53 protein-coding genes, 2 tRNA genes, 1 other RNA gene and 2 pseudogenes (2 of these 58 running past the window's edge) are annotated in these 57671 nt (G+C 43.8%); 27 read left to right on the top strand and 31 right to left on the bottom strand.

Annotated elements, in window-relative coordinates:
* Window positions 1–70, bottom strand: partial view of a DUF2470 domain-containing protein gene (locus WDM69_RS06770; RefSeq protein ID WP_338755181.1) — the start only. Its footprint begins 1010 nt before the window's first position; the window shows 70 of its 1080 coding nt (coding positions 1–70); the start codon lies at window positions 68–70; its stop codon lies off the left edge, out of view.
* Window positions 71–140: 70 nt separating this feature from the next.
* The gene (locus tag WDM69_RS06765) at window positions 141–2165 is read right to left on the bottom strand and encodes a TonB-dependent siderophore receptor (protein WP_338755180.1); all 2025 of its coding nucleotides are present in this window, start codon (window positions 2163–2165) and stop codon (window positions 141–143) included.
* A gap of 360 nt (window positions 2166–2525) precedes the next feature.
* Here WDM69_RS06765 and WDM69_RS06760 point away from each other — a divergent pair.
* Window positions 2526–2601, top strand: a tRNA-Lys gene (locus tag WDM69_RS06760).
* A 164-nt stretch (window positions 2602–2765) separates the two neighbouring features.
* Window positions 2766–2841 (top strand) — tRNA-Lys (locus WDM69_RS06755).
* Window positions 2842–3027: 186 nt separating this feature from the next.
* On the opposite strand, the gene WDM69_RS06750 is transcribed toward WDM69_RS06755, so the two are convergent.
* Together WDM69_RS06750 and WDM69_RS06745 are read right to left on the bottom strand one after the other, a co-directional pair.
* A complete protein-coding gene (locus WDM69_RS06750) occupies window positions 3028–5157 on the bottom strand; it encodes a MacB family efflux pump subunit (RefSeq protein WP_338755179.1) in 2130 nt (709 codons plus the stop codon).
* 4 nt (window positions 5158–5161) lie between these two features.
* Window positions 5162–6445, bottom strand: coding sequence for an efflux RND transporter periplasmic adaptor subunit (locus tag WDM69_RS06745; protein ID WP_078306939.1), 1284 nt, complete (start codon window positions 6443–6445; stop codon window positions 5162–5164).
* A gap of 324 nt (window positions 6446–6769) precedes the next feature.
* Between WDM69_RS06745 and WDM69_RS06740 the strand changes: the two are divergent.
* Window positions 6770–7897, top strand: a pseudogene (locus WDM69_RS06740) (RNA-guided endonuclease TnpB family protein).
* 118 nt (window positions 7898–8015) lie between these two features.
* On the opposite strand, the gene WDM69_RS06735 reads toward WDM69_RS06740, so the two are convergent.
* Together WDM69_RS06735 and WDM69_RS06730 are read right to left on the bottom strand one after the other, a co-directional pair.
* Window positions 8016–9257, bottom strand: coding sequence for a transglycosylase SLT domain-containing protein (locus WDM69_RS06735; RefSeq protein ID WP_338755178.1), 1242 nt, complete (start codon window positions 9255–9257; stop codon window positions 8016–8018).
* A 450-nt stretch (window positions 9258–9707) separates the two neighbouring features.
* Window positions 9708–9860, bottom strand: a complete 153-nt coding sequence (locus tag WDM69_RS06730) for a hypothetical protein (protein ID WP_158077867.1) — start codon at window positions 9858–9860, stop codon at window positions 9708–9710.
* Between the two features lie 71 nt (window positions 9861–9931).
* Here WDM69_RS06730 and WDM69_RS06725 point away from each other — a divergent pair, with 71 nt between their 5' ends.
* Window positions 9932–11383 (top strand): S1C family serine protease, encoded by a 1452-nt coding sequence (locus WDM69_RS06725; protein WP_078306936.1) that lies wholly within the window; start codon window positions 9932–9934, stop codon window positions 11381–11383.
* Between the two features lie 41 nt (window positions 11384–11424).
* On the opposite strand, the gene WDM69_RS06720 is transcribed toward WDM69_RS06725, so the two are convergent.
* Together WDM69_RS06720 and nrdB are read right to left on the bottom strand one after the other, a co-directional pair.
* Window positions 11425–11679, bottom strand: a complete 255-nt coding sequence (locus tag WDM69_RS06720; RefSeq protein WP_078306935.1) for a 2Fe-2S iron-sulfur cluster-binding protein — start codon at window positions 11677–11679, stop codon at window positions 11425–11427.
* 26 nt (window positions 11680–11705) lie between these two features.
* The gene (gene nrdB / locus WDM69_RS06715; RefSeq protein WP_078307096.1) at window positions 11706–12839 is read right to left on the bottom strand and encodes a class Ia ribonucleoside-diphosphate reductase subunit beta; all 1134 of its coding nucleotides are present in this window, start codon (window positions 12837–12839) and stop codon (window positions 11706–11708) included.
* A gap of 317 nt (window positions 12840–13156) precedes the next feature.
* Between nrdB and WDM69_RS06710 the strand changes: the two genes are divergently transcribed.
* The 4 genes from WDM69_RS06710 (at window position 13157) to WDM69_RS06695 (ending at window position 15791) form a co-directional block, all read left to right on the top strand.
* Window positions 13157–14644, top strand: a complete 1488-nt coding sequence (locus WDM69_RS06710; RefSeq protein WP_338755177.1) for a sodium-dependent transporter — start codon at window positions 13157–13159, stop codon at window positions 14642–14644.
* 95 nt (window positions 14645–14739) lie between these two features.
* Complete coding sequence (locus WDM69_RS06705) at window positions 14740–14853, top strand: methionine/alanine import family NSS transporter small subunit (protein ID WP_078306933.1); 114 nt, start codon at window positions 14740–14742, stop codon at window positions 14851–14853.
* Window positions 14854–15011: 158 nt separating this feature from the next.
* A complete protein-coding gene (locus tag WDM69_RS06700; RefSeq protein ID WP_338755176.1) occupies window positions 15012–15485 on the top strand; it encodes a hypothetical protein in 474 nt (157 codons plus the stop codon).
* A 57-nt stretch (window positions 15486–15542) separates the two neighbouring features.
* Window positions 15543–15791, top strand: a complete 249-nt coding sequence (locus WDM69_RS06695) for a hypothetical protein (protein ID WP_338755175.1) — start codon at window positions 15543–15545, stop codon at window positions 15789–15791.
* A 31-nt stretch (window positions 15792–15822) separates the two neighbouring features.
* On the opposite strand, the gene WDM69_RS06690 is transcribed toward WDM69_RS06695, so the two are convergent.
* The 3 genes from WDM69_RS06690 to ffs form a co-directional block, all read right to left on the bottom strand.
* Window positions 15823–16113: a type II toxin-antitoxin system YafQ family toxin gene (locus WDM69_RS06690; RefSeq protein WP_338755174.1), complete on the bottom strand. Its 291-nt coding sequence runs from the start codon at window positions 16111–16113 to the stop codon at window positions 15823–15825.
* Window positions 16106–16372: a type II toxin-antitoxin system RelB/DinJ family antitoxin gene (locus WDM69_RS06685; RefSeq protein ID WP_338755173.1), complete on the bottom strand. Its 267-nt coding sequence runs from the start codon at window positions 16370–16372 to the stop codon at window positions 16106–16108. Before WDM69_RS06685 ends, WDM69_RS06690 begins: the two co-directional genes overlap by 8 nt.
* A gap of 181 nt (window positions 16373–16553) precedes the next feature.
* An RNA gene (ffs, locus tag WDM69_RS06680) (signal recognition particle sRNA small type) lies at window positions 16554–16660 on the bottom strand.
* Between the two features lie 191 nt (window positions 16661–16851).
* On the opposite strand from ffs, the gene WDM69_RS06675 reads away from it, so the two are divergent.
* On the top strand, window positions 16852–17616 hold the full coding sequence (locus WDM69_RS06675; RefSeq protein ID WP_338755172.1) for an SIMPL domain-containing protein: 765 nt from the start codon (window positions 16852–16854) through the stop codon (window positions 17614–17616).
* Here WDM69_RS06675 and WDM69_RS06670 read toward each other — a convergent pair.
* Entirely contained in the window at window positions 17613–18314 is a 702-nt protein-coding gene (locus WDM69_RS06670) for a DUF4124 domain-containing protein (protein ID WP_338755171.1), read from the bottom strand. The genes WDM69_RS06675 and WDM69_RS06670 overlap by 4 nt on opposite strands.
* Before the next feature lie 233 nt (window positions 18315–18547).
* Between WDM69_RS06670 and WDM69_RS06665 the strand changes: the two genes are divergently transcribed.
* Entirely contained in the window at window positions 18548–18724 is a 177-nt protein-coding gene (locus WDM69_RS06665; protein ID WP_338755170.1) for a transposase, read from the top strand.
* Window positions 18725–18939: 215 nt separating this feature from the next.
* Here WDM69_RS06665 and glnA read toward each other — a convergent pair whose 3' ends face one another.
* A complete protein-coding gene (glnA, locus tag WDM69_RS06660) occupies window positions 18940–20349 on the bottom strand; it encodes a type I glutamate--ammonia ligase (RefSeq protein ID WP_338755169.1) in 1410 nt (469 codons plus the stop codon).
* 417 nt (window positions 20350–20766) lie between these two features.
* Between glnA and WDM69_RS06655 the strand changes: the two genes are divergently transcribed.
* The 4 genes from WDM69_RS06655 to WDM69_RS06640 all read left to right on the top strand — a co-directional run bounded on the left by WDM69_RS06655 (window position 20767) and on the right by WDM69_RS06640 (window position 24338).
* Complete coding sequence (locus WDM69_RS06655; protein ID WP_338755168.1) at window positions 20767–21402, top strand: anthranilate synthase component II; 636 nt, start codon at window positions 20767–20769, stop codon at window positions 21400–21402.
* Window positions 21403–21497: 95 nt separating this feature from the next.
* Complete coding sequence (gene trpD, locus WDM69_RS06650; protein WP_338755167.1) at window positions 21498–22607, top strand: anthranilate phosphoribosyltransferase; 1110 nt, start codon at window positions 21498–21500, stop codon at window positions 22605–22607.
* A 94-nt stretch (window positions 22608–22701) separates the two neighbouring features.
* On the top strand, window positions 22702–23562 hold the full coding sequence (gene trpC / locus WDM69_RS06645; protein ID WP_338755166.1) for an indole-3-glycerol phosphate synthase TrpC: 861 nt from the start codon (window positions 22702–22704) through the stop codon (window positions 23560–23562).
* A 50-nt stretch (window positions 23563–23612) separates the two neighbouring features.
* Window positions 23613–24338: a Smr/MutS family protein gene (locus WDM69_RS06640; RefSeq protein WP_338755165.1), complete on the top strand. Its 726-nt coding sequence runs from the start codon at window positions 23613–23615 to the stop codon at window positions 24336–24338.
* A gap of 154 nt (window positions 24339–24492) precedes the next feature.
* Here WDM69_RS06640 and tkt read toward each other — a convergent pair whose 3' ends face one another.
* From tkt to miaB, 3 genes are all read right to left on the bottom strand, one after another.
* The gene (gene tkt / locus WDM69_RS06635) at window positions 24493–26493 is read right to left on the bottom strand and encodes a transketolase (protein WP_338755164.1); all 2001 of its coding nucleotides are present in this window, start codon (window positions 26491–26493) and stop codon (window positions 24493–24495) included.
* 162 nt (window positions 26494–26655) lie between these two features.
* Window positions 26656–27939 (bottom strand): serine--tRNA ligase, encoded by a 1284-nt coding sequence (serS, locus tag WDM69_RS06630; protein ID WP_338755163.1) that lies wholly within the window; start codon window positions 27937–27939, stop codon window positions 26656–26658.
* Window positions 27940–28049: 110 nt separating this feature from the next.
* The gene (gene miaB, locus WDM69_RS06625; protein ID WP_078306919.1) at window positions 28050–29510 is read right to left on the bottom strand and encodes a tRNA (N6-isopentenyl adenosine(37)-C2)-methylthiotransferase MiaB; all 1461 of its coding nucleotides are present in this window, start codon (window positions 29508–29510) and stop codon (window positions 28050–28052) included.
* Window positions 29511–30079: 569 nt separating this feature from the next.
* On the opposite strand from miaB, the gene WDM69_RS06620 reads away from it, so the two are divergent.
* The 4 genes from WDM69_RS06620 (at window position 30080) to WDM69_RS06605 (ending at window position 34674) form a co-directional block, all read left to right on the top strand.
* A complete protein-coding gene (locus WDM69_RS06620) occupies window positions 30080–32371 on the top strand; it encodes a lytic transglycosylase domain-containing protein (protein ID WP_338755162.1) in 2292 nt (763 codons plus the stop codon).
* Window positions 32372–32416: 45 nt separating this feature from the next.
* Window positions 32417–32965: a YbaN family protein gene (locus WDM69_RS06615; protein WP_338755161.1), complete on the top strand. Its 549-nt coding sequence runs from the start codon at window positions 32417–32419 to the stop codon at window positions 32963–32965.
* Window positions 32966–33228: 263 nt separating this feature from the next.
* Complete coding sequence (locus tag WDM69_RS06610) at window positions 33229–34221, top strand: malate dehydrogenase (protein ID WP_338755900.1); 993 nt, start codon at window positions 33229–33231, stop codon at window positions 34219–34221.
* 213 nt (window positions 34222–34434) lie between these two features.
* Window positions 34435–34674 carry a DUF2789 family protein gene (locus tag WDM69_RS06605; RefSeq protein WP_078306916.1) on the top strand — a complete coding sequence of 80 codons (240 nt, stop codon included), beginning with the start codon at window positions 34435–34437 and terminating at the stop codon, window positions 34672–34674.
* Between the two features lie 105 nt (window positions 34675–34779).
* Here the strand turns inward: WDM69_RS06605 and WDM69_RS06600 are convergent, their stop codons facing one another.
* Entirely contained in the window at window positions 34780–35406 is a 627-nt protein-coding gene (locus WDM69_RS06600) for a pseudouridine synthase (protein WP_078306915.1), read from the bottom strand.
* Between the two features lie 386 nt (window positions 35407–35792).
* On the opposite strand from WDM69_RS06600, the gene ffh reads away from it, so the two are divergent.
* A complete protein-coding gene (gene ffh / locus WDM69_RS06595; protein ID WP_338755160.1) occupies window positions 35793–37325 on the top strand; it encodes a signal recognition particle protein in 1533 nt (510 codons plus the stop codon).
* 148 nt (window positions 37326–37473) lie between these two features.
* Here ffh and WDM69_RS06590 read toward each other — a convergent pair whose 3' ends face one another.
* Window positions 37474–38265, bottom strand: coding sequence for an MBL fold metallo-hydrolase (locus WDM69_RS06590; RefSeq protein WP_078307091.1), 792 nt, complete (start codon window positions 38263–38265; stop codon window positions 37474–37476).
* A 460-nt stretch (window positions 38266–38725) separates the two neighbouring features.
* Here WDM69_RS06590 and WDM69_RS06585 point away from each other — a divergent pair, with 460 nt between their 5' ends.
* Window positions 38726–39109: a hypothetical protein gene (locus WDM69_RS06585; RefSeq protein WP_078306912.1), complete on the top strand. Its 384-nt coding sequence runs from the start codon at window positions 38726–38728 to the stop codon at window positions 39107–39109.
* Window positions 39110–39219: 110 nt separating this feature from the next.
* Here the strand turns inward: WDM69_RS06585 and clpB are convergent, their stop codons facing one another.
* Together clpB and WDM69_RS06575 are read right to left on the bottom strand one after the other, a co-directional pair.
* The gene (gene clpB, locus WDM69_RS06580) at window positions 39220–41856 is read right to left on the bottom strand and encodes an ATP-dependent chaperone ClpB (protein ID WP_078306911.1); all 2637 of its coding nucleotides are present in this window, start codon (window positions 41854–41856) and stop codon (window positions 39220–39222) included.
* A 210-nt stretch (window positions 41857–42066) separates the two neighbouring features.
* Window positions 42067–42627 (bottom strand): NUDIX hydrolase, encoded by a 561-nt coding sequence (locus tag WDM69_RS06575; protein ID WP_078306910.1) that lies wholly within the window; start codon window positions 42625–42627, stop codon window positions 42067–42069.
* A 146-nt stretch (window positions 42628–42773) separates the two neighbouring features.
* On the opposite strand from WDM69_RS06575, the gene WDM69_RS06570 reads away from it, so the two are divergent.
* Window positions 42774–43511 (top strand): NUDIX hydrolase, encoded by a 738-nt coding sequence (locus WDM69_RS06570; RefSeq protein ID WP_240494850.1) that lies wholly within the window; start codon window positions 42774–42776, stop codon window positions 43509–43511.
* On the opposite strand, the gene WDM69_RS06565 is transcribed toward WDM69_RS06570, so the two are convergent.
* The 9 genes and pseudogenes from WDM69_RS06565 to WDM69_RS06525 all read right to left on the bottom strand — a co-directional run bounded on the left by WDM69_RS06565 (window position 43508) and on the right by WDM69_RS06525 (window position 50010).
* Complete coding sequence (locus WDM69_RS06565) at window positions 43508–43708, bottom strand: hypothetical protein (protein ID WP_078306909.1); 201 nt, start codon at window positions 43706–43708, stop codon at window positions 43508–43510. The genes WDM69_RS06570 and WDM69_RS06565 overlap by 4 nt on opposite strands.
* A gap of 3 nt (window positions 43709–43711) precedes the next feature.
* The gene (locus WDM69_RS06560; protein ID WP_078306908.1) at window positions 43712–43990 is read right to left on the bottom strand and encodes an EexN family lipoprotein; all 279 of its coding nucleotides are present in this window, start codon (window positions 43988–43990) and stop codon (window positions 43712–43714) included.
* 96 nt (window positions 43991–44086) lie between these two features.
* Window positions 44087–44578: pseudogene (locus WDM69_RS06555) on the bottom strand (type IV secretion system protein); the annotation flags it as partial.
* Window positions 44579–44638: 60 nt separating this feature from the next.
* Window positions 44639–44779 carry a hypothetical protein gene (locus WDM69_RS06550; RefSeq protein WP_158077865.1) on the bottom strand — a complete coding sequence of 47 codons (141 nt, stop codon included), beginning with the start codon at window positions 44777–44779 and terminating at the stop codon, window positions 44639–44641.
* A 57-nt stretch (window positions 44780–44836) separates the two neighbouring features.
* A complete protein-coding gene (locus WDM69_RS06545) occupies window positions 44837–44998 on the bottom strand; it encodes a hypothetical protein (protein WP_158077864.1) in 162 nt (53 codons plus the stop codon).
* 124 nt (window positions 44999–45122) lie between these two features.
* The gene (rsfS, locus tag WDM69_RS06540; RefSeq protein WP_078306906.1) at window positions 45123–45563 is read right to left on the bottom strand and encodes a ribosome silencing factor; all 441 of its coding nucleotides are present in this window, start codon (window positions 45561–45563) and stop codon (window positions 45123–45125) included.
* 81 nt (window positions 45564–45644) lie between these two features.
* Window positions 45645–46430 carry an NYN domain-containing protein gene (locus WDM69_RS06535; protein ID WP_078306905.1) on the bottom strand — a complete coding sequence of 262 codons (786 nt, stop codon included), beginning with the start codon at window positions 46428–46430 and terminating at the stop codon, window positions 45645–45647.
* Window positions 46431–46564: 134 nt separating this feature from the next.
* Entirely contained in the window at window positions 46565–48706 is a 2142-nt protein-coding gene (gene pta, locus WDM69_RS06530) for a phosphate acetyltransferase (protein WP_078306904.1), read from the bottom strand.
* Between the two features lie 128 nt (window positions 48707–48834).
* Window positions 48835–50010, bottom strand: coding sequence for an acetate/propionate family kinase (locus tag WDM69_RS06525; protein WP_411350822.1), 1176 nt, complete (start codon window positions 50008–50010; stop codon window positions 48835–48837).
* Between the two features lie 423 nt (window positions 50011–50433).
* Here WDM69_RS06525 and lptM point away from each other — a divergent pair, with 423 nt between their 5' ends.
* The 5 genes from lptM to WDM69_RS06500 all read left to right on the top strand — a co-directional run bounded on the left by lptM (window position 50434) and on the right by WDM69_RS06500 (window position 54856).
* On the top strand, window positions 50434–50706 hold the full coding sequence (lptM, locus tag WDM69_RS06520) for an LPS translocon maturation chaperone LptM (RefSeq protein WP_143823266.1): 273 nt from the start codon (window positions 50434–50436) through the stop codon (window positions 50704–50706).
* A 124-nt stretch (window positions 50707–50830) separates the two neighbouring features.
* Window positions 50831–51166, top strand: coding sequence for a hypothetical protein (locus WDM69_RS06515; protein ID WP_078306901.1), 336 nt, complete (start codon window positions 50831–50833; stop codon window positions 51164–51166).
* Window positions 51167–51311: 145 nt separating this feature from the next.
* Window positions 51312–52730 carry a diaminopimelate decarboxylase gene (lysA, locus tag WDM69_RS06510; RefSeq protein ID WP_205760106.1) on the top strand — a complete coding sequence of 473 codons (1419 nt, stop codon included), beginning with the start codon at window positions 51312–51314 and terminating at the stop codon, window positions 52728–52730.
* Between the two features lie 161 nt (window positions 52731–52891).
* On the top strand, window positions 52892–53821 hold the full coding sequence (dapF, locus tag WDM69_RS06505; RefSeq protein WP_078306899.1) for a diaminopimelate epimerase: 930 nt from the start codon (window positions 52892–52894) through the stop codon (window positions 53819–53821).
* Window positions 53822–53842: 21 nt separating this feature from the next.
* Window positions 53843–54856, top strand: coding sequence for a tyrosine recombinase XerC (locus tag WDM69_RS06500; RefSeq protein ID WP_205760098.1), 1014 nt, complete (start codon window positions 53843–53845; stop codon window positions 54854–54856).
* A gap of 45 nt (window positions 54857–54901) precedes the next feature.
* Here WDM69_RS06500 and WDM69_RS06495 read toward each other — a convergent pair whose 3' ends face one another.
* Both WDM69_RS06495 and WDM69_RS06490 read right to left on the bottom strand, forming a co-directional pair.
* Window positions 54902–55390: a cyclic nucleotide-binding domain-containing protein gene (locus tag WDM69_RS06495; protein WP_078306897.1), complete on the bottom strand. Its 489-nt coding sequence runs from the start codon at window positions 55388–55390 to the stop codon at window positions 54902–54904.
* A gap of 134 nt (window positions 55391–55524) precedes the next feature.
* Window positions 55525–56475 carry a nitrilase-related carbon-nitrogen hydrolase gene (locus tag WDM69_RS06490; protein WP_078307088.1) on the bottom strand — a complete coding sequence of 317 codons (951 nt, stop codon included), beginning with the start codon at window positions 56473–56475 and terminating at the stop codon, window positions 55525–55527.
* Window positions 56476–56699: 224 nt separating this feature from the next.
* On the opposite strand from WDM69_RS06490, the gene rpoN reads away from it, so the two are divergent.
* Window positions 56700–57671, top strand: the 5' portion of a protein-coding gene (rpoN, locus tag WDM69_RS06485) for an RNA polymerase factor sigma-54 (protein WP_338755159.1). Its footprint extends 645 nt past the window's final position; the window shows 972 of its 1617 coding nt (coding positions 1–972); it begins with the start codon at window positions 56700–56702; the stop codon falls past the right edge of the window.

Genomic DNA, 57671 nt, shown 5'->3' with positions numbered 1-57671 from the left:
CTTCATTGATGTGTTTAACGATATCAGCCAGTTTAGAATCGTTTAACGGTGTTAAAGTGTGTCTTTGCATGATGTTTTTGGCATTTGTTGTTGGGGTCGCTATTTTTTATCAGCAATCTTTTATCAGTAATCTAAAAATACTAAAAGTTTGCCGTCAGGCTGACACTGGCTTGGCGTTCTGCACCCATCCAACAGTTCATCTTATCATAGCAAGAGCCAACATAAGTTTTATTAAACAAATTACTGACACTTAAGCCTGCACTGAGTGTGGGGCTGATTTGATGACTGCCTGCCAAATCGACCAAAGTAACGCTTGGCAAGGCATCAGAATTTTGTCTATCAACTTGCATGCCTGCTTGATGGCGAATGCCAACATTGAGCAAAGTTTTATCATTGGGTGTGATGGTTGTCCAAAGGCTTGCGGTATGCTTGGCGACTTGTTGAGGGCGGTTGCCAACCAATTGTGGATTAAATTCATCTTTGCTGATTTTGGCATCCACATAGCCATAGCTGAAACCAGCATGAAGCCAGTCGTTAAAATGATGGTCGGCTGACATCTCAAACCCTTTTGAGGTGGTTTCGCCTGTTTGTGTCTGTTTTGTCCAATCAACTGTCGCCACTTTTTCATTTTTCTTAGTGATGTCAAAGGCTGCCAAGCTTGCTTTGGTTTTATTGTCAGTTGAGGTGTATTTTACCCCAACTTCAAACTGATTGGCCGTGGTGGGTTCAAACGGTTTGTTTGTAACAAAATTATTGCCAACCAAAGGTTGAAATGATTGAGAATAACTTGCATAAGGTGAAAGACCGTGATTGAAATGATAAATCCCTGCCAAGCGACCAGAAGTTTTATTGGCTTGATTGATGGTGGTTTTATGGGTGTTATTTGCCGTTTGGGTATTGGTTACACTTTCATAGTTATCACGGCGTAGCCCTGCAACAACGGTCAGGTTGTTCCATTGCATCTCATCTTGTAGATATACGCCAAGCTGCTTTTGCTTAATGTCATCTTTTTGTTGATAGCCTGTCAAGTTTAGATTGGTTTTGCCAAATAATCCATGGTCTGGTTGAGCAAGGTCAATGGTTGGAACGCCTTGATACATGGCGTCGGCATATTTGGCGGTACTGTTTGTTTTTTGATAATCCACACCGAGCAATAGGTTGTGTGATGAATCCTTGATAAATAAATCATAGGCCAATTGGTTGTCTGTTGACCAGTTTGTCATATTTTCATCTGTGGTATAGGCTGTACGGTTGAGCTTGGAGTCTGAGCCTTGTACAAATCCTTGATGATAAGTATTTTTTTGTTGAGCTTTGGCGTTGGTGTGGCGTAAGATGTGCTTGAACTTTAAAGCGTCGTTAATTTGCCAGTTAATGGTTTGGCTGGGCATGAAGACTTTTTTACTAAAGTGATTCCAGTGGTCGCCTGCATACGCATTTGCACCAAGCTTGCCATAGCTTGCGTTGTATAGCGTTCCTAAACTTGGCAATGGTGTGGAGGGTAACATATTTGGGTCATTTTGATAATAAACACTGGCAAGTACCGAGATGTCATCATTGGGTCTCCAAATCAGCGAAGGATTGATTAATGTCCGTTTTTCTTTGGTGTCTTGCATTTGTCCATCTTTTTTACGAACCAATGCAACCATGCGATAATTGATGTCATCACTGAGCTTTGATGTGCTGTCAATGCCAACTTCTTTTAGATTATGTGTGCCTGTACGCAGTCTTATTTCATGCTGAGGCGAGCTTTTGGGGGTCTTGGCAACTTGATTGACCATACCACCTGGTTCGTTAAATCCGTATAATGAAGACGCAGGACCTTTTAATATCTCAATGGCTTCGGTGGCATAAGCATCTACTTGTGGCATCAAGTTCCATGTGCCGTCATAAGGCAGTCTCATACCATCATAAAAATTTGAATAATTTTTAAATCCTCGGATATTGTATTCATCAAAAATACTGACCGTCCCCCGATTTTCTGTATCAACACCTGCTTCATAGCGTAATGCACTGCTCACACTGTCGGCTTGGCGTTGTTTAAGCGTATTTTGTTCAATGCGATGATAGCTCATCGGAGCTTGGCTGGGTGGTAGTGTGGTTTTGGTGGCGGTGGTTCGATATGTTTCACCATAAACTGTTATGGCATCAAGTCTGACCGTGGGCAATGGCTCAGAAGAAATAAGGGGGGGGGGTAGTCGCCATTGCTGATATTGAGCTTGAGACCAAGCCTATGGTGATAATATGGCGTATCGTGATGGGCAATAAAGACAAACGCATGGCAACCGACCTTTAAAACTGATATTTAAAAAAAGAGATGTGTCATGGGCTTTATATTAACAATAATAATTATCATTATCAATAAATTTCATGTCTTTGTGGTGGGCTGATTCAATGATGAACGAAGTTAAATGAAGTTAAATGATGATGAAGATAAAGCTAAATAAAGCTAAATAATGAATAAATCGTTAAATTTATGCTTGCAAAATAAATATTTATGCGTATAATATGCTCTCACGTTAAGGCAAGGGTCGTTAGCTCAGTTGGTAGAGCAGTTGACTTTTAATCAATTGGTCGCAGGTTCGAATCCTGCACGACCCACCATTCGCCAAAATTATTTTTTACTCAGTCTTATGATTGGGTTTTTTATTTTGCATCATCAATATTTGCATCATCAATAATGATTATCAATTTTTGATCATAAATATTATCAGCCAATTTGCCAAATCTTGTCTTACTTATATTTATTGATGATCAATTGACATTTTGGGTCGTTAGCTCAGTTGGTAGAGCAGTTGACTTTTAATCAATTGGTCGCAGGTTCAAATCCTGCACGACCCACCATTTATTATTTTATCTGCTTTTATTATTTTATTTTGCATCGTTGATATTGATTGATTCTAACCCAACATGGTTATGTTGGGTTTTTTTTGTTGGTTTTCTTATTTTTGGCATGTGTTGTTTGGTTTGTTTAGAAAGTTGGTCTTTGTGCCACTGTTTCTTTGTGCCATTGTTTAAATGGGATACGCCTTAGTCTCTTGATAGTGCTTCGACAGGGTTAAGCTTAGCGGCGTTACGAGCAGGTAAAAAGCCAAACAGCATGCCTATTGCTGTTGAGCAGACGATGGCGGTAACGATGGAAGTGGTGGAGTAGATGACTTTGATGTTGTCTGACCCTAAATTATTGATGATGAATCCTATCAAAAATGCCAAACCAATGCCCAATAAGCCGCCAAGCAGACATACCAGCACCGCTTCTATTAAGAACTGTTGCATGATGTCGCTTTGGCGAGCGCCCACTGCCATTCGGACACCGATTTCGTTGGTGCGTTCGGTGACAGACACCAGCATGATGTTCATCACCCCAATGCCACCCACGATTAAGGAGATGATGGCGATGGATGAGATGAGTAAGGTCATGGTGGTTGTGGTGGATTCAACAGTTTCTTTTAGTGAGTCAATGTTGTGTAAGCGAAAATCATCTGTGCCATGACGACTTTTCATTAAGTCAGAAATGGCATTTTCAGCGGTTTTGGTGGATACGTCATCATTGATACGCACAACAAAGCTATCGATGTTGTTTTTGCCCAAAATACGGTACATGACGGTGGTATAGGGCATGTAGATTTGTGGAATGTCTGTTATGCGTGAGAAGTTGTTGTCATTTTTGGCAAGCACGCCAATGACCCTTGCTGGTACTTGTCCAACTTGAATGATTTTGCCCAAAACTGCGTCATCATTTGTGCCTTCACCAAAAAAAGTGGTTTTGGCAGTTTGGTCGATGACGATGTCTTGTGCCAAACTATCCATACTGTGTTGGCTAAATGATTGACCTGCGGCTAAGTTTTCGCCTGTAACGGAAAGGTAGTCTTTACCCACGCCATTGATGCTGGCGGTTTCTCGTGTTTGTTTGTGGCGACTAGATAGGTTGGTGTCAACTTGTGGGCTGACGCTCTGTACATAAGGTTGGGAAGCGACTGCTTGAGCGTCGTCGGCGGTGAGATTGTTATTGTGGTAGGCACGTCTGGGGTCGCCCCATTCATAGCCGTCTATGACGGTAATGGTATTTGTGCCTAAGGCGTTGATTTGGGATAAAATGCTCTGCTGAGAGCCTTGCCCAAGCCCAACGATTGAGACCACTGAGGCAATGCCGATGATGATGCCAAGCATGGTGAGTAGGGTGCGCATTTTGTGGGCTGTCATCGCCAACAAAGACATTTTAAAGGCTTCTTTGAAGCGATCTAGGGCAGGCAGTCGTGATGGTGTTAGTGGTTTTGATGTGGGTGGCGGTGATGTGGTCGGTTGTGATGTGGACTGTGTGTCGACATCGGTCAAATGAGCGGGGTTTGTTAAGCCAAATGAGTTTTGAGTTTGAGTTCTTTGAGCATGATGAATACCATCAGCATTATCCTGTGTTATGGGAGTGTTGCGATGGTCAGCAATGATATGACCATCTTTGATTTCTATGACTCGTTGAGCTTGAGCAGCCAGTTTTGGGTCATGAGTAACCATGATGATGGTATGCCCTGCTTCTTTCAGTTGGTGCAAAATTGCCATGACATCATGCCCAGATTCACTGTCTAATGCCCCTGTGGGCTCATCAGCAAAAATAATGTCGCCACCATTCATTAAGGCACGTGCAATGGACACTCGTTGTTGTTGTCCCCCTGATAGCTGGTTTGGGCGGTTATGGATTTTGTCTGCCAGTCCCAGTTGTGTCAGTAAGTGACTGGCATGTTGCTTTCGGGTTTGGGTTGCCATGCCAGCATACACAGCAGGAATGGCAACATTATCAATGGCAGGCAAATCACCCAATAAATGATACCGCTGAAAGATAAAGCCAAAATGCTCTCGTCTTAATTTGGCAAGTTCATCAGCAGACAGCTTGGCAACTGATTTATCATAGATGTGATAAGTGCCTGCGGTGGCTTGGTCAAGACAACCCAAAATGTTCATTAGGGTTGATTTGCCTGAGCCAGATTGACCGATGATGGCGACCATTTCACCAGCATAAAATGTCAGGTTGATGCCATGTAAAATGCGAATGGTCTGTTCACCTGCATTAAATTCTTTGATGAGATTCTCAATCTTAATCACGGCATGTTTGTTGTTTTTGTGATTATGGTGGTTTAAATGGTGGTTTGAGTGTTTATCAACCATGACATCACATCCGTATTTGTGCTGTGCTTGCGTCAATGGAATTTATAGTGCTGTCTTCACTTAAGATGACGGTATCACCTTGGTTAATTCCCCGCAAAATTTGAGCTTGTACCCGATTGTTAATACCAACGCTCACCACTTTTTCTAAGACATTGCCATCGGCATCTAACACTTTGACCAGTGTTTTGTTGGGTTGTTCTATTAAAGCGGCTGATGGTATTAGGACGGCATTTTTGGCTTGGTTAACAATGATGTTAAGCTGGGCTGTCATGTCAATGCGAAATTTATGTTCTGGATTTGGCACTTCTAAATAGCCAGTATAATATACTGCTGAGTTGGTGGCACTGGTATTGCTGATGGATTCAGGGGCAGGTTCGATGCCTTTTAAAGTGGCATCATAGCGTTTGTCAGGTGCCCCAATTAGGTTGAAATACACAGGCATGCCAGCAGAGACATTGACCACGTCTGCTTCAGATATTTGGGCATTGATGCGTATTTGTGATAAATCTGCCAACTTAACGATGGTGGGGGCAGATTGCATGGCATTGACGGTACTGCCTTGCTCGGTAACCACAGACACAACCGTGCCTGAGATGGGTGCTCGAATGGTGGTCTTGCCAAGATTTTCTTGGGCTTGGCTTAGGTTGCTGTTGGCTTTGTTGACGCTCTCTTTTTGGTTGGCAATGTTGGCTTGTGCTTGAGCGATGGCAGCTTGCATTTGGCTGATATTGGCTTTGGCTTTTGCCACGGCTGCATCGGCGGTGTCTGCTTGGGCGACAGCATTGTCATATTCCTGTTGGGAGATGGCATCAATGCCAATCAGGGGTTTGAGCCGTTGAAGATTGGTACGGGCTTGCTTTGCTAATGCTTGTTGGGATTGTAGGTCAGCTTTGGCACTTTCTAGGGCAGCATGGCGACTATTTAGCTCAGCTAAGGCACTGGATTGCTCGAAGCGACTTTGTGAAAGTGATGAAGTGGCATTTTGCAAGTTGGTGCGTTGATTGACTTGGTCGATTTGGGCAATTAAATCACCTTTTTCGACCACATCACCCACTTTTACATACAAAGTTTGAATCTCTCCACTGACTTGAGCGCCAACGTTAACGGTATTTATCGCCTTGACTTTACCTGTTGCGATGACGGTTTGTTCAATATCACCAATTTCAGCGATGGCGGTGATGTGGTTAGGGGCTTGTGGCGTTGGTTTTAAAAAGTAATAAGCCAAAGCGGTGATGATTATCAAGGTCAGGGCAATGATGCCCCATTTTTTCAGTTGGCGAGTGTTCAACGGCCACTCCTTAATCTAATCAGTTTAATCTAATCAATGGCATGATAAAGTAAAAGACCATGTGTTCAGTGTTCACATCAATCATATGTTTATATAAAATGCACTAGTTTAGCGTATTTTTTTGGTTAAAGATAATTAAGAAATGTAAGCTTTTAAACCATGTGTCTTTTAACCTATCCTGTGCTTACATCTCCACCCATAATCTCTGATTTAGGTGGAGATGTAAGCACAGGCGACCTAAGCAGGGCGTTGTTGTTTTTCGATATATTGTCTGATGGCATTAATAATGCTAAATTATAACTACATTCACTCAACTAACAAGCCATGCTCAAAGCCTACCAATACAGAATTTACCCAAACAGTGAACAAGCCATAGCGTTTGAACAACACTTTGGTTGTGTTCGTTTTGTTTATAATTGGGCATTGGCATTACAAAATAGATATTACAAAATCTTTGGCAAGTCGTTATCACGCAGTAAAATTCAAAGCCAGTTGGTTAAGAAAAAGAAAACAGGCAAGTTTGCATGGCTAAATGAAGTCAATAGCCAATCGTTACTTAATGCCCTGCTCAATGTACATATCGCATTTACTAATTTTTTTAAAAGTCGTGCCAAGTTTCCACGCTTTGAATCTAAAAAAATCCCACAGCGAAGTTATCAATGCCCCCAACATTACACCATAAACTTTGAACAAGGCATCATCAACCTACCCAAAATCAAAGGCATCAAAACCGTATTTAGCCGTGAATTTGTTGGCAATATCAAAACGGTTATGATTAGCAAAACCGCTACGGGAAAATACTATGCAAGCGTGTTGGTAGAAAACAATGAAGTTGTACCAACACCTACCACAATAGAGCCTAGCCTAACTGTTGGTATTGACTTAGGCATCAGCCATTTACTAAATCTATCAGACGGTAGCAAGTTTGATAACCCAAAACATTTAGCCAACGCCAGTAAACTATTGGCAGTACAGTAAAAAATCTTTGCTCGCAAACAAAAACAAAGTAAAAACCATCAAAAACAAAAATTAGCCGTTGCTCGTATTTATGAAACAATACGCAACCAGCGCTTAGACTTACACCATAAAATCACCCATAAACTGATTTGCGAAAACCAAGCTACCAGTTATGCACTTGAAGATTTAGGTGTAAAAAATATGGTAAAGAACCATAAACTTGCCAAAGCGATTCATGATGTCGGTTGGGGGCAGTTTGTTACCCTGCTTACCTACAAGGCAAATTGGTATGGTAAGAATATCCTAAAGGTAAATCGGTTCTTTGCCAGTAGTAAAATTTGTTCGCATTGCCATCACAAATTAGACAGTCTGCCGTTATCGGTGCGTCATTGGACGTGTCCTAGCTGTCAAACACAGCATGACCGTGATGCCAATGCAGCAAGCAATATACGCCATCAAGCGTTAGCTGATGCACTAGGACTTAGTGTTGTATAAAGAGTTCCCTCATGCCGATACTATTCAGCGATGGTGGCATGACGAAAGATGGCAACCAAAGTTGCTATGGGTCGCAAAGATTCTCACGCCTACCGCTGGGTTTGGTGGTGGGAGTGTGTCAAGCCATACGCTCCACACGCTTAAGCGACATATTCTGTAGTTTTATCTCTTCAAGATAACTGCGAATGTTTGACACATAGTGCATACATTGCACATAGCGTCCATTGGTTTGGGCATTGTCTGCCAAATAGGCATAAACATTGCTCCAGCTGTTGGCATCTTTACCCCCTTGGCTCAGCTTAGCTTGAATGTCTTTAATGGCATAAGGACCCATATTATAAGCCGCCAACGCAAACCATATGCGATCAGGGGCAGGCACATCAGCAAACTCAGTCTTGAGCAGCTCCAGATACTTAGCACCGCCACGGATACTCTGGACAGGGTCGACCCGATTGGACACGCCCATCTGTTTGGCGGTACTGTTGGTAAGCATCATGATGCCTTCCACGCCAGTGGGTGATATGGCATTGGCGTTGAGGTGTGATTCTTGATAGCCCATGGCAACCAAAAGCTCCCAATCATGGTTGTATTCATCGGCATGGGTCTGAAAAGATGATTTATAATTTGGCAACTTTTCTGTCAATACCTTGGCAAAATGTTGCTGATTGTAGTCATCTTTGAGCAGATTTTGGTTATAAAAATGAGCAATCTTGGCGGTATTTAGCACCTGCACATCATCGCAAATATAATGGCTGGCATGCAAAGCCAAAGCATCAGAACCCTCTTTAAACGTCCAGCTGATTTTGGGGTTAAGCCCATAACGGGTCAAAGTGGCATCACGCCCACAGCTTAAATTCAGCTCAGACAACCCCATGTCATTAATCGTTCGACTGCTTGCCACGGTCAATGCCATGTCCACATCGCCAAAGCGCACCGCATCTAAGGCATCTTGCTCATCATCATAAGACAGCAAATTGAGCGTAACGCCCAAATCATTGGCATAACCACGAGTCAAATCATAACCAAAACCATGCTCAAAGCCATCAATGGAAAAAAACGTACTGTCACCATGCACAGCCGCCACGGTCAATTCTTGGCGCATCATGACTTTGGTATGGGCATTGTGGGCATGGGCAGTTTTGGCATCGCCACCCAAAGCGGTGTTAAAAGTGGCGTTATTTGCCATGCCATGCTCAAATGTGGTTAAGCTTTTGGCAGGCAATGACAACATCGCAATGGCAACCATCTGTAACGCTTTTTTGGTCTTGATAAAACCAGACGTTGCCAATGACGGTGAGGGTGGGGGTGGGGGTGTGAGATGTGCAAAATAACGGGTAAAACGTGTGATGGGTTTAGTCATTAATTTACCATACAAATGTTGATAATCATATTGACAACCATGTTAATAACACTTGATAACGATGTCGATAATCTTGATGACCATGTTAATAATGGTTAATAACACTGATAACGATGTCGACAATATTAACAATGACGGTTAACAACAGTTAACAATAACGTTGCCAATAACAATGAACAAACAGCTTAAAAAAATCAGCCATAGTCATAAAAAACCGTGAATATTGGCGAATATTGGCAATCATTATGGATAAAAAAGTGTAAATATCAAGTTTGTAAAGGGTTAAACGGTATTTTTTTGACGATTTTGTTACAAAATATGAGCGAATTTGCCCATTATTTGCACAACTGACAAAATAATGAACAAACTGACTGTCCAGTCTTTTTCACAATCAGCTTTTAGCAAAATTGTCAATCTCTGTTTGTTAACATGTGCTTATTAACATGGTCATCAACTGCGTTCATCAACTGAGTTTTTTACCAACTTAATACAAAATGATGGTAAAAATTTGCTCACCAGATGAGCCAAACCGAGTAACATATAAAACATATAAAGCGAGCAACACAACGCATCACGCATCATGTTGATATGGTCATTGTTCATATCACTGATGTCACAACCTTTTAGCATCATAACCTTTTAGATGGCAACGACTTAAGTTAGATGGCAACGACATGGCAAGCAACCACCACCCACAAACCCCCAACCACAGTCAAACGCCCCAACCGCCCAACCGATCCAAGGCGTTGATTTGGTTGCCATGGGTCTTGTTGGTTGCGGTGCTGATGGCGTTCTTGTGGTACTTCATTACCACCCAAGCACACCCTTGGCAATCGCCAACTGATTGGCAACCGCCAAGAGAGCCATTGAACAATCACCCTGTTGCCATTCCCAACAACGCCAATAACACATCAGAGCAAGCGTATCCAAACCTAACCGATAAGGTGGTGTCTTATCATGATGCGGTGGCAAAAGCTGCTCAATCCGTGGTCAATATCTACACCACTCAGCATGTCAGCCAAAACCCATATATGGCCGATCCAATTTTACGCCATTTTTTTGAGTTTTATGGGGGGTCGCCCAACCAAGAACACAACTCAACCAACCTTGGTTCTGGGGTGATTGTCTCAGAAGATGGGTACATCGTGACCAATGCTCATGTGATTGAAAAGGCAGATGAGATCATTGTTGCGCTCAATGATGGGCGTAAAGGGCGTGCCACGGTGGTTGGCACAGACCCTGAAAGCGACTTGGCGGTGATACGCCTTGACATGACCGATTTAAAACCGCTGGCATTTCGAGAAATGCCCATACAAATCGGTGATGTGGCGTTGGCGATAGGCAACCCCTTTGGGGTAGGGCAGACAGTCACTCAAGGCATCATCTCTGCCACAGGGCGGACAGGCTTGGGCGTGAACACCTTTGAAGACTTTATCCAAACCGATGCCGCCATCAACCCCGGTAACTCAGGGGGGGCATTGGTGGACGCTTATGGGCAACTGATTGGCATCAACACCATGATATTTTCTCGCTCTGGTGGCTCGATGGGCATTGGCTTTGCCATTCCCATTGCCTTGGTTGAGCAGGTGATGAACGCCCTTATCCAAAGCGGTAAAGTCAGCCGTGGCTGGCTTGGCATCGAGGTACAATCCCACATCAAAGACCCCACCCAATTAGACACCACCACAGGCGTACAGGTGATGAACGTGGTGCCAGGTGGGCCTGCTGCCCAAGCAGGATTAAGGGCAGGGGACATCATTTTAACCATTGATGACATTGAGATGACCGATGCCAACCGCCTTATCCAATACGTGGCGCGCAAATTGCCCAACACCGTGCTTGATGTGCAGGTGTTGCGTCAAGGTCAAACCATACGCTTGCCCACGACCTTAGCAGAAAGACCCAATCAGCAAGAGTTATTATCCAACAGCTTTACCCTGCCCAACCAACTGCCCCCCCAGACCCTGCCACAAGAGCCAACCGACACGGACACTCTGGCAGACAATTCAGATCAAGGCTTTAGCCAGGGTTTTAGTCAAGGCATGGGCAACCAGCTGTCAGAAGCAGAAAGAGAGCAAATGCGCCAAAGGTTATTGGAGCTGTTTAGCACCCAACGGCCACATTGATCCAGCTTTTTTACCCAAAAGCCCTTTCACTTAACCCAAAATCAACCCAAATCCAAGTATACAACCCCCTGCACCTGACACACACATGGCAACAGCTCATCATCTTTAAGATGTGCCATCGGTGGGGTAGGGTAGCTGATGGGCAGGCTATGACCAATCACCCGACTGCGACAACTGCCACAGTAGCCTTGTTTGCATTGATAACTGACATCATGCCCTGTTCTGATGAGACCATCGAGCAGGCTTTCGCCCTCGTGCAGATAAAAACGTTGTCGTTTGGTCACCACCCAAGTCATCAGCCACCGCCCAAGCCCATTTTAAATCACAACTCAAAACCATCAAAATCATGCTCAGACAAATCCGCATCAATCTGCCCCACCAAATAAGAGCTGATTTCCGTCTCTTGTGGGGCAACTTGCACATTATCCGATGACAGCCATGTGTTGATCCAAGGAATGGGGTTGGACTTGGCATCGGCAAATAAGCTTGGCAAGCCCACCGCCTGCATGCGTAAATTGGTGATGTACTCCACATATTGGCTTAAGATGTCTTGATTTAGCCCAATCATCGAGCCATCTTTAAACAAATAGCCCGCCCACTGCTTTTCTTGCTCAGCCGCCTTACGAAATATCTCCACGCATTCATCATGGCAATCTTTGGCAATTTGTGCCATTTGTGGGTCATCTTTGCCCATCTGCATGATGGCAAGCATGTGCTGCGTGCCTGTCAGATGCAACGCCTCATCACGGGCAATCAATTTGATGATTTTGGCATTGCCCTCCATCAGCTTGCGTTCAGCAAAGGCGAACGAACACGCAAACGACACATAAAAGCGAATGGCCTCCAACACATTAATCGCCATCAGGCACAGATACAGCCGTTTTTTCAGCGAATATAAGCTCACCGTCAGCGACTGCCCATCAACCTGATACACCCCCTCGCCATACAAAAGATACAACTGAGCATCACGATACAACGCATCATAATAATCAGCGATGTCTGACGCACGCTCCAAGATGGGTTGATTGTCCAAGATGGCATCAAACACCACGCTGGGGTCATTGACAATGTTGCGAATGATGTGGGTATAACTGCGAGAATGAATCGTCTCACTAAACGACCAAGTCTCAATCCACGTCTCAAGCTCAGGGATAGACACCAACGGCAATAGCACCACATTGGGCGAACGCCCTTGAATGGAGTCCAGCAATGTCTGATATTTCAGATTAGACAAAAAAATGTGCTGTTCATGACTGGACAAATGAGCAAAGTCAATGCGATCACGAGACACGTCCACCTCTTCAGGTCGCCAAAAAAATGACAGCTGTTTTTCAATCAACTGCTCAAAGATGGGGTGCTTTTGTTGGTCATAACGAGCCACATTCACCGATTGGCCAAAGAACATCGGCTCGGTCAATGGGTTGTTTTTATTTTGGTTAAAAATGGAGTAGGTCATATGGGCCACCAGATAAAACAATAAAAAAATAATAAAAAACACAATTAGCGAGATATTAACTGACATATTAACATAAATTGCCGAAACAGATTATTTGGTCTATTTGTATGTTTTTTTTTGTTGTCTTACTGGTGAGAGCTTGACAACGATACAAGATTAACCGACACTACTACTTATATAAAAAAGTAGGGAAAATTATTAAATTGATAACTTTTGGTTATTTCATTCATAATCGATGCCATTTATGATGAATACTGCCTATCATAATGAATACTATCCATGGATAATCGTTAATTAAATGCTTAAAGGAGATGAGGGTGGCACAACAACATCAACAACGTGAAAACTGGTCTGGACGTTCGGCGTTCATCATCGCCGCCATCGGTTCAGCGGTTGGATTGGGTAACATTTGGCGTTTCCCTTATGTGGCGTATGACAATGGTGGTGGGGTGTTTATGGTGCCTTATGTCATTGCTCTGTTTACCGCTGCCATTCCTTTGCTGTTTTTAGACTACATCGTCGGTCATAAATATCGAAGTGCTGCTCCCATCGCTTATCAACGCATGATTGGGTCTGCTCAATATGTCGGTTGGTGGCAGACCTTGGTTTGTTTGGTGATTGCCATTTATTATGCAGCGGTCATCGTTTGGGCAGGCAGTTATATGCTGTTTTCATTTGGGCAAAAATGGGGTGATGATACCACCCAGTTTTTTGTCAGTGATTTTATTCATCACACAGGTGATTTAACCCATACCTTTGTGCCATCGATGTTTTTTGGCCTACTGCTGGTGTGGGCGGTGTCATTGGTCATCATGTATGGTGGCATTCGTAAGGGCTTAGAGATTGCCAACAAAATCTGCATTCCCTTGTTGATGGTGTTGTTTGGCATCATGGTATTTAAGGCGATTAATCTACCAGGGGCAAACATCGGTTTAGAGGCGTTTTTTTACCCTGATTGGGGCAAAATGGCAAACCCTAACGTTTGGCTGGCCGCTTATGGGCATGTGTTTTTTTCCTTGTCTGTGGGTTTTGGCATCATGGTTACCTATTCCTCTTATCTGAAAAAGAACACCAATTTGACAGGCTCAGGGTTGGTGGTGGCGTTTGCCAATTCAGGTTTTGAGTTGCTTGCTGGCATTGGTATTTTTGCTGCCATTGGTTACATGGCACAAGCAACAGGGCAAAACGTGGCAGAAGTCGCCACAGGTGGGGTGGGGTTGGCGTTTTTTGTCTTCCCAAAAATCATCTCAACCATGGGCAACAGTGGCGATTTTATCGGATTTTTGTTTTTCGGATCGCTGGTTGTGGCAGGCATCAGCTCACTGGTCAGTATTTTAGAAGTGCCAGTGTCAGCATTTCGTGATAAATTTGCTTGGTCTCGCAACAAATCAGTCACTGTCGTGGCAGGATTATCGGCTCTGGTGTCTATTTTGGCATTCTCGACGGGCAGTTCGTTGATTTTGGTGGATGTGATTGACCAGTTTTCCAATAACATTGGCATCGTCATGGGTGGTTTGATGTCGATTGTGTGGGTGTTTTGGTTTAACCGTCATAAAATTCCTGAGCTGCTTAACCACATTAATGCCATCTCAAGCATCAAATTGGGCAAGTTTTGGGTGTTTATGCTCACGGTGGTCACGCCGATTGCCTTGTTGATTACCTTGACCTTAAAGCTGTTTGACTTGATTAAGACCCCATACGAGGGCTATTCAAGTCTTGTATTGATGCTGTTTGGTTGGGGTGTGGTGCTGTTTTTTGCCATCGGTGCGTTTGTCTTAAGTCGCATCAAAGGCAAGCATCACTAACCATGATGATGCCCCTTGCCCCATTAGCCTAACTTTGTGGCCAAATCAAATAGATACCGATATTGATTGATACTGATACCAAAGGGAGAAAACTTATGTCCACCACTGCCATCATCTTTATGCTGATTGCCATGATACTGATATGGGGAGGCTTGATACTTGCCACCTTGCATTTGATAAAAAATCCTGACCTACCGATGGAAGAATGATGACGCCCTGACATCATGGCATGACTGAATGATGGCATGACCGCATCAGCTCATCAAAAAAACCACGTCATGGTTCATCTTGGCGTGGTTTTTTATTCGCAAGGCATAAAAAAAGCGAGCGAGCCAAAACTACCGAGCAAATCGTTCAAGCCGAATTCTTGAAGCTGGAACAATCCTTACAGCAGAGATTGAACGAAAGCGAGCGTTTAATATCAAACTCTATCAGTGACCACCAAACGAACTTACAAGCGAAATTGAACACCGCCTTAGCATTCAAAAATTGGCTGATGATAACCATTGGTGGACTGTTGGCGATAATCTTAGTCATGGGATTGGCCGCCCTATGGACATACCCTATGGACATACAAGAGTTTAAAAGACATGAGAGCCGAACAAGCTCAAATACAGGTAACCATAGACCAAATGCCCCTGCCACCAAAAGTATTGAACCAATTCAACATACAGCAAGACGAGAAATTTTACTACATAGCGACCAAAAACAAGAAAGCGGAAGTATTTGCCAACAAAAACGGTGGGTACGCAATCAAAATACGCAAATAAACGCCATGAGAGAGCCTACAAGCCCTGTCAAAAGCATATATAGTACCCACCCACACCAAAAACACGCTTAAAACGCATTGTAGAGCCTTTAAACGCCATTCAACAAAAAAGACAGGATTTTTTCACCAATGCACAACAGCTTTTTGAACGACTACAACACCTTGCTAACCGAACTAGAACAGCAGTTAAATGACTTACAGGCGACCACAGCAACGCAGAGCGAGCAGATACGGCAATTAACGGCAGTCAATCAGTCTTTGAGAATGCAGAACGAGCAATTACAGGGGCTAATAGACAAATTAACGACACAGAACGCCAAATTAAACAACGAGAACAACAGGCTAATGAGCTTATTGCAGAACAACAAAAAGCCCTAGCAAGTAGCAAGGGCTTTGGGCGGTAGGCAAATTATTTCTTTTGACGTTTTTTCACGCTAAAAATATTGGAATGACTGCTTAACCTAGCCACTTTCAGAATATCCTTGCCATCTATGCTTTCTTTGCGATAAACAAGCAGTAAATCAGGCTTGATATGGCATTCTCGGTAGTCTTTCCAGTTGCCTGTTAGTGTAAGGTCTTTATACTTTGGGTCAAGTGGCAAATCATTAATCAAACAGCTTAGGACTTCTAACAGCTCATTAGATAAGTCCACCTTGCGAAAATCACGGTCAAAATCTTTGGAGCGTACCAATTTACGCATTATTTAGCTCCAAAATCTCGTCTAGCGTGCTTTCAGTATAGATACCACTTTCAAGCTCGTTAATGGCTCGTAGCGTAATCTCGTTTGGCTCATAGTCAGCTTGATGGCTTAGGCTTAGGGGGAACTTGCGAGTGGCGACAAGCTCCAAAAACAGCATTTTGACCGCTTGGCTTGGCGAAATGCCGTAACCGTCCAAAATTACCTTTGCTTGGTGCTTTAAGTCATCATCAATGCGGATATTTAAATTTGAAGTTGTCATAATTTAGGCTCACATTGCACATAAATTTAATTGTATTGTAAAGCTATTTTGGGGCAAAATTAAGCGATATGCCAACCTAGACACCCATCACTTTTATCATTTTTTTGAAAAATAGGCGGTACATCATATTTTTGTGGGCGGTTTGTCGGTCAAAACCAACCGCAAGGCATAAAAAAAGCGACTCTATCAGCACATCCTCGGCACACATTGTGTCTACTACCGTTGCTACCTTCCGGTCCTGGCGGGGTTCATAGGACTTCATAGGACAATGTTGCGAGGCTACCAATAGAGCCACTAAGGACACATTATACATAATTTTGACAAAATTGCAATGGTGATGTGTTAATTAATCACTTAAAATTGACACATCATATATCATATCATGTTGATTTGACGTCATGATGGGGTTACTCTTTAACCACTTTTATCCCAAACGGTCATATGATGATTTATATGACAGTTGATATCGTAGGTATTTTATGAAAACACTCAAAAAAATTACCCTAGTAAATATCAAACGTGCCAGTAGCATGGCATTAACAACATTAACAACATTAACAACATTAACAACATTGGCAGTTTTCTCAGGCATCGCCACCGCTGTTCACGCCCAACCAACAGGCTATGACCAGCTCAGTTTTAGCACCCAAGTCAGTGATGAGATTGCCAATGATGAAGTGCAAGCCAGCCTATACAAAAAAGCCCAAGCCAAAACTGCCAAAGACCTTGCCACTCAGCTGAACACTGCCATCAACCAAGCCATGCTCACCGCCAAACGCTACCCAAGCATCACCGTCAGCACAGGGCAACAAAATACCTATCCAAGATATGATGACAATCATAAAATCATTGGCTGGACTGGGGAAGCTTATGTACAAATCAAAAGTAGCGACATGAATGCGGTCAGTCAGCTGATTGCTCAGTTACAAGACAATTTACTGATGGGTGATATTCATTTTACGGTGTCAAAACAGCGTCAAAATCAGATAGAAACTCAGCTTAAAGAACGGGCATCAAAAGCATTTCAAGAGCAAGCCAGCCGCTTAGCACACACTTGGGGGGCAAATGGCCATCGCCTGATTAGCGTCACTCTCACCAGCAACACACACCAACCGCCAATACCGATTGGATCTATGTATTCATTGGCAGATGCACAACTGACGGCTGTTCCTACTCAAGAGTTTGAATCAGGTAATAGCGTCATCAGTGTGATTGCTGATGGTAAGATTGAACTGGTTCGTTAGGGCGTTTTTGCCACGTCAGCAAATGGATTGTCTTGTCTTAGGTTAAAATACAGTTTTTGATACCATGGCAGGCGGTCATAAACTGCCTTTTTGCGTTGTAAGGCACGCTTATTTTGTACTGCCAAGTTATTTTGAATGACATAAATGGTCTGATTCACTTGGCTTAGCGTGCTTGTGATGTGGCCATCGCCATGACTGATGATTTGAGCAGTCAGCGTGTGTTCACCGGGGTTAAGCTCAAGGGTGGGTATGCTGGCAGTCAGCCCTTGGGTAATGGGCTGTCCGTCAAGCAATATTTGTACTGTGTCAGTGGCATCTAGGCTGGGAGTAACGCTCAGCTGAACATCGATATTTTGTGCTGGACGGCGATAGGGGGTTGGCTCACTTGGACTGATAAAGCTGAGCTGATAACGTTTGGGTGTTTGGCTGTTTTGATGATTGGCGGTGGCACTGGTGTGATGGCTTGAAGCAGGGGCAGGCGTGTAGGTGGATGTGGTGGCAGAAGTAGGGCTGATGCTGGTGATGTTACTGGCGGTGTCTTGGTACTGGTTAGGGCGGTCAGTAAAGATGACCTTGCCATTGTTGTCGGTCACTTTATAAATTGGGGTCGCTGTTGCGGTTAGGCTTGCCATGCTGGTTAAGGCAAAAAGCAAGATGGTAGAAAACGTGCTAACGGTATTAACGCTGTTGGGTTGCATAAAATCACCATAAAATAGACAAATGTTGTTGACATGGTCATTATATTATCAATAGTCAGTCAATTTAACATATCCTGCGTAATTCTCCACCTATAATCTTCGATTTAGGTGGAGATGTAAGCAGTAAGCCCTAATCAGGGCGTTGTTGTTTTTTGATGTCGTTGTTTTTCGATGTCATAGACACTAAATAAAAACAATGCTAAATTATACCCATATTTCAAAAAAGTTAGCTGTTGCTTGTAGAAAAAGTACGCAACCAGCGCTTAGACTTACACCATAAAGTCACGCATAAACTGATTTGCGAAAACCAAGCTACCAGTTATGCGATTGAAGATTTAGGTGTAAAAAACATGGTAAAGAACCATAAAAAGCAAGCGTTAGCTGATGTAGCAGGACTTGCTACTGTATAAAGAGTTCCCTCATGCCGATACTATTCAGCGATGGTGGCATGACGAAAGGTAACAACTCAATCTAAGTTGAGATTGTTATGGGTCGCAAAGATTCCCCCACCATAACCGCTAGGTTTGGTGGTGGGAGTATGTCAAAAACCCAGCTGATTGATATTCACTGGGTTTTTAAAACGTGTTCTAATCAATCAGTTTGCCAATGGTTGATTGGTAACTGATTAGCAGCTATAGTACATGTCCATTTCTACAGGGTGTACGGTTACATTGAGCCGTTGTGCTTCTTCTTGTTTTAAGGCGATGTAGGCTTCTAGCATCTCTTTGCTAAACACATCTCCTTTTAATAAAAAGTCCATGTCATCTTTTAATGCTTGCAAGGCAACTTCTAAGTTCTCTGCCACGGTTGGGATTTGGGCTTCTTCTTCTGGTGGCAAATCATATAAGTTTTTGTCTGCTGCGTCTCCTGGGTGCAGTTTGTTTTGAATGCCGTCTAAACCTGCCATCAGCAAGGCAGCAAAGGCAAGATAAGGGTTGGCAGCTGGGTCAGGGAATCGGGCTTCCACACGAATGGCTTTTGGGCTAGAGACATGTGGAATGCGAATGGATGCCGAGCGGTTGCGAGCCGAATATGCAAGCTTAATGGGTGCTTCGTAATGTGGCACAAGGCGTTTATAGCTGTTGGTTGCAGGGTTGGTGATGGCGTTTAATGCGCGGGCGTGTTTGATGATGCCACCGATGAAGTATAGGGCGGTTTCTGATAGACCTGCGTATTCATCGCCAGCAAAGGTGTTCTGTCCGTCTTTGCTGATGGAGATGTGAACGTGCATTCCTGAACCGTTATCGCCAACCAAGGGTTTGGGCATGAAGGTGGCGGTTTTGCCAAACTGATGGGCAACGTTATGCACCACATATTTAAGTTGTTGTACTTCGTCCGCCTTACGCACCATGGTATTAAATGACACGCCAATCTCAGACTGGCACGAGGCAACTTCGTGATGATGCACTTCAACACGTCCTTTGCCCATGATTTCCTCGATACGCTCACACATCACTGATCGCATGTCTTGACTGCTGTCGATGGGTGGCACAGGCAAATAGCCCCCTTTGACATGAGGGCGATGTCCTGTATTGCCCCATTGGTATTCAGTGTCGGTTGACCAAGCGGCTTCTTCAGCCGTGATGGTGTGCCTTGCCCCTGACATGTCGATGGACCATTTGACATCATCAAAGACAAAAAACTCTGGTTCAGGGCCAAAAAATGCCGTGTCACCAATGCCTGTTGATTTTAGGTACTCTTCGGCACGGTGGGCGATGGAGCGAGGATCACGGTCATAACCTTGTAATGTAGAGGGTTCAATGATGTCACAAGTTACCACCACCGTGGGTGAATCAAAAAATGGGTCAATAAACGCCGTCTTAGGGTCAGGACGCAAAATCATGTCTGACGCTTCGATGCCTTTCCAGCCAGCAATGGATGACCCATCAAACATTTTACCATCTTCTAGCACATCTTCATCAATGCTGTTAGCAGGATAGCTGATGTGATGCTCTTTGCCACGAGTGTCAGTAAAGCGAAAATCCACCCATTTGGCATTGGCTTTTTGGATAAGGTCGAATAACTTGTTGGACATGGAAGTCTCCTATTAAGTTGGTGAAATCTATTAAGTTGGTGAGATAAAATGGTGTGTTTGTTTGTGGTACATTGTTTGCTTGTGGCACATTGATGGTGGCATATTGGGCATTTGATTGTTGATTGTGGCACAGTTGAGACCGACTATGCAACCATATAAGCAACCATATGACATAAGCAACCATATGATGATGCCACCATACATCAGCGGTGAGATAAAAGTGATGGTAAAAGCAGGGTGCTGGTTTATTGATACATTCGGTTTGTGTTATAGTTATCTTAAGTGTCTTTTGCTCCAGATTGCTTTCTAGTATTGTCATTTTAGATATTGTTGTTTAGGTATGATGGTTACTTTTGGTTGGATTGATGATGACGATGATACAGTTAGATGACAAAGTTAAAAGTTAAAAGGTAAACCATGCTACTATTCATTGATAACTTTGACAGTTTCACTTATAACCTTGTGCAGTATTTTGAGCAGTTGGGGCAGACGGTGTTGGTTAAGCAAAACGATGCAGTAAGTATTGAACAAATCCAAGCAATAACTCCAGATGCGATTGTCATTGGTCCTGGTCCTGGCACGCCAGATAATTCAGGAATTAGCTTAACAGTGATTGAACGGTTGGCAGGCGTGTATCCAATATTAGGCGTGTGTTTGGGACATCAAGTAATTGCTCAAGTTTTTGGTGCTAAGATAGTGCCAGCAGAGCAAATCATGCACGGACGTATCAGTGCGGTTCATCATGATGGTAAAGGTTTGTTTGTAGGGCTTATTGAGCCATTTCTTGCCACTCGCTATCATTCTTTGTTGGTGGATAAGGATAGTTTGCCCCAGTGTTTACAGGTGAGTGCTTGGACGCAAGATGGTCTAGATGGTAAAGCTAATATAAAAGAAATTATGGGTATTTGCCACCATCGTTTACCTTTGTATGGGGTACAGTTTCACCCCGAATCGATATTAAGTCAAGCAGGATTGCTTCTTTTGAATAATTTTTTGCGTCTGCATGGGTTAAGTGATATTGATAGTCAAACATTACCAACCACCACTCTTTAGTTTGTAACTTAATTTCTACCAGTTTTTATTTATCATTTTATCATTGTTTTTATCATGATATAGCAACAAAACTTCAGCTACAAAAAGGATTACCCATGAAAAACAGCCAATACGCCCTAACATTAGCACAAATTAATGCCCTAACTGAAGAACAAATCGATAAAAAACTACGCTTAGCATTAGACAACGCCATCGATCGCATTGACTTAACCTATGAGCAAATGCGAGAGGTGATGTTGCTTATCATGACAGGCAAATGCAATGACGCACGCATGGGAGCGATGCTCACTGCCTTACGCATGAAAAGCGAATCCATCGATGAAATTACCGCCGCTGCTGCTGTCATGCGTGAGCTTGCTGAACGCATCGAGCCTACCAATCCAGAACGTTTGGTGGACATAGTGGGGACAGGTGGCGATGGGGCAAACTTATTTAATGTCTCAACCGCATCAGCATTGGTTGCTGCCACCGCTGGGGTAAAAGTTGCCAAACATGGCAACCGAAGTGTGTCTGGTAAATCAGGCAGTTCTGATGTGTTGGCACAAGCAGGGGTTAAGCTGGACTTAAGCCATGATGAAACCTTGGCTTGTCTTGAACAACAAAATTTAGGATTTTTATTTGCACCCAACCATCACCCTGCCATGCGTCATGCCATGCCTGTCCGTCGTGCTTTGGGCATGCGTACTTTATTTAACATCTTAGGGCCACTGACCAACCCTGCTGGGGCTGTCAATGCTGTGATTGGTGTGTTTACCCCCAAGTTGTGTTTGCCCTTGGCGAAAGTCTTGCAAGAATTGGGTGATAAGCATGTGATGGTGGTTGGTTCTAACGATGGGCTTGATGAGATTAGCCTTGCTGCAGGCACTCAAGTGGCAGAACTCAAAGATGGTAATATTGAAGTGTATGAGCTGATGCCAGAAGATGTGGGCATCGACTCACAGACCCTAATTGGGTTAGAAGTTGCCACATCAGAGCAAAGCTTGGCATTGATACGAGTGGCGTTATCCGGTGAAGAAACCCACAGTAAAACGGTGCTAAAAGCTCGAGACATGATAGCCCTAAATGCAGGGGCAGCGATATACGTTGGTGGACTTGCCAGTAATTTGCCCAATGGGGTGAACATCGCCCAAAGTGTGATACAAAGTGGTGATGCGTTGCATAAGATGCACAATTTTACCAAGTTTACCCAATCATTTGGCAAATAATGCCCAATGACATCATAATTAATAAGTATTTAATAATTTATTAATAAATCATAACCAACCAAATCATACCCAATAACATAACAGCCAAACCGCCATGACCAATATCCCATCAGTCTTACAACGCATCATTGCCAGCAAATGGCAAGAGCTTGACATTGCCAAAGCTCAGCAATCTTTATCAGAGATAAAAGAGCAAGCGTTGGCTCAACACGCCAGTGGTGATTATCTCAGCCGTGGTTTTGCCCAAGCATTACGCCATGCTTGGCAGTTGAATCAAGTGGGTATCATCGCTGAAATCAAGCAAGCCTCACCGTCCAAAGGCATTATCAGCCCAAACTTTGACCCCATTGCCATCGCAAAAGGTTATCAGCAAGCAGGGGCAAGTTGCTTATCGGTATTGACCGATGTGCGGTATTTTAAAGGGCATGATGACCATCTGATTGTAGCAAAAAATGCGTGTGATTTGCCTGTATTGCGTAAGGATTTTATGGTCGATGCGTATCACATTTATCAGTCTTATTTGCTTGGGGCGGATTGTGTGTTGCTGATTGTGGCGTGTTTGGACGATGATGCCTTGCATCAGTTACATGGTTTGGCCATAGATTTTGGTATGGACGTGTTGATTGAAGTGCATACCGCCAGTGAACTTGAGCGAGCATTACAATTGCCCTTCACCAAGCACAATATTTATGGCATTAATAATCGTGATTTAAACACTTTTAACGTGGATTTGGCACACAGCATTCGGCTAAAAGACCAACTATTAGACCGCTTGGCACAACACGGCGATAAGGCACTTGTGGTCAGTGAAAGTGGCTTACAAACCGCACAAGATTTACGCTTAATGCAGGCCAATGGCATTCATCATTTTTTAATCGGTGAGCAGTTTATGAAAACTGAGCAACCAGCAAATGCATTGAGTGAGATGTTGGCACAATTATCAAGCTTGGTCTAAGCTTGATTTGGTTGATTTAATTTAACATGACAGACAAATGGTGATTATCGATGTCAAACTCTTTATTTTCTAAACAAATGCAAGACCAGTTAAAAGAGCTAAAAAGTCAGCTCACTCGTGGACGTGATGCCACCTCAACCGATGTTGAAAACCGAAAACCCACTGAACCTGTGAGCTTGCCATCACATAAGCAAATCAAAAAAGCAGTCAAACAATTAAACAGCCAACATGTTGATGATGATAAGGTGCTGTTTATGCAAGCCATGGCAGGCGTACAACCTTTAGAAGATAAAAATATCCGCTCACCTGTTCATGCCCCAAAAATCAACAAACCCGATGCCACCACCTTATCCAAACGTGCCGCCGCTCAAGGCGCTGATGATGTGGACTTAGGCTCTGGTTTATCCGATATGCAAGCGTTACTAAACCCTGTTTCTGCTGATGCCTATCTGAGCCACAAAGTACCGACACTACCGAACAACGTATTTAATCAGCTCAAACAAGGCAAATTACGTTGGTATGATGCGGTGGACATTCACGGTTGTAACATCGAACAAGCTCGTGAAGCCATGATGACTTTATTAACACAAGCCCAAAAAAATGGGGAAACAGTGGTAAAAATTGTCCATGGCAAAGGCAGTGATGCGATATTAAAAACGTGCGTCAATGGTTGGTTAAGGCAACTGCCTCAGGTATTGGCATTCGTGTCTGCCCCTGCTAAAGATGGTGGCAATGGGGCGGTGTTGGTGTTGTTAAAAAAAATGGCGTTTAAATAAAACGTCATCAGACCTTTAAGCCAAGGCAGATAAGATAAGGCAGTTAAGCTAAAATGGTGATTAAGCTAGAACGGTGATTGAATGGTTGCCAAACCAAAAGACATGCTCCTATGAGCATGTCTTTTTTGTCTATGACAGAATCAACATGAAACAGTTAATCAATCAAGGCTTTCACTGCTTCTATCACCGCATCGCTGGTGATGCCAAACTCTTTAAATAAGTCTTTGGCAGGCGCAGACTCACCAAAGGTGGTCATGCCAATGATGTTGCCATTTAAGCCAACAAACTTATGCCAATAATCCACATGGGCAGCTTCGACTGCCACCCGAGCGGTAACATCACTGGGAAGCACAGCTTCACGATAATCTGCCTCTTGTTGGCTAAACACTTCGCAACACGGCATTGACACCACCCGCACCCCACGACCGTCGGCAGATAATTGTTGATGGGCTTGCATGGCAAGCTGTACTTCTGAGCCTGTGGCGATGATGATGGCTTCCAGTTTGCTTTGCTCTTTTGCCAACACATAGCCACCTTTGGCAATGTCTGCCACTTGGTTGTTGTTACGCTGTTGATGTGGTAAGTTTTGTCGGCTAAAAATCAATGCTGATGGGGTGTTGGCTGACTTAATGGCATGCACCCAGGCCACCGCTGTCTCAACGCTGTCGCAAGGTCGCCAAGTATGTAGATTTGGCGTGGCTCTTAAGCTTGCTAACTGCTCAACAGGTTGATGCGTTGGGCCGTCTTCTCCCAGACCAATAGAGTCATGGGTATAGACATGAATGACCCGTTGTTTCATCAGTGCTGACATACGCACGGCGTTACGTGCGTATTCCATAAACATCAAAAAGGTTGCCACATAAGGGATAAAACCACCATATAAGGCAATGCCATTGGCGATAGCGGTCATGCCGAATTCACGCACGCCATAATAGATGTAGTTGCCATCAGCATCGGTTTGGATACCTTTTGCCCCTTCAAATAAAGTCAAATTTGATCCTGCCAAATCTGCTGAGCCACCAATCAGCTCAGGCAACAGTTTTTGCAAGGCATTTAAGGCATTTTGGCTGGCTTTACGACTGGCGATGTTGGCATCTGTGGTTTGACAAGCTTGGATAAAGGCGTAAGACTGTTGTTCAAACTCTTCTGGCAATCTGCCTTGTAAGCGTCTGAGCAATTCATTGGCAAGCTGTGGGTGAGCTTTTTGATAAGCATCAAAGTTGGCTTGCCAGTTTTTTTGTAACACATCACCTTTGGCTTTACCATTCCATGCGTCATAAATGGCATCATCTAGGTCAAATGGGGCATGTTTCCATGATAAAGTTTCACGAGTCAGGGCGATTTCATCATCACCCAAAGGCGCTCCGTGGCTGGACTCTTTGCCTTGTTTGTTAGGGCTACCTGCCCCAATGATGGTCTTACAAATAATCAAACTGGGCTTATCGGTCTCATCGATGGCAGCTTGGGTAGCAACCGTGATGGCATCGGCATCATGTCCATCGATGCTTTGCACATGCCAATGATAGCTTTCAAAACGGGCTTTGGTATCATCACCAAACCAGCCTTCCACGTCGCCATCAATGGAAATGCCATTGTCATCATAAAAGAAAATCAACTTGCCCAGCCCAAGCGTGCCTGCCAACGAGCAGACTTCATGGCTGATGCCTTCCATCAAGCAACCATCACCCAAAAACGCATAAGTATGATGATCGATGATGGCATGTCCATCACGGTTAAATTGAGCTGCCAAGGTGCGTTCGGCAATGGCAAAACCCACCGCATTGGCAATGCCTTGCCCCAAAGGTCCTGTGGTGGTCTCAACCCCTGGTGTGTAGCCGTATTCTGGGTGTCCGGGCGTTTTTGAATGTAACTGGCGAAAGTTTTTAATGTCATCAATGCTGACATCATAGCCTGATAAATGTAATAACGCATACTGAAGCATTGAACCATGACCATTTGACAACACAAAACGATCTCGGTTAATCCAGTTGGGGTCAGCAGGGTTGTGTTTTAAAAATTTACGCCACAGCACTTCGGCAATGTCTGCCATGCCCATTGGAGCTCCGGGGTGACCTGAATTGGCTTTTTGTACCGCATCAAAAGACAGCACACGAATGGCATTGGCAAGGACTCTTTCGTTAATTGGGGTAGGCATGATGATAATTCCTAAACAATGGTTTATAAATACTGGTTTTTAGATAAGATGCCCAGTTGTCATGAATAAAAAACGGTGTGATGAATAACAAACAGCAAAAATAACCTTAACATTCACTCAACTTTAGGGACACGCCCTAATCATTGTTGTTAATTGTTGTCGTTAATCATTGTCTTTTTTAATAATTTTTTGCACACCACCCATGTACGGTTGTAAGGGTTTGGGAATGTTGATTGAACCATCAGCATTTTGGTGATTTTCCATCAATGCCAAAAGCGTGCGACCAACCGCCAATCCTGAGCCGTTCAGTGTGTGCAAAAGTTCGGTTTTTTTGCCATCTTTGACACGGGCAGACATGCGCCGAGCTTGAAAGTCACCACAGTTAGAGCAACTGGAAATTTCTCGGTAGGTGTTTTGGCTGGGTAGCCACACCTCAATGTCATAAGTCTTGCTGGCACTAAATCCCATGTCGCCTGTACACAACTGCATCACTCGATAAGGCAAATCAAGCTGTTGCAAAATATATTCAGCCTGTGCGGTCATGTCCTCTAATGCTTGCTCAGATGCCTCTGCTCGCACCACATTGACCATTTCCACTTTTTCAAACTGATGTTGACGGATAAGACCACGAGTATCACGACCTGCTGACCCTGCTTCACTGCGAAAACACGGCGTGTGAGCGGTGAGTTTGATGGGTAATTCTTCTGGTTTGACAATCCGTTCACGCACACTGTTGGTCAGTGGCACTTCTGATGTGGGAATCAGATAGTATTCTTTATCGCTTGTCAGTTTAAATAAATCCTCTGCAAACTTTGGTAACTGCCCTGTCCCTTGTAAGCTGTCTGCATTAATGATATAAGGCACATACATTTCAGTATAGCCATATTTTTGCGTGTGGGTATCTAACATAAACTGCGTTAATGCCCGATTGAGGCGTGCTAATGCCCCTGTCAACACACTAAAACGACTGCCTGTTAATTTGGCTGCCATCTCAAAATCCAACAACCCCATGTGTTCACCTAAGTCGGTGTGGTCTTTAACCGCAAACTCAAACTGGCGTGGATTGCCCCAACGGCGAACTTCCACATTATCGGTTTCATCACTGCCCACAGGCACACCATCGGCAGGTAGATTGGGAATCTGTAAAGAGGCAGTGGTGATTTTGTCTTGCAAGGCACGAAGATTGTCTTCAGCTTGTTTAATATCGCCACTTATCGCCTGCATCGCTTGCATCACATCACTGGCATCTTTACCTTGGCGTTTTAGCTCACCAATTTGTTTTGCCCCTGCGTTGCGTTTGGCCTGTAGCTCTTCGGTGGTGATTTGTAGTTGTTTGCGTTGTTCTTCGATGTTCTCCCAAAATGACACGTCCAGCTCATAGCCACGAGTGGCAAGTTTGGTTTTTATGTCGGTTAAATCACCACGCAGTAGTTTTGGGTCAAGCATGTTAGTACCTTGTATTATCAGTTTGATTGATGTTTATATTCTAAAAATATGGTCATAAAAAACAACCATCATTAAATCTGTTTAATAAAAAACTTGGTTAACCCATTCATTTAACCCAACACGTCCAGTAACTCACCTTTAACCATATGTGGGCTGATGTATTCGGTGATTTGCACTTCTACCAGCTTGCCCATCAGCGATGCTTGTTGTGCGTCAGTTGCTAAAAATACCACCGAACGTGTGTTGTCTGCTGTGCCAAGCAAATGGTTATGATGGCGGTCAGCGGGCTCTTCTACCAGCACCCTTTGGCGTGTGCCAACCATGTTTTTGGTTTTGTTGAGTGTCGATTGCACAATCAGCTTTTGAAACTCAGCAAGGCGGTTTTTTTTGACTTGTAAAGGAATGTCATCTGGCAAGTCAGAAGCAGGCGTGCCAGGGCGTTTGGAGTAGATAAAACTGTACGAATGGTCAAAGTCTAAGTCTTTGGCCAGTTGCAGCGTTTGTTGATAATCATCATCGCTTTCACCAGGAAAGCCGATGATAAAATCACCAGATAAGTGTATGTCAGGACGCACTGCTCGTAATTTATTGATTTGGTTAATGTACACGTCGATGGTGTGGTTACGTTTCATCGCTGCTAAAACTGAATTTGAGCCACTTTGTACTGGCAGATGCAGATGTGATGCCAACTGTGGCAGTTTGCCATAAGCGTCGATGATGTCATCAGTGAATTCAAGTGGGTGGCTGGTGGTGTAGCGGATACGTTCGATGCCATCAATGTGTGCCACATAGTGCAAAAGCTCAGCAAATCGACAAATGCTACCATCATCTTTTTCGCCACGATAGCCGTTGACGTTTTGCCCAAGTAAAGTAACTTCTCGCACGCCTTGCTCAGCCAAGCTGTCAATCTCTGCCAACACGTCATCAAGTGGGCGAGACAACTCTTCACCACGGGTATAAGGCACGACACAAAACGAACAATATTTTGAGCAACCTTCCATGATAGAGACAAACGCCTTGAAGCCCTCGACTTTTGGCTCAGGCAAAAAGTCAAATTTCTCAATACTTGGGAAGGATACGTCTACAGTGCCGATGCGATTTTTTGGTTGGGTGTGTTGTTGCTTGGTGCTACTGTCATATAATTCTGGTAAGCGATGTAGGGTTTGTGGACCAAACACCATGTCCACATAAGGGGCTCGTTTTTGGATATTATCGCCTTCTTGTGATGCCACACAACCACCCACACCAATCACCAGCTTGGGATTTTTTTCTTTTAATTTACGCCAGCGACCCAGTTCGCTAAAGACCTTTTCTTGGGCTTTTTCTCGGATTGAACAGGTGTTCATAATCAGCACATCAGCATCGTTGATGTCATCGGTTAGAGTCATGCCATGCGAATCACCCAATACCGCCGCCATTTTTTCTGAATCATAGACATTCATCTGACAGCCTTGCGTGGCGATATAGACCTTTTTGTGTTGCTCAGATTTATCTTGTTTGGTTGTCTGTTCGATGCTATTGGCTAGGTTATGGTTTTGGGTGGAGCGGGGGTTAAATATCGTGGCAGTCATGGTGGCGGTTTCCAATACAGGCAAACAATGGATACAGTGGATATAAAAATAGTGGGTATAAAAACAGTCGATGTCAAAATAACAGATGCAAAGATTTTAACCATTTATTATAGCACATTATGTTGATGGCACATGATGTAAACGTGATGCTTGGCATCACTTGTCATTATGCCCTGTCTTTAAATGAAATGGTCTATGATGGTTATGATGTTATTTCGCTTTTATCTGTTGTCCATGTTATTTGTTATCCACGTTCGAAATTCATTGTTGGGTTTATTCGCTTAAGACATTTGCGTCAATCAATTGACAAATACTTGCTCAATACCTGCCCATTGGTATGTTTTATGTATCAACTTATGTCGATTTACCATTTGATGATTTTTTTGTTATCATCTTCATTTCTATTATTCTTGTTATTATCGTTCTGTTATTATCTTTATCTTATATGAGCATTCTTTCTTTATCAGACTTGCATTCTTTTATCAGACTTAATCACGGTATTGGTGACAGTAGGCGTTCTATTTTTTTATTTTGCCAGACCATAACATCATCTTGCTTGTGAGTTAGCCATGTTCTCTTTTTTTATCTTAAAGCTTACGAATATGTCCTATTTGCCGTTAACCAAAGGTCAAGTTACCTTAAGTGCCATGGTTGCCTTAGCAATGCTACAAACTGCCTGTAGTACCACAACCATAAACCCCAATGCCATAAACCCTGCCATAAACCCCAATGCCATGAACTCAAGTATGGGCGAGACCAACACAACACACACGCCAGCTGTGCTTGGTATGCCTAATATCCCTCAAAACGCCAGCTTCAATGTCAACTCAAAACAATCTGCCACAACCCAACTTGTCATGCCCCAACCACCAAGCGATGACTATGCACCCAACAGACGCAATGGCAACATCGCCAATCATCATTCTCAAGGGTCAAATGCCATTGAAGAAACTGTGCCAACCGTCAGTGGTATTGAGCATTATCAATCTGCCAAACGTGCTGCCAACAATGGCGACCAAAACAGTTTGTATCGGTATGAGCAGATGATGGCAGGCAGTTTGTTTGCCATGTATCCAACCTACTGGCGGCTCAATAATGAGCTAAGCTCACTGTCGCCCAACAGCGTCATTGCTTTTGTCAAACAATATCCCAATACCGCATTGAGCGAAAAATTAGTCGCTGACTATGCTGAAGCCCAAGCCACCCAAGGCAATTACCAAGCGGTTAAACAAGTCTCACCCCACATCAAAAATGCCGATACCAGCGAACGCTGTGCCATGGCTTTGGGTGAGCTTTATGGCGGTGGTCAAACACAAGTCATGATAGAAAAACAAAAAGTATGGCTAAATACCAAAAAGCAACCCGCCCTTTGTGCTCAGTTGGCAACTGAGCTAAATGCTTACCAAGGCATCAGCCAAGATGAACGCCAACAGCGACTGTATCGCATGTTACGTATGGGTAACAACGGCGATATCATTGCTTTAAGTCGTCTTTTGGGAATGCCCATCAGTCATGAAGAATTAACTCGCATCAATCAAAATCCCAATGCCTTTTTTACCCAAATGGCCGCCCAACCGCCCAGCAGTAAAAACCGCCATCTGTATCTGTACGCCATTGGCCGCTTGACCGCAAAATCTTATCGTGAAGCCCACACCCAACTGGCTTATGATGTGCGTCAAGATGCTCACCGTCGTAACAAACTGCTCGATGATGCCACACGACAAATGGCATACCGCACCATTGCAGTCAAACGCATGAACATGAATACCGATGACGGCTTTAGTCATGAAGCGGTGGATTGGTTTCGTCAAAGCATGGGTCAACCTTTTAACTTTGAAGAAGCAGAAGACTATGCCCAAGCAAGCATTCGCTACAGTGAATGGCAAGATGTGATTAATGCCATCAGCCATATGGACAAAGGCATACAAGGTGATGATATTTGGCAATATTGGTTGGCAAGAGCCTATGAACATGGCAACCACCAACAACAAGGCATTGCTAGACAGATTTATGAACGATTGGCAAATCACACGGACTATTATGGACTGCTTGCCAAAGACAAACTGGGCAGACGACTGAACATCAACCAAATGGGGGGTGGTCGCTTACCACAAGTCAGCCATCAAGACCGCATGCGTGTCAAACAAAACGCCAACTTTGCTCGTGCCTTTGCGTTATATCATCATAATGGCGACCCTTCGGACACGAAACGAGAATGGAACTGGGCAGTTAAGCAAGCACGTGACCGTCGAGATAATGGACTGCTCATGGCAGCTGCCTTACAAGCCCATGAACTTGGCTGGCATGACCGTGCCATCTATGCACTTGATTCAAGTGAAACGGTTACCAATCTTGCCATCACCCACCCAACACCCTACCGTGACAGCGTATTACGTCATAGCCGTCATGTTGGCATCGACCCTGCATGGTCATACGGCATCATGCGTCAAGAGAGCCGTTTTAATGAATCAGCTCGCTCTCATGTGGGGGCAGGAGGCTTGATGCAAATCATGCCAAACACCGCCAAACACATCGCTCACAAGCTGGGTGAATCCCCACAAAACACCACCAACCCCAATACCAATATCCGCTATGGCACTTGGTATCTTAGCAATAACTTACAAAAAGTGGGCCATCAACCTGCTGTTGCCACCGCAGGCTATAACGCAGGCTCAAGCAAAGCCATACGTTGGCTACCTAACCATGGCAACCTAAGTGCTGACCAATACATTGAAACCATTCCTTATTATGAAACCAAAGACTATGTGAAAAAGGTCATGGAAAATGCTACCTTTTATGGATACTTACTTGGTCAACCCAAACCGATAAGTGAGCGTATGGGCGTGGTCAGACCAAAATAGCAAAACAAAAAACAGCACCACTGACCGCTTAACAGCCAACAAGACATGCAAAACACAAGCAAAACCCATACGTTAATGCTAACGATAACGGCCTTTACTGGTAGTGAGTTTATGGACAAGTTTATGGACAAGTCTCCGATGTCTGATGACCTATTGGATACTCAAGCCACCCAAAACCAAGCTGCCCCAAAAAACGTGCCATCAGCAACATCGAACACGGTTTGGCAACAAGTGGTGCGTGGGGTTTTTTTGTGCTTAGGGTTTTTATTTTTGGGCATTGGTATTGTGGGCATTGTATTGCCTGTACTGCCAACCACTCCCTTTGTGTTACTGGCAACGGCTTGTTTTGCTAAAAGTTCCCAAAAATTTCATCTGTGGCTTGTCAATCATAAGACATTTGGTCCTTTCATCAGAAATTGGCATGAACGCCGAGCCATTCCTCGTTATGCCAAATATTTGGCATGGGGTATGATGGCGATGTCCTGTGCCATGTTATTTTATCGATTGTCTCACGAGATGATTTGGCTTGCCTATGCCATCAGTGCGATTTGTTTGCTCACAATCATTTGGATGGCACGCCTACCAGATGCCTAATGCCCATAACACTTAACACAAACACGAAATACACCAACACCCAGAACAAAAATACCCAGTACAACCATACAAATCAATATCGCACTTTTAACACAATATCGCACTTTTAACATTGCACTTTTAACTTGCCGTGGTTGGTCAATGCCACTTATCAAATGGGTGAAAAAGTGTTATCTTATGACGTGGTTAAAATTTCCATTTCAGTTGCTTTTTAAGCATTATTTTTTTATAAGTTAAAGGAATTACTGATGACACAAACCAATATGACACAAACAAAACAACCTGTTCGAGTTGCGGTGACTGGTGCTGCTGGTAACATCAGCTATGCCATGTTGTTTCGCATCGCATCTGGTGAGATGCTTGGTAAAGACCAGCCTGTGATTTTACAACTGCTTGAGATTACCCCAGCCCTTGATGCTCTAAAAGGCGTGGTGATGGAGCTGGAAGATTGTGCGTTTCCCTTGCTTGCTGGTGTGGTGCAGACTGACGATGCGAACGTGGCGTTTAAAGATGCTGACTATGCGTTATTGGTTGGTGCAAGACCCCGTGGGCCGGGCATGGAGCGTAAGGATTTGCTAGAAGCCAATGCCGCCATCTTCTCAGCCCAAGGTAAAGCATTAAATGACGTTGCCAGCCATGATGTTAAAGTTTTGGTGGTCGGTAATCCTGCCAACACCAACGCCTTAATCGCTCAGCGTAACGCTAAAGATTTAAACCCACGCAATTTCACTGCCATGACTCGTCTAGACCACAACCGAGGCATGGCACAGCTGGCGGAACAAACCAACAGCACTGTCAATGACATCAAAAAAATGATTATTTGGGGCAATCATTCATCGACACAATATCCAGATTTGACCTTTACCACCGTGAATGGCAAGCCAGCTTTAGAGCAAGTTGAGCGTGATTGGTATGAAAACACTTATATTCCCAACGTGCAGCAACGTGGGGCAGCCATCATTAAAGCTCGTGGTGCGTCTTCTGCCGCATCAGCTGCCAACGCTGCCATCGCTCACATGCGTAGCTGGGCATTGGGTACTGATGATAATGATTGGGTGTCTATGGGCGTGTACTCACAAGGGCAATATGGCATCACTGAAGGCTTGATTTATTCATTCCCATGTACTTGCAAAAACGGCGATTGGCAAATTGTTGAAGGCTTAGATGTGTCGTCTGATTTTTCGCAACAAAAAATGAAAGCCACCGAAACTGAGCTGATAGAAGAGCGTGATGCGGTCAGCCATCTGTTACCATAAGTTGGTGTTGGCATCAGCGTTATTGGTTAATATGTCTTTATTATTGTATTAAGTCATATAATCAGTAATAAGCAACTTGTTAATTCAATTGACATATCAAGCCCCAACTAATTAGCTATCCATACCCTTGGGTCATTGGTTGGGTTTTTAACTGGTTGGGGCTATTTATCTTATCAATTAAAAAAATGAAACCACACACAAAAGGAACTTATTATGCTAGGCGAACAAAGCTACACCTTAAATGATTTATTCATTCAATTAGGATTGGACAGCTCAGATGAAGCCATTGACCAGTTTATCGCTGATAATCAGCTTGCTGAAGACACCAACTTAAAAGATGCCAAAGTTTGGACAGAAAAACAGCGTGCATTTTTGCAAGAAGAGTGGAATCGTGATGCCGTATGGGTGGAAGTCATTGATGAACTGAACGTAAGAATGCACCCAGACGCTTAATTGTCTTGATGATACGGTTTTAAGATGGCACGGTTACACGGTTAAAAGAGAAAAGGGAATTCATTGGCTAAGCCACCATGACAGTAAGCCATCACTGGGCCACCATTAAGCCATCACTGGCGACAGCCCAAGTTGGGCTAGGCGTTTGGCATTCAGATGCACTCTGACAAACTGCCCAACCGCCAGCTCCCCTAACTCAAACCCTGCCACTGACCAACGAATAAGCCGTAAGCAAGGTAAGCCAACTTGAGCGGTCATGCGTCTGACTTGGCGGTTTTTACCTTCATAGATGGTCAGCATCAGCCAGCTGGTTGGCACACTTTGACGCTGACGAATGGGTGGATACCTATCCCATAGACGCATGGGTAGGGTGTCTTTACTTAGCCGTTTGGCGGTTGCAGGCAGAGTTAAGCCATCTTTGAGCATCACGCCTTTAGACAGATGATGTAGCTGGTTATCGGTGGCTTGCCCTTCAACTTGCACCAAATAGGTTTTGCCCAGAGCATTTGTCTTCATGCCAAGTTTGTTTTGCTTAGGTTGGGTAATGACTTTATTTATCTGTCCGTCTGCGGTCAACAGCAGCAAGCCTTCACTGGTGGCATCAAGCCTACCTGCCACACGCAACGATTTATCCGTAAAAAAGGCAGACAATGTTTGATGCTCGTTAGCGTCATCAGCACGAAACTGGCTTAATACGCCATAAGGCTTGTTAAATAAAATGATTGATGACATGTGTCTTAAGCTGATTGGTTCGGTCAATTGGTGGGTGATTTGATGAGATGAATGAGGCTATTTTAACATAAGAAACTTTAACATAAGAAACATCATGGTATAAGAAACATCATGATAAACATCATCAGATATTTGCTGATGTGTTTAGTTTTTAACAAGTTTATGCTATAAAGTCGTTTGTGCGATGAGATAAAATGGCTTGTGCGATAAAACATAAGGAATATGCTTTATATGAGATGTTTTAACCGCTTGATGGCAATCCTTTGACATCAATCCCTTGATAAAACCATCATTTCGTATCATTGACAATACATGACATAATACACAATACATGCTTAAGTTAATCGCATCATCATTCATCATAACCATTAGTAGAGTAGTAGCCCATGTTTGAAACCCTAACCGAACGCCTATCATCTAGCCTACGTCATGTTGCAGGCACAGGACAACTGACAGAAGACAATATTAAAGACACCTTGCGTGAAGTCCGCATGGCATTGTTAGAAGCCGATGTGGCATTATCCGTTACTCGTGATTTTGTCAAACGAGTCAAAGAACAAGCCCTTGGTGAAGAGGTGCTAAAAGACCTAGCCCCAGGGCAAGCGTTTGTTAAAATCGTTTATGATGAACTCACCGAAATGATGGGCAGTGCCAATCAACAACTTGAGATGACAGGTAAGCCACCAGTCATCTATTTACTTGCTGGTTTGCAAGGGGCAGGCAAGACCACCACAGCAGGTAAGCTTGCCAAATATCTACAAGAGCGTCAAAAGAAAAAGGTGATGCTGGTGTCAGCTGACATCTACCGCCCTGCCGCCATCAAACAGCTTGAGCAGGTGGCAGAACAGGCTGGGGCTAAGTTTGTGCCATCAAGTGTTGATGAAGACCCCATTACCATTGCCAATCGCGCCATTGAACAGGCCAAAATTCAATACCAAGACATTCTCATCATTGACACAGCAGGTCGTTTGCACATTGATGATGCGATGATGAATGAAATCAAGGCATTAACAGCATCGGTCAGCCCATCAGAGACGCTGTTTGTGGTGGATTCAATGACAGGGCAAGATGCCGCCAACACCGCTAAAGCCTTTAATGACGCATTGCCATTGACAGGAGTCATATTAACCAAAACGGATGGCGACGCTCGTGGAGGTGCTGCGTTGTCAGTACGAGCCATCACTGGCAAACCCATTAAGTTTTTGGGGCGTGGTGAGAAGTTAGATGCTCTTGAGCCTTTTCACCCAGAGCGGATTGCTCAACGCATCTTGGGCATGGGTGATGTGCTAAGCCTTGTTGAAGAGGTTGAGCGACAAGTGGATCGAGAAAAAGCCGAAAAAATGGCGAAAAAAATCCAAAAAGGCGGTGATTTTGACCTTGAAGACTTGTTAACTCAATTTCAGCAAATGAAAAATATGGGAGGCATGGCAGGATTTTTGGATAAAATGCCTGGTATGAATGGAGCAGATGTTCAAAAAGCACTTGAAGAAGCCAAACCAGAAGAAAAGGTTAAGGAAATGGAAGCGTTAATCAACTCCATGACCCCATTTGAACGACAAAATCCCGATAAAATTAACCCCAGTCGTAAGCGTCGCATCGCCGAAGGTTCAGGAAAACAAATACAAGATGTCAATCGTTTGCTAAAACAACACAAACAAATGGCAAGAATGATGAAAATGTTGTCAAAACCAGAAGGAATTAGCAAAATGATGAAAGCGGTGCAAGGTTTGGCAAGCGGCATGGGCATGGGGGGCGGTGGCCCGCTCTTTGGTGGTGGCAATCAAGCTATGAATGCCAATACCAATACCAATGCCAACTTTGACATCAATGCCAATGCCTTACCCAGTCAAGAAGAACTGAAAAAACAGTTTGATGACATTCAGGCAAAATTACCCAAGCAATTTAAACAGCGGTTTTGATTGCTAAAAATCTTAATCACTAAAAAAAACAGCTTATCCAATTTGGGTAAGCTGTTTTGCGATAAGTGGTGTGTTGTCAGTGAATTTTGCTTATTTTAAACTCTGTTTTTTATGCTCTGCTTTTTATGTTTTATTGGCAACGAATTTATCATAGCAAATGACTAAAATCATAGGTTTTATCATCAATCAGATCCACACCGCAGGGCAAATTGGCTATCCATCTGATGAATTGCCCAATCATTGGCTGACCATCAAAGCGACAGCCATGTTGTGGTACCATTTTTTCCATGTCCAAATATTGTATGGATTTAGCCCATGCACGGGTGGCAATTTGACTGTTCATATAGCGTGTGTGAAAGCCTTTCATCTGTGCGATGTGTGCATCAAAATCCTCAACCACTTGCCCAGAATTCCCAACCAAAGAAGCTCCCATATCACCTGAAAATAAGATTTTGCTCACAGGGTCATAAAACTGAAAATTGCCCACAGAATGCAAGAAATGCGCAGGAATGGCAATGATGTGGCTGTCGCCCAAAGGATAACTGCCACCTGTGTCGGGAATGGTGATGAGAAACTCTGAGATGTCTTTTTTTAACCGTCCCTTAGTAAAACTGGAGTTATAATGTGGTAAGAACCGTTCCCAGAGCACAGGGATAATCAAGTGGGCTTGTGGTGTGTGCAATAACCAGCGTGGCATGGAAGCGATGATATCAGGGTCTTGGTGTGAACCGATGATGTATTTTATTTGTTCCATGTGTAAAAATTTGGTGATTTGTATGGTCAGTGGTGAAAACGTCAAATCACCACCCGGGTCAATCAAGGCAGCTTCTTGACCATCGAGGATAAGAAACTGATTAGATGGGACACTTTCGTCATCTTCTGGCATTGAAAAAGCGACGCACTTGTGACGCCCATCATCATATAATATGTAGCTTTTCATAATCACTCCCATAGTCATGTCATTGTGTCGTATGGATTGGTTATTATTTTATCAAACATTCTGTCAAAACGAACATCATGGATTGTTAAGCCATTATAACCAATTAAGCCTTAATTTGCATGGGGTTTTATAAAGTTTTTATGCCACTTTGGTTTTTATACCACGTTTAAGCCTGACACGTTTAAGCCTAAAGTCTTTTTCTCATCATCATTTTTTGTCATCATATGTTGTCTGTTGTCCTTACCTTGCTATGAATCATCTGCATGTCATCGATGTTATCAGTGTTGTTAAAAATGCCCTGTCTATGGTTGATTACTGTGTTATCATGGCTAACCACTAACTATTATTGGTTAAATTATGGCTAAATGACTGTCTTTATTTATTGTTATCAATTTATAATTTAATTGTTATCAATTTGGTTGTTATCTATTAATTATTATTCATGAATGGAATTAAATTTATGCGCCTGATTTATTCTCACCACATTAAGTCTCCCCACATTAAGCTTGCCTTGCTTTTGACTGTAGGCATGATGGCAGGCTGTCAGACCACGCCCACCACGCCTGTGATGCAACGTGCCAATCAAGTCTATGAAACCACAGGTTTTGGTAGCAGTAAGGTAAAAGCACAACGAATGGCGCTGGCTAATGCCAAATCAACTTGTGGCATTAAAAGCCCCATCATCTTAACGGATAAAATCACCTACAATGGGGTGTTAGACGAACGCACTGACAGAGTCATTCAAAAAGCAGGGCAAATTGCCACCAGTGTGTTGGGTTTGGGTAAAGCCAGTTTGGCAAGTGATGAAGACTATGAGTTTGCCATCACTTTCCGCTGTGAGTAAGGGCAAACGACATAAAGGCAAATGATAAATAGTAAAAAAAAGATAAAAAAATACCCCTGATGCTTGCCATTAGGGGTATTTTGTTGGTCTTTTATTCAGTGAGTGGGGTGTCAATTCAACCTTAACTTATCGAATGTTAGCATGGCAGATTGGTCATCAGCCACCCCCACCTTGATGATGTTACCTGCCACAAAATCACCAGCAAGCAATTTTAGGGACAGTGGGTTTTCTATCTGTTGTTGAATGGCTCGTTTAAGCGGTCTTGCTCCATAGACAGGGTCATAGCCAACACTGAGTAACTGCTCCATGGCATCATCAGACAGCTCAATGTTAAGCTCACGCTCTTTTAGACGATGACGCAACCGCTCCAGTTGTATCTGTGCGATGCCTGCCATCTCATGGCGACCCAATGGGTGGAACACCACGATTTCATCAATGCGGTTGATAAATTCGGGACGAAAATGGGCATTGACCGACTCCATCACCGCTGATTTAATTTGTTCATAGTTGCTGTCTTGGTTAGCTGAGCCATCTGAGTTATCGTCATGATAATGCTCTTGGATTTTGTGACTGCCTAAATTGCTGGTCATGATGATGACAGTGTTTTTAAAGTCCACCACCCGACCATGCGAATCAGTTAATCGCCCATCGTCCAATACTTGTAAGAGAATGTTAAACACATCTGGGTGTGCTTTTTCAACTTCATCAAACAGAACCACACCATAAGGATTACGGCGTACCGCTTCGGTCAGTAACCCACCTTCTTCATAGCCAATGTATCCTGGAGGTGCACCCACCAAACGACTGACACTATGCTTTTCCATAAACTCACTCATATCGATGCGTGTCATGGCATTTTCATCATCAAATAAGAAATTAGCAAGCGATTTGGTCAGCTCGGTTTTGCCCACACCTGTTGGCCCTAAAAATAAAAACGAACCAAAGGGCTTATTGGGGTCAGCCAGTCCTGCTCGGCTACGTCGCACCGCATTAGCAACCGCTTTGATGGCTTCATCTTGTCCGATGACCCGTTCGTGAAGTTTGCTCTCCATGTTGAGCATTTTTTCTCGTTCACCTTGTTGCATTTTATTGACAGGGATTCCTGTGGCGGCAGAGACCACTTCAGCAATTTCATTGTCGGTAACTTTGTTACGAAGCAGTTTGGTGTTGCCCATGTTGCCTGACTTATCATGCTGTTGTGCTAAATCTGATTCGCTGATGCGTTTTTCTAGTTGTGGAATGGTCTCGTATTGCAGTTTGCTCATGGTTTCATAGTCACCTTCACGACTGGCTTTATCATAGGCAATGCGTGCTTTATCCAGCTCATCTTTGAGCTGTTGACTGCCTTTGACCAAGGCTTTTTCAGCTTGCCAAATTTCATTTAGGTCAGCATATTGCTTTTGTAACCCTTCAATTTCATTATCCAAGAGTTTGACTTGTGATTTTGCCCCATCATCATCTTCGCCTTTGAGCGATTCACGTTGCATCTTTAACTGGATAAGACGACTGTCTAACTTATCTAAAGCTTCAGGTTTGCTGTCCATTTCCATACGCAGACGACTGGCGGCTTCATCTACCAAATCAATGGCTTTATCAGGTAAATTACGGTCAGTGATGTAACGGTGACTCATGCGAGCAGCGGCGATGATGGCACTGTCTTGGATATCCACACCATGATGCAGTTCATAACGTTCTTTTAGCCCTCGTAAGATGGCGATGGTGTTTTCTACCGATGGCTCATTCACCAGTACTTTTTGAAAGCGACGCTCAAGGGCGGCATCTTTTTCGATGTACTGACGGTATTCGTCCAGTGTTGTTGCCCCCACACAGTGCAATTCACCCCGAGCCAATGCAGGTTTGAGCATGTTGCCAGCGTCCATTGCCCCATCTGACTTGCCTGCCCCCACTAAGGTATGCAGCTCATCGATAAATAAGATGATGTTGCCTTCTTGTTTGGCAAGGTCACTGAGTACTGCTTTTAGGCGTTCTTCAAATTCACCCCGATATTTTGCCCCAGCGATTAAAGCCCCCAAATCCAGTGATAACACTTGCTTATGACGCATGCCTTCTGGTACGTCACCATTGACAATTTTGAGTGCTAAGCCTTCAACAATGGCGGTTTTACCTACCCCCGGTTCACCTATCAACACGGGGTTATTTTTAGTACGGCGTGACAGCACTTGAATGGTACGGCGTATCTCTTCATCTCGTCCGATGACAGGGTCTAGCTTGCCTTGTTCTGCTCGCTCGGTCAGGTTGATGGTGTATTTATTTAAGGCATCTCGTTGGTCTTCGGCATTTTGAGTGTTCACGGTTTGACCTCCTCGCACGGTTTGTATGACTTGGTTTAATTGAGTGGTGTCCACGCCTGCTGATTGTAAGATTTTTTGACTGTCACTGTGTTCTGCCAATGCCAATAATAGCCATTCTGTGGCGATGAACTCATCGCCCATTTTTTGGGCAAAACGGTCAGCTAAGTTGAGTACTTTAATGGTATTTTGGTTAAAATTAACTTCACCTGTGGGGTTGGTTAAAGTGGCTTGATGTTCCAGTGCTTTTTTGATGCCCTGTTGTAGCTTGTTAATGTCGCCTCCTGCTTGCTGTAAAAGCGACATAATGGACTCATCTTGTGATAAAACTGCCAATAAATGCACCGCATCAATGCTGGTATGGTCATGCCCAACCGCCAGACTTTGTGCGTTTTGGACGGTTTTTTGCAATTTTTGGGTAAATTTATCAAATCTCATGTTGTTGTCCTTTTTATTCAATATGGTTTTTGTGTTCAATATGGCTTTAAGTTTGGTATGGCCTTACTTGATGTCCTATATTGTGTGTTTAGGGGGCATTTTCAACATAAAATCCCTGATAAATTTTGATGTTTTTGTGTTTGTCAAGTTAATATTTGGTGTCTATCAAGTAGGGTTTTGTTGATGACGATGGCATGTTGAATGTCTTTATCACTTCATCATCTCTTTGTCTATGCGTTCATGATGTAGCGGTGGTGCTGATGACATCTGTTGAGAATAAGCACGGCGGTCAGCAAAATAATGACGCAAGGTGCGTCTAACCGCTTCAAAAGCCAGTTTATCCCAAGGAATGTCAGTTTCAGCAAACAACCCACATTGTAGACTCTCACTGCCCACCCCAAACTGACCATGTTGCAACTGTGCCAAATACAGCACATACACCTGACCAATCTTGGGAATGTCATATAAGCAATACAGCATGGGATTGATGGCAATGGCATCGGCTTCTTCAAGGGTCTCTCTTAATGCCCCTTGAGCCGTGGTTTCGCCAATTTCCATAAATCCTGCTGGCAATGTCCACAAGCCGTATTGTGGTTCAATGGCTCTTTGACATAACAACACTTTATCGTCATGCACCACCAACGCACCGCAGATAATCTTAGGATTGTCATAATGAATATGCCCACAATAAGAGCAAACCAGTCGTGGGCGATTGTCGCCTTGTGGTATTTGATGTTTGGCATGATGACCACAGTTTTGGCAAAATGACATAAAAAACTCCAACAAATAGAAAAATATTTTACTGATTATGCAGTTCATAGAGCAGTGATTAATAATAGAGCAGTTGTCGACAATAGAACAGTTACATTATTATCATATGCCACACATTGCCACCGCCACCATACCCACATAACATCATGAACAGCCATCATATCACGTCTTATCCAACATGGAACACATTACCCCTACAAATGGCTCAAGCCCATGATTTAAATCATGCCGACTTACGTCAACTGTTGCATCGGTTACGCTTTGCCAACGCTCAAGGCATTGCCAATGACTTGCAAACCCGTCATTCACAAACCCGTCATTCACAAACCATCGATGACTTGATACAAACGCCCATTGCTCATGCCAGTGTGTTGGTGGCACTGACCAATGAGAGGCACCCCATGTTGTTGCTGACCAAAAGGGCATCACACATCACCGCTCATGCTGGTGAAATTGCCTTTGCTGGGGGTAAATACGAACCTGCTGACACCAATAACATCGTTACCGCCTTACGAGAGAGCTTAGAAGAAGTGAATCTTGACCCAACTGGGGTGCGATTGTTGGGACAACTGCCCACCCAAACGTCCAAATCAGGGTTGGTCGTGCGTCCGATTGTGGCGGTTATTCCGCCAAATTTATCATTGCAAGCAGAGCAGGGTGAGATTGAGCGGATATTTTGGGCAGACTGGCAGTATCTGCGTCATGCACCGACGGTAGATTATCATTTAATCACACAAGTGGCAGGGCAGAGTATGAAACTGGTTACCCCATGTTGGCAAGTAGATGGTGAAACTGTGTGGGGACTGACAGGGCGTATCATTGCCAGTTTGTTAAAGGTGGGGTTTGATAGACATATTGAGTGGTATTATCGGCAACAAACCTAGCAGGGATTAGATACATCATTCATGGTCACTAAAACACCCAATGTAATAAAAGTTAGTGTAAGACCAAGAGCGACCAATGGAGCAATTTCATTGGCGATAATGTCAGAATAACTACTGGCAAAACTCGCCAAAGAGCTGTTTACCTTTTCAAAACTAACACTTAAAAAACCAGAACCTTCGCCAGTATATTCAGCCATTTTCTAATTCCACTTTTGAACCTGCTTATCAGGACTATTACTATTAAATTCTTTTGAGTATCTTTCCTCTGCTGCCTGTGCAACACCACAATTTGGCTCATCTTTAACCAACTTTTCATAATTACCAATTTGAGACAATTTTTCTTTACAGGTAGTCAATAGTTCTCTTCTCAATTCTTTGTTTTGGTAAAGTTCATCAACAGTATAATCCGCTTTCTTTTCTCCACAAGCAGATAAAGAAACAGTCAAAGAAACTAACACAAAAATAACTAAACTTTTCATAAAAAGACCCCAAGTGTAAATTGATTGATTATTTGTGTGCAAGACCCATAACACATAAGCCCTGCACACAAACATTTTACCACTTAATCAATACAATTACTGCCACTTTTGAACGGCATTTCCTGAGCCATTGCTATTAAATCTCATTGACCGTTCTTTCGCTCTTTGCTCCTGCATATCTTTCTCAGCCTGCATAAGCATATTCATCATTTGAAGTTGGTTGCTTTGTAGCTGAATCATTGCAATTTCTACCTGAATGCGGTTTAATAGGTCGGCAGCGGCTTTGGGGTCTTTTTGTAGGTCAATGGAATTTGCCATACGCTGAATTTGAGCAAAACGCTGGTTGCTCTTGGCAAACATATCATCTAAAACAGCCTTATTGCCAAGTGCTTGCATTTTGGTTTGATTGGCGATTTGAGACAGTTGCTCTTTTTGTGTGCCTGTCAGTTGCTGGCTTTTTTCTAAGCGAGCCACCTTGTCTGCAAGACCCGCCCAGTTACCTGACTGGTAGTCTTTGTACATATCTTGCATTTCTTTTGGCATTTGACTGCCGTATTGATTAAACAATACACCAATATCACGGCTACCTCTGAATTGGTCATAAGTAGCTTTTGCTTGGTCATACTGTCTTTTTGCCTCGTTAAGCTGTTATAGCTGACGAGCAAAAACAGCAGAGTCAAATACCGTAATGGCGTGAGCTATGGTTGAGGTCATAACCACCCCAACAGGGGCGATTAGGGACAATGACAAAATTGCCGCCGTTGCTTTTTTGGTAAAATTTACTTTCATAAATTACTCCTTAGTTAGGAAAATGTGGCAGCTGCCGCAGGGTTAAAATAAGCAACTCTATCTACCACGATAACCATTTTCTTCATAAAAGACTGGCAACCAATCATCAGGGTGTTCTGAACCAAGTCGCTTGATGATGTCGTTGATTTTTTCAGCATTCTCTGGCGTGCCTGACAAAACAGTAATTTCTCTTTCAAAGCCCTTTAAGTTAAACTGCAATAAACATTGGTTAAAAAATATCGGTTAAAAAATATCGGTTAAAAAAACAGACCCATATCAGTATGGTTCATATTGGGTCAGTCGGGTCAGCTTGTTGAGTGGAGACTGGTTGAGTGGAGACTGGTCATCGATTTTCATATGAGCGTTTGTCGTGAATAGGTTGGGTAAGCTGGGCAAGCTGTTCTGGTGATGACCATAAGCCTTCTAAATCATAAAATTCACGAGCTTGGGGCATCATCACATGCACCACCACAGAACCTAAGTCCACCAAAGTCCAGTCGCTTTCTTTTTCACCTTCACGCCCCAATGGCAGATAGCCTGCGTGTTTGGCGGTAACAGACACATGGTCAGCAAGGGCTTGCACATGGCGTTTTGATGTGCCTTCGGCGATGACCATACGGTCGGCAACATCGGTCAAATTGGTGACGTCCAGCACGGTGATGTTTTTGGCTTTGACATCATCTAATGCGTCGGTAACAAGCTTTAGACAAGCGTCAATATGGGTTTGGATTTGTTGTTCGGTTGATTGAGGTTGTTGTGTTTGTTGGCTTATCGATTGCGTCATTGTGTTGGGTTACCTTGATAACAGAAATAATTTGGGTGAAATAAAATCAGTTTGGCTAATATTGGTTTAACCAAAATCGGTTTAGCGAGCTTCTAAAATTCGGTTACGCACAAAGATGACTTTATGTTGATTGTCATTGGGATAGCGTTCTTCTAACTCAAAATATCTGGGATACGCCCGCAAAAAGTCGCTAAATTTATCATAATGAAACAGACGAGAGTCAAAGTCTGGCTCAACCTTTAAGATGTAGTTTTTGACAGGGGCGATGTTTGCCCACCCTTGGTCATCTGCCATGCTGGCAATGGCAAGTTTGACCAGTGTGATTGCCACATCTACAGGCTTAAACTGATTGCTGTCCATAGAGAACAACATGTCCGCTGAGTCATAAAAATCCACCTTAGGCATCTCTTTGTTGTTGTCAAACATCTCAAGATAAGTGAACTTATCACACGCTTGCATAAAGGCTTTTGGCGTACTGCGATTGCCAAAGCCAAATACCTGCAAACCTTGCTCTCGCATACGCTGAGCCAGTCGTGTGTAGTCACTGTCAGATGTAACCAAACAAAAGCCATCAAACCGCCCTGTATATAGCAAATCCATGGCATCAATGATAAGAGCAGAGTCGGTGGCATTTTTGCCTGTGGTGTAGGCGAACTGCTGAATGGGCTGTAGTGAGTAGTTAAGCAATCTTCCCTTCCAGCTACCCAGTTGTGGTTTTGTCCAGTCACCATAGACACGGCGAACACTGGCTCGCCCAATGGCAGCGATTTCTGACATCAGGCGGTCTAAATGCTCCGTTGACGCATTATCAGCATCGATGAGCAAGGCAAGCTGTGCGTCTTTGTCAGGTTTATCAAATCCAGACATGGCTACTCCGCATGATTACATCAACATGGCATACAAGAAACAGGCATACACGAGCATGGCATACACGCATTTTCACAAGTATGACAAGCATTTTAACAAATTGCTTCAGCGATTACTTGTTATTTTATTGCTTATCATACGTTTGAGCTGTTGGCTTGAATGGCAGTCAAGGCAATGGTATAGACAATGTCATCAACCAATGCCCCACGAGATAAGTCATTGACAGGTTTGTTTAAGCCTTGCAACATGGGTCCGACACTGATGACGTTGGCACTTCGTTGTACTGCTTTATAAGTGGTGTTGCCTGTGTTTAGGTCGGGGAATATAAACACATTGGCTTGCCCTGCCACAGGTGAGTTGGGTGCTTTTTTCTTGCCCACGCTCATAACAGAGGCGGCATCGTATTGTAAGGGGCCGTCTACCAACAAGTCAGGGACTCGTTTACGCACAATTTCGGTGGCTTTTTTGACTTTTTCCACATCATCGCCAGTGCCTGATGTGCCAGTTGAATAGCTTATCATCGCCACTTTTGGTTCAATGCCAAATGCTTTGGCAGAGGCGGCGGATTGAATGGCAATTTCTGCCAGCTCTTCGGCGTTGGGGTTGGGGTTGATGGCACAATCACCATACACCACGACTTGCTCAGGCAATAGCATAAAAAATACCGATGATACCAGCGAATAATCTGGTGAGGTTTTAATCAGCTGAAAAGCAGGACGCACGGTATTGGCGGTGGTATGTACCGCTCCTGATACCAACCCATCTACTTCACCTTGATATAACATCATCGTCCCTAACACCACGGTGTCTTTAAGTTGACTTGCTGCCATTGGCTCGGTCAGTTTACCTTTGCGTCGCTCAACCATGGCATCGACATAGTTGTTGGCGATGCTGGCAGGGTCAATGATTTCAATGCCTTCGGGTAACTCGATGCCTTGGTTTTTGGCAACTTCTTCCACTTCTTCTTGGGTTGCCAACAGCACACAGTTGGCAATGCCACGGCTCTGGCAAATACTGGCAGCTTCTACTGTGCGTGGCTCTGCTCCTTCTGGTAAGACGATGCGCATTTTGGTTTGTTGGGCTTTTTTAACCACCAAATGACGAAACGCAGACGGTGATAATCTTGGAACATGTCCACGACTAAAGTAATCTTTTAGCCAATCTAAATCTAAATGAGCGGCAACAAAGCGAGCCACTTCACTGGCACGGTCAATGTCATCTTCAGGGATTTCATTGCTGATATTGCTTAAACGTTGAACCGTATCATAACTGTTGGTCTTAACGCTCATCACAGGCATGCCCGTCTTTAAAGCAGGGCGACACAAGTCGATGATGGTGCTGTTGGGCGTGATGCCCCCTGTTAAGATGATGCCTGCCATTGGCACACCATTCATTGAAGCTAAGGCAGTCGCCAGTAAGATGTCGTCTCGGTCACCAGGAGCGACAATCAAGCTACCACGGCTAAACACCTGCCCAATGTTGGCAACCGTTTGGGCAGTCAAAGTGGTGCGATTCACTCGGCGAGATTTGGCTTCGCCTTTATTTATCCAATACGCCCCAAGCTCTCGACCGATGTCCCATGTTCTTGGCACAGACAAACTATTAGAAAATGGCACAACCCCTAATAGATGGAACTTATCGGTGGCAAATGCAGGGGAGAGTTTTTTGACTGCCTTGATAAACGCATCATCTAAGTCAATATTGGCTTGCCCTGGGGCGACAGGTTGATTTTCAAAGACGTTTGGCACATTTTGTACTCGCATTAAAATACAACCCAAAGTGCGTGAACTTGCCAGACCACCAAATTCGGTGGCGTGTACGTCCAACTTGTATGCCAGTGCTTCAGGGTTTTGTAAGTCGGCAGTACTGACCAAAACGATGTGAGCATCTAAAGCATTTGCTAAAGCATGATTGACACTGACCGCATAAGACGCATCAGCAGACGGCACTAAGCCTTCGCACACCATCACGTCATAGTCATCTTTTAGGTTTTGATGCCCTGCCACCACTTCTTCCATCAAATCATCTAAATGACCATCGCCAATCATGCGCTCCATGCGATGACGGTTAATCGGCTTGGGGGATTTGATGCCAAAGGCTTTTTCCGCCAACGCCCCAGACGCATTTAAATTGTGTTTAGAGTCATCATCAGTCTGCAAAAATGGCTTCATAAAGCCTGCCTTAATGCCAGAGTAGTCTAACGCTTTGATTAAGCCCAAACTGGCAGATGTCAGACCAATGCCTCTTTGAGTGGGTATCAGTAAAATGGTTTGCATAAATTGCCCTTTTTATGAATGTGATACAAAACAATCATGATACAAAACAATCATGATATAGAATAATAATGGGTAAATTCTTTATCAGATTAACCAAGATAAGATTAGCCAAAATAAGACCGACCAAGCTACTTGCCAATCACCTCACGGGTTTCCATGGCAATTTGATACTCTTCATCGGTGGGAATAACCCAAAGTTCAAGCCGACTGTCAGGGTGGTGAAAACTGCCTTCACCGCCACGGATAAGCTTGGCATTTTTATCAGCGTCAATGTGAATGCCAAAATGACGCATCACCGCCAAAATATTGGCACGAGTCTCAGCAGCATTCTCACCAATACCACCTGTAAAGATAATGCCTGTCAGCGTTGGCACAGCACAGCTTAATGCCGCCAGATATTTACCCACTCGATATTCAAACATGGCAAGTGCCAGCTTGGCATTGGCATTGCCATCAGCCGCCGCTTCTTCAATGGTGCGCATGTCGTTGGAGATGCCAGACACCCCCAGCACGCCACTTTGTTTGTTCAATAAAGTATCAATCTCTTCAATGCTCATGCCTCGAGTTCGGTGCAAGTGAGCGTGTAAACTTGGGTCAACATCACCACTTCTTGTACCCATCATCAAGCCCTCAAGTGGGGTTAGTCCCATGCTGGTGTCCAAGCTTTTGCCATCATAAATCGCTGCTGCTGAACAACCATTGCCTAAATGGGCAGTTAGCCAACCGTGTGGGGCTGGTGTGTTGCTAAGCTTGCTGGCTCGATGCGACACATAGGCGTGTGATGTGCCATGAAAGCCATAACGGCGAATGCCATATTCTTCATACAGCTCTTTGGGAATGGCATAACGAAACGCCACATCAGGCATACTTTGGTGAAAGGCAGTATCAAACACCGCCACCTGTGGCAAATTAGGATAAAGGGTGTTGACCGCTTCGATGCCCAAAGCATTGGCAGGATTGTGTAATGGGGCTAATACGGTCAACTGTTTGATTTCTGATAACGTATGCTCATCAATCTTAACGGCCGATGAAAATTGACGCCCTCCATGAACCACCCGATGCCCAACCGCCACAGGTTGATGCTCTTTTAACAACTGTAAAATCTCTGTCAGGGCTTGCTTGTGGTCAGCCCCATTGAGTTTAAACAACTGTTTATCACCATCAGTGTTGGTGTGTTTAAGTTGTGCCAATGGTGTTCCCAATCCTTCTGCCAAGCCTGTGATGCGACTTTGATTGTCTTCACTGATTAAGGCGTATTTGATAGAAGAAGAACCACAGTTTAATACCAAAGTGGGGTTTATCATGATTGTCATAAATCAAATTCCTATGAATATGAATGAAATGTTAAGAAATAAACAAGCAGACCAAGTATTAACAAACGCAAGTCACAAAAACAAGTCGCAAAAATAGGGGCTTATTATACCGTTGTTTGCGGTTAAAAGGGTAAACAAAAGCATGAAAGGCTTAACCCATTGCATAAAAGATAAACCCATAAAGCAAAACCCATCAAATGATTGACTGAGCAATACTGTGTTAAAATCAATCCTAAATAGCCCTAAGTTAAGATATTAGAATGTTAAGACATTAAGATGACGGTATTAAGCGACAACATATTAAGCATATTAAGCATATTTTAAACCACCACAATACAGGCATGTTCTTATCCTAAGAGAGCATTAATACAAGAACATTGATACAAAAACATGGATATAACAGAGAGCATTGATATGAATATCTCGAAATCTGTCCTAACCATTTTGTTGTTGGTTGTCATGGGGCAATTATCAGCGTGTGGTCAAAAGGGTGATTTGTATTTGCCAGGCACCGCCAAGGGTGATGCTGACGACCGTTTTTTATTAACTCGGCCATTAGCAGACAAGCAAACCACGGATAACATGGCAGACGTTATCAGCAAGCAAGCTGATGATAAACATCACCAACTGTCCACAGACCCAACCAATTTGCATCTATTGCAGGATAATCCAATGCAGGCATATTGATTGGATTTAACATGTGATTGATTTAATTTGCGATTGGTTTTACTTACGCAAAATCACTTTTTTTAACTTAAGGTCATGTTAAAATAGTAACCCTTTTGCCCTTTATTCATACTAAGGTAATGTTATGCGTATTTTATCTGTTTTTAATGTCAATAAAGCCCTTGTCAGCACCACTTCGGTTGCGGTATTTTTGGCTGCTTCATGTTTGGTTGGTTGCAATCAAAGTGGTCAATCCACCGATACCAATACGGACAGCACCACAGGTTCAGAAGTGGTTGCCAGTACCGATGATGCCAATGAGCATTTGGCTGAACATGCAACAGAAGATGTGATAACCGTTGACCCAACCGAAGAGATGTCAGAAGAAACACAGACTGGTGAGCCAACGGCTGACACCATGACAGGCACAGGCTCAGTAGAAGAGCAAGTCATCAGTGATAATCCTGACCAAGCGTTTTAAGTTCTCCTTGGGTGTTATTTAGTTTGGTTTTGGCTATTTTGTTGGAATGTCTATGTCTGTTGTTTCGTCTGTTGTTTCTTCCCATTCGTTCGATAAGTTGTCTGAGCTGTCTGCTGATAGGTCTGCCATTCGGTATGATACGGACATGGGGTGCTACATCAATCCACATGCGTTGGTTGATTGTTTGCCTTATCTTTCTTATCGACCTTGTCAACATTTAGACCATCAATCGCAAATTGACCATGAATCCTTTGCTTTTGAACAACTTGCTTCTGAACAACTTTATGTTGAAGAAGTGTCATTATCCGATGTGGCAAAGAAGTTTGCCACGCCTTGTTATGTGTATAGTCATACCGCCATCAAGCAAGCTTATTTGGCGTATGCCAATGCGTTTGCAGACTTAGGCGTGCCTGCTCAAGTTTGTTATGCGGTTAAAGCCAACTCCAACTTAGCAGTGCTTGGTGTGCTAAGTGAGTTGGGCAGTGGCTTTGATATTGTGTCGGTGGGTGAGTTGATGCGGGTGTTGGCGGCAGGTGGTGATGCGTCAAAAGTGGTGTATTCAGGCGTTGGTAAGACCGCTTGTGACATTCGTTATGCGTTAGAAAAAGGCATTGGTTGTTTTAATGTTGAGTCGGTCAGTGAGCTTGAATTGATTGACCGTGTGGCAGGGCAGATGCAAGTAAAAGCACCCATCTCCTTACGCATTAACCCCAATGTGGATGCAGGTACGCACCCTTATATTTCAACAGGGCTTAAGCAAAATAAATTTGGCATTGCTCATAATCAGGCATTGGCGGTGTACCAACAAGCTCAAGCCCTGCCAAATCTTAACATCGTAGGCATCGACTGCCACATCGGTTCACAGCTGACTGAGACTGAGCCATTTTTGCATGCGTTGGATAAGCTGATTGATTTGATTGAGAAATTAAACGGTGCAGGCATTGAGTTTGCTCACATTGATATTGGTGGTGGGCTTGGTGTGCAGTATATTGATGAGTCGGTTGATGCGGTTGCAGACTTTGCTGTTGCTGTTACAAATCAGCTTAAAAAGTTGTTAGATAATGCTAAAAAACCAATAACACTGTTTTTAGAGCCGGGGCGTAGCATTGTTGCTAATGCTGGTGTGCTGTTGACTCATGTTGATGTACTCAAACCCAGTCTGTCTTTGGACAATGACAGCAAAAACTTTGCCATTGTTGATGCTGCCATGAATGACTTAATCCGCCCTGCTTTATATGAAGCAGAAATGGCAGTCATTCCTGTGATGCTTGCCAAACAATCAGACGAACCAATCAGTCAATCTGTGCCAAAGACAGCTTGGGACATCGTAGGAGCGATATGCGAGACAGGCGACTTTTTGGCAAAGGCACGCTTGCTTGACTTAAAAGAGCAACAACTGCTTGCGATGACAGGGGCAGGGGCGTATGGTTTTGTCATGTCCAGCAACTACAACACTCGCCCTAGAGCATGTGAGGTCATGGTCTGTGGTGATAAAATGCAACAAATTCGAGCCAGAGAACGCATTGAAGACTTATTTGCCACCGAGTCATTGATGAACGTTTGACCCAATCAGCACATTCTTTTTTTTTAATTTTTTATCCAAAGCTGTCGATTGCAAGCTTTGGATTTTTTGTCTGATTTTTTTAGCCATCATTTTTTAGCCATCATGGCAAGCTATCGGTTGACGTGATAAGATAATCACAAAACAAAACCAAAGGAATTATCATGTTAATAGAATTTACCAAAATGCACGGACTGGGCAATGACTTTATGGTCATCGATTTGGTGACTCAGCGTTTGGATTTAACCACGCCACTCATTAAATTACTGGGCGACCGCCACTTTGGCATCGGATTTGACCAATTATTGGTGGTTGAACCACCAACCAGACCGGATGTGGACTTTCGTTATCGTATTTTTAACCAAGACGGCTCAGAAGTACAACAATGTGGCAATGGGGCAAGATGTTTTGCTCGCTTTGTGCAAGCACGCAAACTTACCTTTAAGCAACGCTTAAGAGTTGAAACGGTCAGTGGCATCTTAACATTAACCACCGACCGCTATGGTTGGGTGCAAGTCGATATGGGTAAGCCCAAGTTTAAGCCTGCTGATGTTCCTTTTGCCCCAAAAGCCATCACCAAAATCCAAAATACCTACCGTCTCAATGTCAACGGCACTCCTGTGCAGTTGTATGTTGCCAACATGGGCAATCCCCACGCTGTCATCAAAACTGATGATGTGTTGACCGCTGATGTTGAAAGGCTGGGTAAAGCCATCGAAGCACATGAAGCCTTTCCCGAGCGGGTTAATGTCGGTTTTATGCAAATCATGAACCAACGGCACATTCGCTTGCGTGTTTATGAACGTGGGGTGGGTGAAACTCAAGCTTGTGGTACAGGGGCGTGTGCTGCTGTGGCAGTTGGCATCAATGAAGGCTGGTTAGATGAAGGTGAAGACATTCGAGCTCAATTATACGGGGGCAGTATGCTGGTCAAATGGCAACCAGGTTATAACATGATGATGACAGGACCGACTGCTTTTGTCTATGAAGGGGTGTTTAGCCCAGATGGTTTAATGGCACAAGCAGGCATTAAGGTGAATAAACCATACACTGATGACAGTGATAATGATGACGTTAGGGATAATGACTTGTGATGACTGATGATGCCGATGCTTATGCCAAAAATTAACGCCAAAATCAATGGCGACAATCAACGCCAAAATCAACGCCAGACCATGGTCATAGACATGCCAGTTGAGCAGTTGCCAGCCAATCAGATTCAGCTGGTGTCTGCTTGGCTTGAAAAATTATTACAACAAAACTACTCACACCACACATTAGACGCTTATCGCAGGGCAGTGATGAATTTGTTGGTATTTTTGCATAAACGACAACGACAGTTTAATCAATGCGACAAGCGACTGCTGACTTATTTTATCAGCGAACGCAGGGAGTACCATGGCATCAAGCCAATAAGCATGCAACATGAATTGTCTGCCATTCGCCATTTTTATGCTTGGTTGATTGATATGGGGCATGCCACCATCAACCCCACCACAGGGCATCAGCTCAAAAACCAAGTCCGCAATTTACCAACCATTGCTGATGTTGATTTACTCAGTCAATTATTAGACCAAGCCATGCCAGAAGATGCCAAGCAAGCTTGCTTATGGAGGCGAGATAGGGCGATGTTTGAGCTACTTTATGGCAGTGGATTGCGAGTGGGGGAGTTGGTTGCTTTGGATATTAATGACGTTGATTTGGTGCAAAAAGTGGTTAGGGTATTTGGTAAAGGGAAAAAGCGTCGACTTGTTCCCATGACCAGTGGCAGTGTTGATGCCATTCATCGCTATCTGCCCCAGCGTTGTCTTTGGGCAAAAAATGCAGACATGGCATTATTCATCAGTGAGCAACGGGGCAGACGGCTTAGCACTCGCAGTGTGCAACAACGCTTAAAAGTTTGGGCAACTCGTGCTGGCATTGACCAAAATCTATATCCACACTTGCTTAGACACTGTTTTGCATCACATATGTTATCAGAAAGTGGTGATTTACGAGCAGTACAAGAGATGCTGGGGCATGCCGATGTCAGCACCACGCAAATTTATACGCAAGTCGATTTTGTTAAGCTTACTCAAATCTATGACACAACCCACCCAAGGGCTGTTCGCATCACAGCAAAATCATAAGCCAACGTGTTTATATTCACCTAAATCCATATTCATCTAAGCAATCTAAGTAGATGACTCATTGCCACTTAACTCACTGCCACGCATTGCTGACAGTTCCTCATTGGTGTGACGCAGTTTAAGACTGAGCATGGACGCCAATGCCTTTAAAATTTTGATGCCAATTCTGGGGTGGTCAATCAAGATGCGTTCAAAATCACGTTTGGGCAACACGATTAAACCTGTTCTTTGGCTGGCCTTAGCAGACGCCGAACGAGACAAATCATCAATTAATGCCATTTCACCGATACCGTCCCCAGGTTTTAGCGTTACCAACATCACTTGTTTGTCTGGTAATTGTTTGAATATCTCGATGCTCCCCGCCACCACGAACGCCACATAATCACCCACCTCACCTTCAAAAAACAGATATTCACCTGCTTCTATGCCTCGAAAGGTCAAATACTGCTCCAAAATACCGAACTGATATCGGTCTAAATTTTGAAACACCACATTGCTTTTTAATAACTCGTATAAAGACATGTGAGCTGTCATGATAATGTCCATAGGAATATTAAGAGTATGGCACTGTTTTTTATTGATGACTGTTTTTGACTGATGAAGGTTGCCACTGACAACGTTGTTTACTGGCAAAATTTTATCTGACTGTGGTTCTTATGCCAAATGTCTTATGCCAAGCGATGACACTCAAAAATGGGTAAATCTACCCTATTTTGGTGTTGTTGTTCATCATCGAAAACAGCAGTAATCACACTAAAATCTCGTTTATGATGGCTGTTTTCACCATTTTGCCAATCATCAAAAGACGTGTTGTCCATTGTCAATATTTGACCACGGCTGTCAGTGATGGTGCTGTGCCCCCAAGTATGGCGAATGGTTGAACACGTGGTTGTGCTCATGTTGGTGTCAATGTCTGTCAGATGGTGTTGAGTGTCGTTAATGGGTGTTGGTATGATGTGTTTGCCCCCTTGTGCTGAGCCAATAACCAAACATTGACTGTCAATGGCACGAGCTTGTAATAATAACCGCCAATAAACTTCTCCTGTCTGATAAGTAAAGGCACTGGGCGCAGATAAAAGGTTCGCCCCTGACTGTCGTAGCCGTTGTGCCAATGCAGGAAAACGCAAATCAAAACACACCATCATGCCCAGCATGACTGTCGTATGGTCCAGCTCAAGATGAGCGGTGACAGTTTGAGTGCCTGCTTCAAAGGTTTGAGCTTCATCATAGCCACCTTGGTTGTCTGCCACTGTGGCACGGAACAGATGAATTTTATCATAGCGAGCCACTTGACTGCCATCAGGGGCAAACAGCAAGCTGGCTTGTCGAAGTCGCCCATCATTGATGACACTGCCATCTGGGCGATAAGGGCAAGGCAATGTCCCTGCCAACACATACAACTGATGCTTGCTGGCAAGATGAGCAAAGTGGGAACTAAGTTCATCAAAGCGTTGTGCTGTGGCATGCTGTCTGCCCATACTGGCAACATTCTCAGGCAGTACCACCAACTCTGCCCCTTGCCCTTTAGCAACATCAATGGCGGTGGCAGCGATTTGTAAATTGGCATCACAATCGGCTTGTGAATTCATGCCGATGCAGGCAATCATGGGCTTGGTCATGGTGTTACCCTTAACTGACGTATGATTTAACTGATGTGTCATTTAACTGACCACCACTCACATGATGGTCTTTATTTTTCACAGACCACACCAGCACATCACCATATCATACCAGTTATTCCAAAGAATTTTGCCCAATTTATCTATAATGTAGTATCCTTTATCATATTGATTGTTATTAATAAAACAAACAACATCACCATCAACCAGAGTTTTTAATCATTATGAGTTTTTCATATGGTTTGGGGGCGAACCTTAAACTGGGGACTTCCCAAAAACTAACATCACAGATGCAACAAGCCATTCGCATCTTGCAACTGTCAAGTCTAGAGCTTGAGCAGGAAGTGGCAACCCAATTAGAATGCAATCCCTTTCTTGAACGAGTAGGGGACAGCCCTGAGCAAGCAGAAAACAGCCCTGAGCGAACAGATAGCCTTGAATGGACAAATAAAACAGAATTGCCCCCCACAGACAGCATGACTGATGACGATGGTGACTATGACAATGACTATGACAATGAAGACAGCTTTGACAAACTGTCACAAAGTGGGCTGGACGATACTGCCATCGATACCGATTGGGACAACATCTTTAGCCAGGACAGCACTGTCTTAGCATCGCCTGACACCAGCGATTACGATGACCACGAAGGACAAACCCAAAGTAGCATTCAAGACCATGTGCGATGGCAATTACAGTTAAATGAAGAACTCAATGAAATAGAGCTGTTAATTGCAGATTATTTGATTGATGCAATGAATGATGATGGTTTTATTGAGTTGGACATTGAAGGGTTGTACCAAAGTTTTCAAACCGTGTGTCAGTTTTATCAGTTGGATAACGCCATCAGCAAGTCAGACATTGAATCGGTGCTGACCACCATTCAAGAGTGCGACCCCATCGGTGTGGGAGCAAGAGATTTAAGTGAAAGCTTAAAGTTGCAACTGTATGAGATGAACTGTAAAACTCCCTTTGTCCAAGAAGCCCTACGGATTTTGCAACATTCTGATTTATTGGCAACCAACAACATCAGCGAGTTGTTAATTCGAACCCAGCTTGACATCAGCGACATAGAGCCAGCCTTGGAATTGCTCCGCACCCTAAATCCCTCTCCAGGAGAACACTACCGAAAGTCTCAACCCAAACTTACCAATATCAAAGAAACCTATGACATTGCTGATGTGCTGGTTACATTG

The organism is Lwoffella lincolnii, assembly GCF_037201985.1.
GTDB lineage: Bacteria > Pseudomonadota > Gammaproteobacteria > Pseudomonadales > Moraxellaceae > Psychrobacter > Psychrobacter lincolnii.
Note: the sequence above shows the minus strand (reverse complement) of the source record. Positions and strands in the feature narration are given on the sequence as shown.

Coding starts and splice junctions, on each gene's coding strand:
- WDM69_RS06750 (WP_338755179.1), bottom strand. CDS start 5,157: ATGGTTGATAAACACTCAAACCACCATTTAAACCACCATAATCACAAA.
- WDM69_RS06735 (WP_338755178.1), bottom strand. CDS start 9,257: ATGACTAAACCCATCACACGTTTTACCCGTTATTTTGCACATCTCACA.
- WDM69_RS06730 (WP_158077867.1), bottom strand. CDS start 9,860: ATGAACAATGACCATATCAACATGATGCGTGATGCGTTGTGTTGCTCG.
- WDM69_RS06725 (WP_078306936.1), top strand. CDS start 9,932: ATGGCAAGCAACCACCACCCACAAACCCCCAACCACAGTCAAACGCCC.
- WDM69_RS06720 (WP_078306935.1), bottom strand. CDS start 11,679: ATGACTTGGGTGGTGACCAAACGACAACGTTTTTATCTGCACGAGGGC.
- nrdB (WP_078307096.1), bottom strand. CDS start 12,839: ATGACCTACTCCATTTTTAACCAAAATAAAAACAACCCATTGACCGAG.
- WDM69_RS06705 (WP_078306933.1), top strand. CDS start 14,740: ATGTCCACCACTGCCATCATCTTTATGCTGATTGCCATGATACTGATA.
- WDM69_RS06695 (WP_338755175.1), top strand. CDS start 15,543: ATGCACAACAGCTTTTTGAACGACTACAACACCTTGCTAACCGAACTA.
- WDM69_RS06690 (WP_338755174.1), bottom strand. CDS start 16,113: ATGCGTAAATTGGTACGCTCCAAAGATTTTGACCGTGATTTTCGCAAG.
- WDM69_RS06685 (WP_338755173.1), bottom strand. CDS start 16,372: ATGACAACTTCAAATTTAAATATCCGCATTGATGATGACTTAAAGCAC.
- WDM69_RS06675 (WP_338755172.1), top strand. CDS start 16,852: ATGAAAACACTCAAAAAAATTACCCTAGTAAATATCAAACGTGCCAGT.
- WDM69_RS06670 (WP_338755171.1), bottom strand. CDS start 18,314: ATGCAACCCAACAGCGTTAATACCGTTAGCACGTTTTCTACCATCTTG.
- glnA (WP_338755169.1), bottom strand. CDS start 20,349: ATGTCCAACAAGTTATTCGACCTTATCCAAAAAGCCAATGCCAAATGG.
- WDM69_RS06655 (WP_338755168.1), top strand. CDS start 20,767: ATGCTACTATTCATTGATAACTTTGACAGTTTCACTTATAACCTTGTG.
- trpD (WP_338755167.1), top strand. CDS start 21,498: ATGAAAAACAGCCAATACGCCCTAACATTAGCACAAATTAATGCCCTA.
- trpC (WP_338755166.1), top strand. CDS start 22,702: ATGACCAATATCCCATCAGTCTTACAACGCATCATTGCCAGCAAATGG.
- WDM69_RS06640 (WP_338755165.1), top strand. CDS start 23,613: ATGTCAAACTCTTTATTTTCTAAACAAATGCAAGACCAGTTAAAAGAG.
- tkt (WP_338755164.1), bottom strand. CDS start 26,493: ATGCCTACCCCAATTAACGAAAGAGTCCTTGCCAATGCCATTCGTGTG.
- serS (WP_338755163.1), bottom strand. CDS start 27,939: ATGCTTGACCCAAAACTACTGCGTGGTGATTTAACCGACATAAAAACC.
- miaB (WP_078306919.1), bottom strand. CDS start 29,510: ATGACTGCCACGATATTTAACCCCCGCTCCACCCAAAACCATAACCTA.
- WDM69_RS06620 (WP_338755162.1), top strand. CDS start 30,080: ATGTTCTCTTTTTTTATCTTAAAGCTTACGAATATGTCCTATTTGCCG.
- WDM69_RS06615 (WP_338755161.1), top strand. CDS start 32,417: ATGCAAAACACAAGCAAAACCCATACGTTAATGCTAACGATAACGGCC.
- WDM69_RS06610 (WP_338755900.1), top strand. CDS start 33,229: ATGACACAAACAAAACAACCTGTTCGAGTTGCGGTGACTGGTGCTGCT.
- WDM69_RS06605 (WP_078306916.1), top strand. CDS start 34,435: ATGCTAGGCGAACAAAGCTACACCTTAAATGATTTATTCATTCAATTA.
- WDM69_RS06600 (WP_078306915.1), bottom strand. CDS start 35,406: ATGTCATCAATCATTTTATTTAACAAGCCTTATGGCGTATTAAGCCAG.
- ffh (WP_338755160.1), top strand. CDS start 35,793: ATGTTTGAAACCCTAACCGAACGCCTATCATCTAGCCTACGTCATGTT.
- WDM69_RS06590 (WP_078307091.1), bottom strand. CDS start 38,265: ATGAAAAGCTACATATTATATGATGATGGGCGTCACAAGTGCGTCGCT.
- WDM69_RS06585 (WP_078306912.1), top strand. CDS start 38,726: ATGCGCCTGATTTATTCTCACCACATTAAGTCTCCCCACATTAAGCTT.
- clpB (WP_078306911.1), bottom strand. CDS start 41,856: ATGAGATTTGATAAATTTACCCAAAAATTGCAAAAAACCGTCCAAAAC.
- WDM69_RS06575 (WP_078306910.1), bottom strand. CDS start 42,627: ATGTCATTTTGCCAAAACTGTGGTCATCATGCCAAACATCAAATACCA.
- WDM69_RS06570 (WP_240494850.1), top strand. CDS start 42,774: ATGAACAGCCATCATATCACGTCTTATCCAACATGGAACACATTACCC.
- WDM69_RS06565 (WP_078306909.1), bottom strand. CDS start 43,708: ATGGCTGAATATACTGGCGAAGGTTCTGGTTTTTTAAGTGTTAGTTTT.
- WDM69_RS06560 (WP_078306908.1), bottom strand. CDS start 43,990: ATGAAAAGTTTAGTTATTTTTGTGTTAGTTTCTTTGACTGTTTCTTTA.
- WDM69_RS06550 (WP_158077865.1), bottom strand. CDS start 44,779: ATGAAAGTAAATTTTACCAAAAAAGCAACGGCGGCAATTTTGTCATTG.
- rsfS (WP_078306906.1), bottom strand. CDS start 45,563: ATGACGCAATCGATAAGCCAACAAACACAACAACCTCAATCAACCGAA.
- WDM69_RS06535 (WP_078306905.1), bottom strand. CDS start 46,430: ATGTCTGGATTTGATAAACCTGACAAAGACGCACAGCTTGCCTTGCTC.
- pta (WP_078306904.1), bottom strand. CDS start 48,706: ATGCAAACCATTTTACTGATACCCACTCAAAGAGGCATTGGTCTGACA.
- WDM69_RS06525 (WP_411350822.1), bottom strand. CDS start 50,010: ATGATAAACCCCACTTTGGTATTAAACTGTGGTTCTTCTTCTATCAAA.
- lptM (WP_143823266.1), top strand. CDS start 50,434: ATGAATATCTCGAAATCTGTCCTAACCATTTTGTTGTTGGTTGTCATG.
- WDM69_RS06515 (WP_078306901.1), top strand. CDS start 50,831: ATGCGTATTTTATCTGTTTTTAATGTCAATAAAGCCCTTGTCAGCACC.
- lysA (WP_205760106.1), top strand. CDS start 51,312: ATGGGGTGCTACATCAATCCACATGCGTTGGTTGATTGTTTGCCTTAT.
- dapF (WP_078306899.1), top strand. CDS start 52,892: ATGTTAATAGAATTTACCAAAATGCACGGACTGGGCAATGACTTTATG.
- WDM69_RS06500 (WP_205760098.1), top strand. CDS start 53,843: ATGCCAAAAATTAACGCCAAAATCAATGGCGACAATCAACGCCAAAAT.
- WDM69_RS06495 (WP_078306897.1), bottom strand. CDS start 55,390: ATGACAGCTCACATGTCTTTATACGAGTTATTAAAAAGCAATGTGGTG.
- WDM69_RS06490 (WP_078307088.1), bottom strand. CDS start 56,475: ATGACCAAGCCCATGATTGCCTGCATCGGCATGAATTCACAAGCCGAT.